Origin of the sequence: Bacillus sp. FSL W8-1141 (genome assembly GCF_038593205.1) — a bacterium.
GTDB lineage: Bacteria > Bacillota > Bacilli > Bacillales > Bacillaceae > Bacillus > Bacillus altitudinis.
Window position 1 is genome coordinate 807,403 of the sequence record NZ_CP151973.1, and the last position, 57,671, is coordinate 865,073.

At 40.4% G+C, this 57,671-nt stretch carries 57 protein-coding genes and 2 other annotated features (2 of these 59 only partly in view); of the genes, 40 read left to right on the plus strand and 17 right to left on the minus strand.

The window, feature by feature from the left end:
- Window positions 1-2,479 carry the 5' portion of a multifunctional 2',3'-cyclic-nucleotide 2'-phosphodiesterase/3'-nucleotidase/5'-nucleotidase gene (locus NSQ52_RS03960; RefSeq protein WP_342473939.1) on the minus strand. Its footprint begins 1,802 nt before the window's first position, so 2,479 of the gene's 4,281 nt are visible here — the first part of the coding sequence; its start codon is at window positions 2,477-2,479; the stop codon falls past the left edge of the window.
- A gap of 254 nt (window positions 2,480-2,733) precedes the next feature.
- Between NSQ52_RS03960 and NSQ52_RS03965 the strand changes: the two genes are divergently transcribed.
- Window positions 2,734-3,252: a type 1 glutamine amidotransferase domain-containing protein gene (locus NSQ52_RS03965; RefSeq protein ID WP_007496591.1), complete on the plus strand. Its 519-nt coding sequence runs from the start codon at window positions 2,734-2,736 to the stop codon at window positions 3,250-3,252.
- Window positions 3,253-3,359: 107 nt separating this feature from the next.
- Here NSQ52_RS03965 and NSQ52_RS03970 read toward each other — a convergent pair whose 3' ends face one another.
- Both NSQ52_RS03970 and NSQ52_RS03975 read right to left on the minus strand, forming a co-directional pair.
- The gene (locus tag NSQ52_RS03970; protein WP_008341757.1) at window positions 3,360-3,575 is read right to left on the minus strand and encodes a DUF1128 domain-containing protein; all 216 of its coding nucleotides are present in this window, start codon (window positions 3,573-3,575) and stop codon (window positions 3,360-3,362) included.
- Window positions 3,576-3,650: 75 nt separating this feature from the next.
- Complete coding sequence (locus NSQ52_RS03975) at window positions 3,651-5,006, minus strand: sodium:alanine symporter family protein (RefSeq protein WP_039168032.1); 1,356 nt, start codon at window positions 5,004-5,006, stop codon at window positions 3,651-3,653.
- A gap of 174 nt (window positions 5,007-5,180) precedes the next feature.
- Between NSQ52_RS03975 and NSQ52_RS03980 the strand changes: the two genes are divergently transcribed.
- From NSQ52_RS03980 to NSQ52_RS03995, 4 genes are read left to right on the plus strand one after another with little or no spacing between them, the layout of a single operon-like run.
- Window positions 5,181-5,651 (plus strand): low molecular weight protein-tyrosine-phosphatase, encoded by a 471-nt coding sequence (locus NSQ52_RS03980; protein WP_008341755.1) that lies wholly within the window; start codon window positions 5,181-5,183, stop codon window positions 5,649-5,651.
- Between the two features lie 20 nt (window positions 5,652-5,671).
- Window positions 5,672-6,004, plus strand: a complete 333-nt coding sequence (locus NSQ52_RS03985) for a hypothetical protein (RefSeq protein WP_035391343.1) — start codon at window positions 5,672-5,674, stop codon at window positions 6,002-6,004.
- 18 nt (window positions 6,005-6,022) lie between these two features.
- Window positions 6,023-6,841 carry a YhjD/YihY/BrkB family envelope integrity protein gene (locus tag NSQ52_RS03990; RefSeq protein ID WP_008341753.1) on the plus strand — a complete coding sequence of 273 codons (819 nt, stop codon included), beginning with the start codon at window positions 6,023-6,025 and terminating at the stop codon, window positions 6,839-6,841.
- 31 nt (window positions 6,842-6,872) lie between these two features.
- Window positions 6,873-7,016, plus strand: coding sequence for a hypothetical protein (locus NSQ52_RS03995; RefSeq protein ID WP_162484020.1), 144 nt, complete (start codon window positions 6,873-6,875; stop codon window positions 7,014-7,016).
- A gap of 40 nt (window positions 7,017-7,056) precedes the next feature.
- Here the strand turns inward: NSQ52_RS03995 and NSQ52_RS04000 are convergent, their stop codons facing one another.
- Entirely contained in the window at window positions 7,057-7,557 is a 501-nt protein-coding gene (locus NSQ52_RS04000; protein WP_342473940.1) for a GNAT family N-acetyltransferase, read from the minus strand.
- Between the two features lie 14 nt (window positions 7,558-7,571).
- On the minus strand, window positions 7,572-8,735 hold the full coding sequence (locus NSQ52_RS04005; protein ID WP_008341750.1) for an MFS transporter: 1,164 nt from the start codon (window positions 8,733-8,735) through the stop codon (window positions 7,572-7,574).
- Between the two features lie 75 nt (window positions 8,736-8,810).
- On the opposite strand from NSQ52_RS04005, the gene NSQ52_RS04010 reads away from it, so the two are divergent.
- From NSQ52_RS04010 to NSQ52_RS04020, 3 genes are all read left to right on the plus strand, one after another.
- A complete protein-coding gene (locus tag NSQ52_RS04010) occupies window positions 8,811-9,188 on the plus strand; it encodes an OsmC family protein (RefSeq protein WP_041090698.1) in 378 nt (125 codons plus the stop codon).
- A 65-nt stretch (window positions 9,189-9,253) separates the two neighbouring features.
- A complete protein-coding gene (cax, locus tag NSQ52_RS04015) occupies window positions 9,254-10,321 on the plus strand; it encodes a calcium/proton exchanger (protein WP_144680239.1) in 1,068 nt (355 codons plus the stop codon).
- Between the two features lie 88 nt (window positions 10,322-10,409).
- A complete protein-coding gene (locus NSQ52_RS04020) occupies window positions 10,410-11,171 on the plus strand; it encodes a YfkD famly protein (RefSeq protein WP_224559743.1) in 762 nt (253 codons plus the stop codon).
- A 374-nt stretch (window positions 11,172-11,545) separates the two neighbouring features.
- On the opposite strand, the gene NSQ52_RS04025 is transcribed toward NSQ52_RS04020, so the two are convergent.
- The 3 genes from NSQ52_RS04025 to yfkAB all read right to left on the minus strand — a co-directional run bounded on the left by NSQ52_RS04025 (window position 11,546) and on the right by yfkAB (window position 14,500).
- Window positions 11,546-12,265: a YebC/PmpR family DNA-binding transcriptional regulator gene (locus NSQ52_RS04025; RefSeq protein ID WP_007496614.1), complete on the minus strand. Its 720-nt coding sequence runs from the start codon at window positions 12,263-12,265 to the stop codon at window positions 11,546-11,548.
- Window positions 12,266-12,534: 269 nt separating this feature from the next.
- Entirely contained in the window at window positions 12,535-13,371 is an 837-nt protein-coding gene (locus NSQ52_RS04030) for a mechanosensitive ion channel domain-containing protein (protein ID WP_025206933.1), read from the minus strand.
- 7 nt (window positions 13,372-13,378) lie between these two features.
- Complete coding sequence (gene yfkAB / locus NSQ52_RS04035) at window positions 13,379-14,500, minus strand: radical SAM/CxCxxxxC motif protein YfkAB (protein WP_017358799.1); 1,122 nt, start codon at window positions 14,498-14,500, stop codon at window positions 13,379-13,381.
- Between the two features lie 147 nt (window positions 14,501-14,647).
- On the opposite strand from yfkAB, the gene NSQ52_RS04040 reads away from it, so the two are divergent.
- Both NSQ52_RS04040 and pdaA read left to right on the plus strand, forming a co-directional pair.
- A complete protein-coding gene (locus NSQ52_RS04040) occupies window positions 14,648-14,839 on the plus strand; it encodes an SE1561 family protein (protein WP_003218031.1) in 192 nt (63 codons plus the stop codon).
- A gap of 102 nt (window positions 14,840-14,941) precedes the next feature.
- A complete protein-coding gene (gene pdaA, locus NSQ52_RS04045) occupies window positions 14,942-15,733 on the plus strand; it encodes a delta-lactam-biosynthetic de-N-acetylase (RefSeq protein ID WP_039168013.1) in 792 nt (263 codons plus the stop codon).
- Window positions 15,734-15,964: 231 nt separating this feature from the next.
- Here pdaA and NSQ52_RS04050 read toward each other — a convergent pair whose 3' ends face one another.
- The 3 genes from NSQ52_RS04050 to NSQ52_RS04060 form a co-directional block, all read right to left on the minus strand.
- Window positions 15,965-16,459 (minus strand): DUF2716 domain-containing protein, encoded by a 495-nt coding sequence (locus tag NSQ52_RS04050; RefSeq protein WP_144680231.1) that lies wholly within the window; start codon window positions 16,457-16,459, stop codon window positions 15,965-15,967.
- Window positions 16,460-16,492: 33 nt separating this feature from the next.
- Window positions 16,493-17,452, minus strand: a complete 960-nt coding sequence (corA, locus tag NSQ52_RS04055; protein WP_041506595.1) for a magnesium/cobalt transporter CorA — start codon at window positions 17,450-17,452, stop codon at window positions 16,493-16,495.
- A gap of 131 nt (window positions 17,453-17,583) precedes the next feature.
- The gene (locus tag NSQ52_RS04060; RefSeq protein WP_024720250.1) at window positions 17,584-18,090 is read right to left on the minus strand and encodes a hypothetical protein; all 507 of its coding nucleotides are present in this window, start codon (window positions 18,088-18,090) and stop codon (window positions 17,584-17,586) included.
- 433 nt (window positions 18,091-18,523) lie between these two features.
- On the opposite strand from NSQ52_RS04060, the gene NSQ52_RS04065 reads away from it, so the two are divergent.
- Window positions 18,524-19,393 carry a DNA-3-methyladenine glycosylase gene (locus NSQ52_RS04065; RefSeq protein ID WP_342467874.1) on the plus strand — a complete coding sequence of 290 codons (870 nt, stop codon included), beginning with the start codon at window positions 18,524-18,526 and terminating at the stop codon, window positions 19,391-19,393.
- Window positions 19,394-19,489: 96 nt separating this feature from the next.
- Window positions 19,490-20,881, plus strand: a complete 1,392-nt coding sequence (gene rlmD / locus NSQ52_RS04070; protein ID WP_045034519.1) for a 23S rRNA (uracil(1939)-C(5))-methyltransferase RlmD — start codon at window positions 19,490-19,492, stop codon at window positions 20,879-20,881.
- 271 nt (window positions 20,882-21,152) lie between these two features.
- Here the strand turns inward: rlmD and NSQ52_RS04075 are convergent, their stop codons facing one another.
- Entirely contained in the window at window positions 21,153-21,515 is a 363-nt protein-coding gene (locus tag NSQ52_RS04075; protein WP_178896506.1) for a DUF1433 domain-containing protein, read from the minus strand.
- A 50-nt stretch (window positions 21,516-21,565) separates the two neighbouring features.
- Here NSQ52_RS04075 and NSQ52_RS04080 point away from each other — a divergent pair, with 50 nt between their 5' ends.
- The 12 genes from NSQ52_RS04080 (at window position 21,566) to NSQ52_RS04135 (ending at window position 34,116) form a co-directional block, all read left to right on the plus strand.
- Window positions 21,566-22,981 (plus strand): lipase, encoded by a 1,416-nt coding sequence (locus NSQ52_RS04080; protein ID WP_342467875.1) that lies wholly within the window; start codon window positions 21,566-21,568, stop codon window positions 22,979-22,981.
- A 12-nt stretch (window positions 22,982-22,993) separates the two neighbouring features.
- Window positions 22,994-23,299, plus strand: coding sequence for a hypothetical protein (locus tag NSQ52_RS04085; RefSeq protein WP_041506592.1), 306 nt, complete (start codon window positions 22,994-22,996; stop codon window positions 23,297-23,299).
- A gap of 322 nt (window positions 23,300-23,621) precedes the next feature.
- Window positions 23,622-24,032 carry a DUF6508 domain-containing protein gene (locus NSQ52_RS04090; RefSeq protein ID WP_217967434.1) on the plus strand — a complete coding sequence of 137 codons (411 nt, stop codon included), beginning with the start codon at window positions 23,622-23,624 and terminating at the stop codon, window positions 24,030-24,032.
- A 26-nt stretch (window positions 24,033-24,058) separates the two neighbouring features.
- Window positions 24,059-24,577 carry a hypothetical protein gene (locus NSQ52_RS04095; protein ID WP_342473941.1) on the plus strand — a complete coding sequence of 173 codons (519 nt, stop codon included), beginning with the start codon at window positions 24,059-24,061 and terminating at the stop codon, window positions 24,575-24,577.
- A gap of 134 nt (window positions 24,578-24,711) precedes the next feature.
- Window positions 24,712-25,539, plus strand: a complete 828-nt coding sequence (locus NSQ52_RS04100) for a MerR family transcriptional regulator (protein WP_024720257.1) — start codon at window positions 24,712-24,714, stop codon at window positions 25,537-25,539.
- Window positions 25,540-25,565: 26 nt separating this feature from the next.
- Window positions 25,566-26,753: an MFS transporter gene (locus tag NSQ52_RS04105; protein ID WP_342473942.1), complete on the plus strand. Its 1,188-nt coding sequence runs from the start codon at window positions 25,566-25,568 to the stop codon at window positions 26,751-26,753.
- A gap of 188 nt (window positions 26,754-26,941) precedes the next feature.
- On the plus strand, window positions 26,942-27,772 hold the full coding sequence (locus NSQ52_RS04110) for a DNA alkylation repair protein (RefSeq protein ID WP_212361185.1): 831 nt from the start codon (window positions 26,942-26,944) through the stop codon (window positions 27,770-27,772).
- A 253-nt stretch (window positions 27,773-28,025) separates the two neighbouring features.
- Entirely contained in the window at window positions 28,026-28,784 is a 759-nt protein-coding gene (locus tag NSQ52_RS04115; protein WP_268357041.1) for a hypothetical protein, read from the plus strand.
- A gap of 188 nt (window positions 28,785-28,972) precedes the next feature.
- Window positions 28,973-29,196, plus strand: a binding site (T-box leader).
- A 37-nt stretch (window positions 29,197-29,233) separates the two neighbouring features.
- Window positions 29,234-29,458: a binding site (T-box leader), on the plus strand.
- A gap of 51 nt (window positions 29,459-29,509) precedes the next feature.
- Complete coding sequence (gene thrS / locus NSQ52_RS04120) at window positions 29,510-31,429, plus strand: threonine--tRNA ligase (RefSeq protein WP_342473943.1); 1,920 nt, start codon at window positions 29,510-29,512, stop codon at window positions 31,427-31,429.
- Between the two features lie 173 nt (window positions 31,430-31,602).
- The gene (locus tag NSQ52_RS04125) at window positions 31,603-32,169 is read left to right on the plus strand and encodes a hypothetical protein (protein ID WP_327861816.1); all 567 of its coding nucleotides are present in this window, start codon (window positions 31,603-31,605) and stop codon (window positions 32,167-32,169) included.
- A gap of 26 nt (window positions 32,170-32,195) precedes the next feature.
- On the plus strand, window positions 32,196-33,479 hold the full coding sequence (locus NSQ52_RS04130; RefSeq protein WP_327861817.1) for a hypothetical protein: 1,284 nt from the start codon (window positions 32,196-32,198) through the stop codon (window positions 33,477-33,479).
- Window positions 33,480-33,834: 355 nt separating this feature from the next.
- Window positions 33,835-34,116 carry a hypothetical protein gene (locus NSQ52_RS04135; protein WP_024720262.1) on the plus strand — a complete coding sequence of 94 codons (282 nt, stop codon included), beginning with the start codon at window positions 33,835-33,837 and terminating at the stop codon, window positions 34,114-34,116.
- A 56-nt stretch (window positions 34,117-34,172) separates the two neighbouring features.
- Here the strand turns inward: NSQ52_RS04135 and NSQ52_RS04140 are convergent, their stop codons facing one another.
- The gene (locus NSQ52_RS04140; protein WP_342473944.1) at window positions 34,173-35,681 is read right to left on the minus strand and encodes a helix-turn-helix domain-containing protein; all 1,509 of its coding nucleotides are present in this window, start codon (window positions 35,679-35,681) and stop codon (window positions 34,173-34,175) included.
- A gap of 700 nt (window positions 35,682-36,381) precedes the next feature.
- On the opposite strand from NSQ52_RS04140, the gene NSQ52_RS04145 reads away from it, so the two are divergent.
- The 4 genes from NSQ52_RS04145 to NSQ52_RS04160 all read left to right on the plus strand — a co-directional run bounded on the left by NSQ52_RS04145 (window position 36,382) and on the right by NSQ52_RS04160 (window position 44,705).
- Complete coding sequence (locus NSQ52_RS04145; protein WP_342473945.1) at window positions 36,382-42,534, plus strand: SpaA isopeptide-forming pilin-related protein; 6,153 nt, start codon at window positions 36,382-36,384, stop codon at window positions 42,532-42,534.
- A gap of 21 nt (window positions 42,535-42,555) precedes the next feature.
- A complete protein-coding gene (locus tag NSQ52_RS04150; protein ID WP_216895767.1) occupies window positions 42,556-43,158 on the plus strand; it encodes a class D sortase in 603 nt (200 codons plus the stop codon).
- Complete coding sequence (locus NSQ52_RS04155) at window positions 43,151-43,477, plus strand: hypothetical protein (protein ID WP_216895769.1); 327 nt, start codon at window positions 43,151-43,153, stop codon at window positions 43,475-43,477. The genes NSQ52_RS04150 and NSQ52_RS04155 overlap by 8 nt, the downstream gene beginning before the upstream one ends.
- Before the next feature lie 415 nt (window positions 43,478-43,892).
- On the plus strand, window positions 43,893-44,705 hold the full coding sequence (locus tag NSQ52_RS04160; RefSeq protein ID WP_342473946.1) for a leucine-rich repeat domain-containing protein: 813 nt from the start codon (window positions 43,893-43,895) through the stop codon (window positions 44,703-44,705).
- Window positions 44,706-44,745: 40 nt separating this feature from the next.
- On the opposite strand, the gene NSQ52_RS04165 is transcribed toward NSQ52_RS04160, so the two are convergent.
- The 3 genes from NSQ52_RS04165 to NSQ52_RS04175 form a co-directional block, all read right to left on the minus strand.
- Window positions 44,746-45,060, minus strand: a complete 315-nt coding sequence (locus tag NSQ52_RS04165; protein ID WP_017358818.1) for a multidrug efflux SMR transporter — start codon at window positions 45,058-45,060, stop codon at window positions 44,746-44,748.
- The gene (locus NSQ52_RS04170; protein ID WP_003217798.1) at window positions 45,061-45,405 is read right to left on the minus strand and encodes an SMR family transporter; all 345 of its coding nucleotides are present in this window, start codon (window positions 45,403-45,405) and stop codon (window positions 45,061-45,063) included.
- A gap of 80 nt (window positions 45,406-45,485) precedes the next feature.
- On the minus strand, window positions 45,486-46,064 hold the full coding sequence (locus tag NSQ52_RS04175; RefSeq protein ID WP_144668014.1) for a TetR family transcriptional regulator: 579 nt from the start codon (window positions 46,062-46,064) through the stop codon (window positions 45,486-45,488).
- A 174-nt stretch (window positions 46,065-46,238) separates the two neighbouring features.
- Between NSQ52_RS04175 and NSQ52_RS04180 the strand changes: the two genes are divergently transcribed.
- From NSQ52_RS04180 to NSQ52_RS04210, 7 genes are all read left to right on the plus strand, one after another.
- Window positions 46,239-46,787 carry a VanZ family protein gene (locus tag NSQ52_RS04180; protein ID WP_178896515.1) on the plus strand — a complete coding sequence of 183 codons (549 nt, stop codon included), beginning with the start codon at window positions 46,239-46,241 and terminating at the stop codon, window positions 46,785-46,787.
- Window positions 46,784-47,248, plus strand: a complete 465-nt coding sequence (locus NSQ52_RS04185) for a DUF6884 domain-containing protein (protein ID WP_025206957.1) — start codon at window positions 46,784-46,786, stop codon at window positions 47,246-47,248. Before NSQ52_RS04180 ends, NSQ52_RS04185 begins: the two co-directional genes overlap by 4 nt.
- Before the next feature lie 150 nt (window positions 47,249-47,398).
- Window positions 47,399-48,028, plus strand: a complete 630-nt coding sequence (locus tag NSQ52_RS04190) for a rhamnogalacturonan acetylesterase (RefSeq protein WP_039167979.1) — start codon at window positions 47,399-47,401, stop codon at window positions 48,026-48,028.
- Between the two features lie 153 nt (window positions 48,029-48,181).
- Entirely contained in the window at window positions 48,182-49,222 is a 1,041-nt protein-coding gene (locus NSQ52_RS04195) for an NAD(P)/FAD-dependent oxidoreductase (RefSeq protein WP_024720272.1), read from the plus strand.
- Window positions 49,223-49,297: 75 nt separating this feature from the next.
- Window positions 49,298-50,902, plus strand: a complete 1,605-nt coding sequence (locus NSQ52_RS04200; protein ID WP_256689107.1) for an AraC family transcriptional regulator — start codon at window positions 49,298-49,300, stop codon at window positions 50,900-50,902.
- Window positions 50,903-51,013: 111 nt separating this feature from the next.
- Window positions 51,014-51,940, plus strand: coding sequence for an ABC transporter substrate-binding protein (locus tag NSQ52_RS04205; RefSeq protein ID WP_024720274.1), 927 nt, complete (start codon window positions 51,014-51,016; stop codon window positions 51,938-51,940).
- A gap of 12 nt (window positions 51,941-51,952) precedes the next feature.
- A complete protein-coding gene (locus NSQ52_RS04210; RefSeq protein ID WP_007496669.1) occupies window positions 51,953-53,668 on the plus strand; it encodes an ABC transporter ATP-binding protein in 1,716 nt (571 codons plus the stop codon).
- Window positions 53,669-53,919: 251 nt separating this feature from the next.
- Here NSQ52_RS04210 and NSQ52_RS04215 read toward each other — a convergent pair whose 3' ends face one another.
- The gene (locus tag NSQ52_RS04215; RefSeq protein ID WP_017358827.1) at window positions 53,920-54,246 is read right to left on the minus strand and encodes a YnfA family protein; all 327 of its coding nucleotides are present in this window, start codon (window positions 54,244-54,246) and stop codon (window positions 53,920-53,922) included.
- A gap of 354 nt (window positions 54,247-54,600) precedes the next feature.
- Between NSQ52_RS04215 and NSQ52_RS04220 the strand changes: the two genes are divergently transcribed.
- From NSQ52_RS04220 to NSQ52_RS04240, 5 genes are all read left to right on the plus strand, one after another.
- A complete protein-coding gene (locus NSQ52_RS04220) occupies window positions 54,601-55,167 on the plus strand; it encodes a sigma-70 family RNA polymerase sigma factor (protein WP_017358828.1) in 567 nt (188 codons plus the stop codon).
- The gene (locus tag NSQ52_RS04225) at window positions 55,164-55,922 is read left to right on the plus strand and encodes an anti-sigma factor (protein WP_108611431.1); all 759 of its coding nucleotides are present in this window, start codon (window positions 55,164-55,166) and stop codon (window positions 55,920-55,922) included. The genes NSQ52_RS04220 and NSQ52_RS04225 overlap by 4 nt, the downstream gene beginning before the upstream one ends.
- Window positions 55,923-56,020: 98 nt before the next feature.
- Window positions 56,021-56,518: a hypothetical protein gene (locus NSQ52_RS04230; protein WP_242731780.1), complete on the plus strand. Its 498-nt coding sequence runs from the start codon at window positions 56,021-56,023 to the stop codon at window positions 56,516-56,518.
- Window positions 56,519-56,607: 89 nt separating this feature from the next.
- Window positions 56,608-57,615, plus strand: coding sequence for a zinc-binding alcohol dehydrogenase family protein (locus NSQ52_RS04235; protein ID WP_342473947.1), 1,008 nt, complete (start codon window positions 56,608-56,610; stop codon window positions 57,613-57,615).
- A gap of 13 nt (window positions 57,616-57,628) precedes the next feature.
- Window positions 57,629-57,671, plus strand: the beginning of a protein-coding gene (locus tag NSQ52_RS04240) for a YfiT family bacillithiol transferase (RefSeq protein WP_135010418.1). It continues 485 nt past the right edge of the window; only the first 43 of its 528 coding nucleotides appear in the window; its start codon is at window positions 57,629-57,631; its stop codon lies beyond the right edge, outside the window.

The following is a 57,671-nucleotide window of genomic DNA, read 5'->3' on the forward strand; positions in this document are numbered from 1 at the left end:
TTAGACCGAATACAGCGACCTTTTCACCATTTACATCAAGCAGAATGTAAGGGTAAATGCCAGCTTCTTTTTTCTCACCAGCTTTAAATGTTGCTGGTTTTTTCACTAAATCGCTTAACTGTTTTTCCTTAGAGACATTCACGTTTGATGACACGATCGGGAAGTTCGGTTTTTCAAACTGATGACGGTTTTTAGCATCTACACTGGATGCGTCACCTGTCAGGAATTGACGAAGGACAGATGGACCTTTGTCAAATTCATGATTCCCAAACGTCATGGCATCGTATTTCATTAAGTTCATCAGTTTCAGATCGGCAAGTCCTTGCCATTTTGTGAAATAGAGATCACCAGAGAAGACATCTCCAGCGTCTAATAAAATATTGTTTTCGCTTTGGGCGCGAACTTCTTTGATCTTGGTTGCGCGTCTTGCTGCATCATCCAGATGGGCATGTGTATCGTTTGTATGCATCACCGTTAAATGCCAATTGTCTGTTGCAGGTGGTTCTGTTGTACCATCATCTTTAAACGCTAGCTTGTACACGCCAAGTCCGTCTGTGCTGGCATTCCGAATAAAGTCGACGCTGCTTGATTTCTCTGCGAACGGTTTGGCTAAAAGAGAAGATTCAAAAGTGACGGTTGCGCCTTTTACTGGTGCAATGGACCAGTTTTGATCTGCGCTTGGGTTAATGGTTTTTTGTTCAATAATATAATCCATCAGCACTTGGCGGTTCTCATCTGCTGAGGCAAGCACGACTTTATCTTGTGTGAGGTGCGGGAAGCCTCCGCCGCCAGATGCACGGTAGTTGTTTGTCACGACTAAAAATTCTTGATTGTCAGAAACGGGTTTTCCATTGTAAGACAAGTTTTTGATGCGGTTCGCACTAGCGTTAACAAGTGTGCCCGTTGTGCTGTATTTAGCAGGCTGTGTGACATCTACTTGGTACGTCACACCATCAATCACATCAAAATTATATGAGCGGTATTCTTCGTTTAAAATAGGCTGTTCATTTGAAGTATTTGGTTTGATTTGGTTAAACTGACCTGCAGACATTTCAAGCCAGTCTTTTACTTCACTGCCTTTTAGTTTTACAATCTGTACGGTGTTATCGTAAAGATAGAGATCGCCGATGTTTTTAATCGCTAAATCACCTTTTGCGATATTTGTATAATAGTTCACACCGTTGCGTCCGCCGGCTTTAAATGGCGCACCCGCAGAGAGAATCGGCAAGTTTTTGTACGAAGTATCTTTCATTTTTTCTTGTGCATACCATTTCTGGGCATCTGTCACGATTTGAATAGAAGGGTCATCCATCACTTGAGCGAAAAAGCTGTTAATGTCTGCTTCTGTTTTTCCAACTGGCTTTCTGACGTAATCTAGGGTGTTTTGGTGAGTTGTTTGAATGGCATTTTTCACTGTACTGTTTTGAGATGTCACCCCGGCAACGGATTCGATTTTGCCTGTTCCATCTGTGACTTTCCAGTTGCTGCCGTCTGGTTCTAGCGTTAAATCAATGACCCCGAGGTAGCTTCCCCAGTTTTTTGACATGACGACAGGAATGCCATTAATGGTTCCCTTTGCGACATCAAATTTGTCAACGCCGCTATATTCAGCGCTTGGGAATGTGCCATGCTGGTGGCCAGACACAATCGCATCAATGCCTTTTGTTTTCGTGGCAAGGTCAAAGATCATATTTTCTGATCCTTTAGGTGAAGCTGTTTTTTCAATTCCTGTATGAGCAAGAGCGACGATGACATCTGCGCCTTTTGCTTTCATTTCTGGAATGGTTTCATTGGCAGACTCCACAATATCTTGCACTTGAACTTGTCCATCTAAATGTTTCTTATCCCACGTCATAATTTGTGGTGGTACGAATCCTATGTAACCGACTTTCACAGTTTGGGAGGCTCCGTTTGCATCTTTAAAGGTTTTATCCTGAATGACATAAGGAGTAAATCGGTGTTCTCCGTTTAACTTTTTGACGTTCGCATTGACAATCGGGAAGTTGGCGCCCGCAATGGTACCGTCAAGAAAAGATAAACCGTAGTTAAATTCATGATTGCCGAGTGTACCTGCATCATATTTTAATTTGTTGAGTGTATGAATAATGGGGTGAACCTTTGTTTGATTGATGATGCTGTCTTTTTCATTTTTATAAACGTATTCTCCAAGAGGGGTTCCTTGAATCAGGTCTCCGTTATCAACAAGGAGTGTATTGGGATTTTGTGAACGGTGCTTGTCAATCAGCTCGGCTGTTTTTGCCAAACCGAATTCATTTGTTTCTTTGTCGCTGTAGTAATCGTAATTCATCATGTTCGCATGAACATCCGTTGTGGCTAAGATACTGACCTTTACGGCGCTGCCGCTTTCTGTTTCTGCATGAGTAGGTACTGCTGGGAGAATGAGACTAATCAACATAATGGAAGTGAGCAGAATAGACAGGTTTTTCCTTCGTTTAGACCTATGTGCTTGCTTCTTCACCTGATCTCCGCCTTTCTAATTTTTTTGACCACAATACCTATTGTAGAAATGTTTCGTTAACTTTTGTAGTTATTTTTTGCAGATTATTGTAAAGATAACATAAATCATACGAATTACCTTGTTAAGGGAATGTGAATGAGTCTAAATGCTTATTTTTATGAAAGGGGGTTTTCTCATAGGGATAGGATGTTTGATTTCAATTGGTGGGGGTATAGTGTGTAGTGTAAACGATAATCAAGCAGGAGGGTTTCTACATGGGTAAGAAAATTGCAGTTGTCTTAACAGATTACTTTGAGGATGTTGAATTCACCGAGCCTGCAAAAGCCTTTAAAGACGCAGGCCATGAGATCACAGTAATTGAAAACGAAAAAGGAAAAACAGTGAAAGGAAAGCAAGGAGAGGCAGAAGTAAGAGTCGATGCGTCTATCGATAACGTGAAACCAGAAGACTTCGATGCACTTCTGATTCCTGGCGGCTTCTCACCAGACATTCTGCGTGCGGATGATCGCTACGTGCAATTCACAAAAGCCTTTATGGACGAGAAAAAACCAGTATTTGCGATCTGTCATGGACCGCAATTGCTTATTACAGCGAAGACGCTGGAAGGAAGAGGCGCGACCGGCTATACATCCATTCAAGTAGATATGGAAAACGCAGGCGCCAAATTCAAAGATGAAGAAGTCGTCGTTTGTCAGGATCAGCTTGTCACAAGCCGTACACCTGATGACATTCCAGCATTTAACCGTGAATCATTAAAACTGCTCGCAAAATAAGTAGTTTTGACAGGATAAACAAAGCCAGCACCTTGCGAGGTGCTGGCTTTTTCTGTGCATGGATGTAAGAAAGCGGCGTCAACCGCAATTCAGTATCAGGTGCACGATTATTTTCTTAAGCTTTTCAGCTCGCTTGCAATGGCTTGCATTTCACTTGGGCTGAATGAAGATTTTTTCATCACCATTTGGTGAAGAAATTCAATATCTTCATACTTATCTGGACTGAAGTCTTCGGCTTTGATGACTCCAATATTCAGCATATTGAGCTTTTGCGAAATGTCTTCAATCAGCTGATTGACTTCAGCCGCTTTTTGCTGTGACAAGGGCGGCACGTCCTTTCCTGCATGTGTCGAATAATATGTCTATTTTAACAGAAAAGCAAAAGAATAAAAGGGCTATTATGACGACACTGAAATGTTTTTTTCCTTTTTCTCCTCTTTGATCTTATCAATGATTCGTTTGGATTCAAACACCACAACACCTGATAAACCGATGAGGCCAATTAAGTTTGGAATGGCCATCAGTCCATTGAGCATATCTGCTACGCCCCAGACGAAGTCATTCTTAAACACGGCACCGAAAAAGACAGCTATCACAAACACGATACGATAATACATGACGTACGAATCCTTCGCCAAATATGTAAAGCATTTCTCTCCATAATAGGACCAGCCAATGATGGTTGAATAGGCAAACAGGAGCAGCCCGATTGCCACGATGGTTGAGCCAGCTGGACCGAGGAAGTGAGCAAAGGATAACGAAGTCAGCGCATCACTTTTTTCTGTTAAATACATATCTGCCATGACAATCGTAATGCCAGTGATAGAACAAACAATGATGGTGTCAATAAACACTTGCGTCATAGAGACGAGAGCTTGACGGGCAGGCATATCCGTTTTCGCAGCTGCAGCAGCAATTGGTGCTGATCCAAGACCAGCTTCATTGGAAAAGACTCCTCGTGCGACACCCCAGCGAATGACAGTTCCAATTGCACCACCTGCTACGGCTTGACCTGTAAAGGCATCTGAGAAAATAAGACTGACTGCACCAGGAACAAGATCAGCATTCATGACAAGAATGATGAGCCCGCAAATGACGTAAAATAAAGCCATGACTGGTACAAAAATAGATGTCACTCGGCCGATACTTTTAATTCCGCCTAAAATCACGAGTGCCGTAAAGGCAGTAATGATGATACCTGTTACCCATGTTGGAATTTGAAAAGTAGAATTCATGACGCCTGAGATGGAATTAGACTGTACCAGGTTGCCGATCCCAAAGGCAGCACTGGCACCGAAAACAGCAAATAGCACCCCTAGCCATTTCTGTTTTAAGCCATGCTCTAAATAATACATAGGTCCGCCAGACATTTCGCCTTTTTCGTTTTTGACCCTGTATTTTACAGCCAGAACAGCTTCTGCAAACTTGGTGGCCATCCCGAAAAATGCAGCAAACCACATCCAAAATACTGCACCAGGACCACCTGCAATGACAGCTGAGGCAACACCGACGATATTCCCAGTACCGACAGTTGCAGCAAGAGCCGTCATTAATGCTTGGAAATGGGAGATATCTCCCTCTGATGTTTTGTCTTGTTTTGAAAAAGCGAGCTTTAAAGAATAAGGAAGTAATCTAATTTGAATGAAGAGGATCCGAAAGGTGAGGTAGATTCCAGTACCAACAATTAAAATTAATAGGGGAGGCCCCCACAAAAAATTGTTCATCGTCGTGACAAATTGCTCAATGATTCCCATCTAATGTCCCCCTTTGTTTGTGTAATTCTCCTAAAGTTTCTCCTTTTTTTGTGTATTTTGTCAATGGCGATGGGAGTTTTTCTTGCAAAGTTTCCAAAAGAAAAAGGGCTTGATATGATAGAGAAAAGGTTTTCCAAAGGGATTCTTAGGGAAAAGATAGGAGGAGAATGAAGGATGATTCATGTATTATTTGTGTGCCTCGGCAATATTTGCAGGTCACCGATGGCAGAGGCGATGTTTAGAAAACGAGTCGAAGACGAAGGGCTGAGTGAACACTTTGTGATTGATTCAGCAGGCATTGGCGGCTGGCATCAAGGCAGTCCTCCGCATGAAGGAACACGAAAGCTGCTTGATGAAAAGGGCATCAGCTATGAAGGAATGACGGCAAGACAAATCATGGATAAGGATATCACCACATACGACTATATCATTGCGATGGATGCTGAAAATGTAGGCGCCCTCCGCAGTTTAGCCGGCTATGGAAAACATCACTTTATTGGCCGTCTTCTTGACTTTGTAGAAGACGACGATCGAGACGATGTGCCAGATCCTTATTACACTGGGAACTTTGAGGAAGTACATGATTTAATTGAAACAGGAATTGATCGTTTTTTGACGTATGTAAAAAAAGAGAAACACCTTTAACTGAAAGGAGATCAGATGAGATGGAAGAGAACAAACAAATCGTGCTTCGGGGAGCTGTTATAGGCGCAGCCTGCGGCATATTGCTGACATTATTTCATCGTCCAACAAGAACTGCACTGAAAGAAAAATGGAATGACTGCCAGCAAAAGCTGGATGAATACCGCCTGGAGCCTGGCAAGATGTCTGCTTGCGTGAAGGAAAAAATGGAAGAAACGAAGCAATTGATGAGAACAGTCTCAGATGATTTGTCTTTTCTGAATGAACAGGTGAATCAGTTAAAGGAAACAACACCAAAGGTATTAGAGATTATTGAAGAAACAAAGGATCACTTTCAAAAGAAACAGAAAGATTGATCATTGGAGATGAGACGTATGGGTTTTGTTAAAGCGTTAATTGGACGCTTTTTGCTGCATGAAGGACCGGCAAAATCAGCTGAACTTGCGTATTTCTTTTTGCTTTCATTATTTCCGTTTCTCATCTTCGTGCTGACGCTTGTTGGTTATTTGCCGCTGACATCAAAGGATGTTCTAAGCGTCATTTCTGGTTATGCGCCAGAGGGAGCGCTTTCGATGATTGAATCCATTGCCGAAGAGACGCTGAATAACCGTAACGGTGGATTGTTGTCATTCGGGATTATTGCGGCACTCTGGTCTGCATCCAACGGTATTAATGCGGTTGTCAGAGCATTTAACCACGCTTACGAAGTTGAGGAAAATCGTTCCTTCATTCTCGTACGTTTAACATCGATTATCTTAACCATTGCGATGGTGCTTACGATTATTTTTGCCTTGATGCTGCCTGTCTTTGGAAAAGAGCTTGGCTTATTCGTTGCCAAATTAGTAGGGCAGTCAGATGCGTTTCTCACCATTTGGACAGCCATGAGATGGATTATTAGTCCACTGATTTTACTGATTGTTTTTACATCCCTATATTATTTTGCCCCTAACATTAGGCTGAAATTGAAATTTGTGCTGCCGGGTGCCATATTCGCATCTGTTGGCTGGATTCTCGTCAGCATGCTGTTCTCATTTTATGTAGGCGAATTTGCTAACTATAGTGCGATGTACGGAAGCATTGGGGGAATCATTATATTAATGATCTGGTTTTATTTAACCGGCATTATGATCATCCTCGGCGGCGAGCTCAATGCGCTTTTACATAAGCGTAAAATCGTACCAGGCAAGGTGTGAAGAAATCCGGGCATCCTAAAGGAGAACGAACATGTTCAATCTTGACGGATGGGGGAATAACGAATGTCTAAACAATCGAAAAAAGGCGGAAGCAACACAAAACAAAACAAAGGCCATCAGCCAAAGCACAAAACAAGTGGAAGTGCGAATGGGCAAAATGGGTATCACTAGATGAAAAAACTCCTCTGCATAGGTGCAGGGGAGTTTTTTATGATTCAATTTCGTATATAACGTTTCAGGAGAAAAGTTGCTTCAGGCTTTGGCTGATAGTTTGGATCGAGCTGAAAGCATGCTTTCATCGCAACACGTTCACTTCTGACATGCCCAACAGGACAAAAGATTTCAAATTCATCGACTTCAGGAGCAAAGGCATCTGTCATACATTTCACTGTTTTGGTCACAATACCTTGCCCTTGCGCATCTTCACCAATCCAATAGCCAATATTGCCTATCCGATGCTGAAACGTCATACGGAATACCCCAATTAATTGACCGTTTAATACGATACCCGCTTCTATATCTTTTTTTTCAGCATAGGCAGCGCGGGCAGATTGAATAAATGATTGAACATCTTCTATGCGATGACAGTGATTCACCCATGGTAGCCACTCTCCCAAGTGATCTTTATTCTGCTGGATAAGTGCAAATAATGCCTCTGCATCGGCTACTTGTAAACACGCCAATTTTAAGTCATCTGAAATGTTAAATGTAAACAAAATAGATCCTCCATTTAGTTACTTTCAACCACTGCCAGCGTCTTCCCAAATCGAACACAACAAAACACAAATAAAATCACAATGCTGACAAGGTAAAGTAAATTCATGCCCTCGAACGTCTGCACAAAGAATCCGCCAAGAACCGGACCGAGAATACTTCCTGCACTAAACGCCATCCCGCACATCAAATTCCCAGCAGGCAGCAGATGCTTTGGCAATAAGTCTGTCATATAACTGATGCCAAGTGAGAAGGTCGAACCTACAGCCATACCTGCGATAAAGAAACAGATCGCAACAGCCAAAACGGACTGAATGAAAATCCCTGCTAAAAGGAAAAAGAATGAACCGACGAGTGTCACAACTAAAATCATGCGTCGTCTGCCGAAACGGTCACTCAGCATCCCGAGAGGAAGCTGAAAAACAATACTCCCAATCGCAAACGCAGGTAAAATAAACGCAACAGCATCTATCGTCACCCCGCTTCTCAGCGCATACACAGGGAAGTTACTATTGAGCGTCGTTTCTAAAAAGCCATAGCAAAACGGCATCATAAACGCTACCCAGCCAAATTGAAACGCCTTCTTGAAGCGCTTCAAACTATTTGTCTGCTCTGACGTCTGCATTTCACCTGTATCAGGATATGTATTTTTTAAAACAAACACAAGCAGCCAAATACACAAACTAACTGCACCAGACACAATAAACGGCAAGGATGGATTGATTTCAATGAGTGGTGTTAAAAAAGGGCCAGCGGCAAAACCGAGTCCAAAGGATAACCCATACAATGAAATATTTCGCCCGCGATTTCTAGATGAAGAGGCATAGGTTACCCACGTCTGTGTGGAGAAATGAAGCATATGATCACCGATGCCGATCATCAGCCGCAAGAAGAACCAGACGACATAAGATTCAATAAAGACAAAACTAAATAAACTTAAAAAGACAGCAGCGCCCCCAATGACGATCAATGGTTTAAATCCGAAGCGGCGCAGCGGCGCTTCCATAAAAGGAGACGCAAGCAGCACGCCGAGATATAAGCCGGTGGCATGCAGTCCGTTTAACGTCGGGGAAGTGCCGGCATGTTCGAAAATAATCGAAATAACTGGCAGTAACGCTCCCTGCGAAAAACCAGATACGGATACAAGTAAAATTAAAATCATAAAATGAATTCTCGACATAAGAAGCTCCTTACAAGTTCATGCTTTCATCGTACAATGGAACCATAGGGGTTTCAATAGAAAGGTGGAAAAGGAATGAAGCTGATATACGAAAATGATCGGTGGGTCGCTAATGCTGATCAAAGGCAGCTACATATTTCAGGAAATGAAGAAGCGGGATACAGGCCGTATCAATTGTTCACCTCGGCTATTGCGGGCTGTTTTGGAGAAATGGTCATTCATGTATGCCGGAAAAAACGAATATCCTATCAAGGGCTGACCATTACGCCTGAAACGACAAGAGAAGGAACTGTAAACAAAATTACTCATATTCATTTACATATGATCTTTGAAAGCATCAGCACCTCTGATGAACAGCTGGAAAAAGTAATGAAACTTGCGTTGAAGCATTGCTCCATGGTGCAATCCGTGAAAGGAACGATTGATATCACCCTTTCACACGAACGAATCTAAATGTATATGATGCCGGCACTCACGAAAGAATAACAGTCAGATATGATGTAAAGGAGATTGGCTGTATGAATCGTTTGTTTCTTGTGATTGTCGCGATCGGTGTTCCATTATCTGTAATTGGTAGTTTTCTTCATTTCCCTCAGGCTGTCATGTTTGCCGTCTATTGTATCGCCATCATCGGTCTTGCAAGTTTTATGGGAAGAGCGACAGAGAGTCTTGCCATTATAGCGGGACCAAGAATTGGTGGGTTATTAAACGCTACTTTTGGAAATGCAGTGGAATTAATCATTTCATTTTTTGCATTAAAACAAGGACTCACCGCTATTGTCCTTGCTTCACTCACTGGCTCAGTGATCGGCAATTTACTGCTCGTGGCTGGACTGTCTTTTTTCGTTGGCGGATTGAAATTTAAACGACAAGAGTTCAATGTCCACGATGCAAGGCATAACTCTGGGCTCCTTATGTTTGCGATTATTGTGGCATTTGTCATTCCAGAAGTCTTTTCCATAGGGATGGCAGAAGATCGTCAATTTGTTTTAAGTATCGGCATTAGCATTGTGATGATTTTGCTTTATGTCGCAGCACTCTATTTCAAACTGGTCAGCCACAGAGGTGTTTATGTTGCCAAGCAGGAAATTACGGAAGGGGAAGCAGCGACGGAAAAAGAAACACCAGAGTGGTCGGGGAAGTTTGCCACGGCGATTTTACTCCTTGCGACAATTGCTGTGGCGTATATTTCAGAGCGGCTCGTCCATACATTTGACACAGTCGGAGAACAGTTTGGCTGGAGTGAGCTGTTTATCGGGGTCATCATTGTTGCGATTGTCGGTAATGCAGCAGAACACGCATCTGCTGTGATTATGGCGTATAAAAACAAAATGGATGTCGCAGTGGAAATTGCTTTCGGTTCCACGCTTCAAGTCGCCATGATGGTCGCACCGATCCTTGTGATCAGCTCTCTGTTTTTTGAAAAGCAAATGCCACTGATCTTCTCATTACCAGAGCTCATTGCCATGGCATCCTCTGTATTACTAACGGTCATCCTCTCAAATGATGGGGATACGAACTGGTTTGAAGGTGCTACATTGCTCGCTGCCTATTTCATTATGGCGATTGGATTTTTCCTTTTATAATCTTTTGTGGATAAGGGACGTCTTTCGGGAAAATACTATGGAAAAATGAATGAGAAAGAGTGATGATATGAAAAAGATGCCCCGCATCATGTTTGTTGTTCTCTTATCCTTAAGTTTTCTATACAGCTTTCCAGCCGAGGCAGCAAAGCCGTTTAAGGTGCCATCGTCTGTCGCCAGTATCTCAAAGGAAAATACGTATCCAAATGCATCACAGGATCAACCGCTGCTCCAGCCGAGCGAGCTGACGGCCGAATTATTTAAAACAACAAGTGTACCAATTGAAAATACACATTTAATTAAAATGCTGAATGAATCCAGTATCTCAGGTACACCGCTAGCAGTTGGCTACAGGGCAACGATTTTTCTTGGAAGATGGGCACTCAGCTATGATTCAAACGAAACCGTCGCCAATTGGGAATACAAAAAAGTGAACACGAATCACATTGATAATAGAGGCGGAAACAAAACAGCCATCGGCAAATATGTGCAAAAGCAACAAGTAAAAGTAAGTGGAGGGCTCACAGCAAAAGTACCAAACCCAGAAGATGTGAAAACGTTGATGATGCAAAAAGCCATCCAAAAAACAAAACTTCCGCTCGCCTTCGACACAGTGATTGGTGCAGGAACAAAGCGAGATCAGTCCTACCACGTATCTCCGAAAAAAGCAGCAACCCTGCATGCATACGCTCCAGCGATTAACGAAAAAGGAAAGGTTACTTACGGAGAAGTGTATCTTGTGCTCAAAGGAAATAAACGCAAACTCGTCGTGAAAAACGTGACCTCGCAAGGAATCGGCGCTTGGATTCCTGTGCAGGATCACCTGACGTTTGGGTTTCAAGGGATGAATTAAAAACAGTCATCTCCTCTTACCAAGGGGAGATGACTGTTTTTTGATTAAGATGTCCTATCTTTTTTCTTTTTCATTTCATGAATGTAAAAATCAAAGGCGTTATATAATAACCATACAAAGAAAAGAAAGAGAAAGACTTTAGTGAATATCGTCAAATTGTTGAAAATTAAGCATAGGCCAATAAGAGGGAGGATCATAAAGCCATAATACGAAAACCACCATGTTTTAAAAATGAAACTCAGCTCCTTGGTTATTTGTGGAAACGATTCTTTCTTCATATTACATGGTCTTGAGTAGAACGTAAACCTTACCTAGACAATAAAAAAGCCAACGTAGAAGTTGAATGAATCCAACAACTACGATGGCTTAGCTGATTATTCCCCTAAATCCACATTATGATAAACTTGCTGCACGTCTTCAAGCTCTTCTAATACATCGATTAGTTTCTCGAATTGTGCTTTCGATTCATCATCTAATGTCACTTCGTTTTGAGGCAGCATTGTGATTTCAGCGACAGTAAATTCTTCTACGCCTGCCTGTTTGAACGCTTCTTGAACTTGATGGAATTGATCTGGTTCAGCGTAGACGATCACCGTATCATCTTCTTCCATAATGTCACGTACATCAATGTCTGCTTCCATTAAAAGTTCAAGCGTTTCTTCTTCACTTTTCCCCTCGACACCGATCACCGCTGTTTGGTCAAACATGTAAGCAACAGATCCACTGACGCCCATATTTCCGCCGTTTTTCCCAAATGCTGCACGAACATCAGACGCTGTGCGGTTGACGTTATTGGTCAGGGCATCAACGATCACCATAGATCCGTTTGGACCAAATCCTTCGTAACGCAGCTCATCGAAGTTCTCTTCTGCGCCGCCTTTTGCTTTTTCAATCGCACGGTCCACAATGTGTTTTGGGACACTATATGTTTTTGCACGTTCTAGGACAAAACGAAGTGCTTGGTTTGATTCTGGATTTGGCTCACCTTGCTTGGCAGCCACATAGATTTCACGCCCGAATTTTGCGTAAATACGACTTGTATTGGCATCCTTTGATGCTTTCTTTTCTTTAATGTTGTTCCATTTACGACCCATCTTATTCACTCTCTTTCAATTAGTAAATACACAGTATGAGGGTCCCCATGCTGCATGAAATCAATCTGCTTTCTATTATACATGAATCAGTCAAGAGGATAGAAGTAAGAGGGCTGAAAAGAAAAGAATTCCTTAGCTGATATGTCCAAGTTGTTCAAGCGTCTTATTTTTCTCATGCGGTCTAGTCAGCTCATCACACCGAATGATCATGTGAACTACATGCATGATAATTAACTAATTAACAAAAATAACCCCCATCAAAAATGAGGTTATTTTGCAGGCTGTGGATAGACGAGATCCTCAAGCAATTTCACATCATGCTGATGAAGTTGTGTGATCATTTCTTTTCGCACAGCGAGGGCGGCTTCGAAGTATTTTTCATCCTCAACCATTCCTTTTACGGTGATCTCAATTCCGCGATTCAATTTATTGAGCCCCATAATGCCATGAACCTGAAAAGGTTCAATGGCGTTTTGGAATTCATCTTTTTTCAGTAAATCATGATGCATTTGATTTAACTGATCACATGCTGTTTCTAGCGCCTTGAAAGCAATGTCGGGATTTTGGTTTGCGCTGATCAAGACTGACTCTGTGATACGCATGTAGTGCATATTGTAGTTTTGGATTTGACGAATGTCTCCGTTTGAAATGGTTAACAGCTTGCCGCTCCATTCTCTAATTTGCAAAGACCGGAGACCAATTTCTTCAATGGTTCCGTTAAAAAGATTATTGACCGTCACATAGTCACCTTTATGAATTTGCCTTTCATAAATGAGGAAAATGCCGGCTAAAATATCACGAATCAAGGTCTGAGCGCCAAAACCAATGACAATTCCAGCGACACCAGCCCCCGCAAGAATCTTCCCAAAGTCATGAAAAAATAGAGAAATCACATATAAGACAAAACATATGGAAGCTGTATACTTTGAAACCGATTTGACCAAGCTCTCAATCGTTTTTTTCTTTTTATCTTCAATGAATTCAGTTCGTTTAAAGAAAATCTGAAGCGCTTTGTTGATCATAAAGACGGCAAGCCAAAGAATGAGGCCAACAAGGAGAATTTCAATGTATTTGTTCTTGACCACTGTCAGAAATGTTTCGTCCATCTATCGGTTACCCCCTGGCTGTACGAGAAGTAAAATCAACATCTTGATAATAACTGTTTTTCACAAGAACATTCGGACCAAGGCATTGCACACTTGGGCAATGACAATTCAGTTCTTTTGCCAATTTTGTGTTCATCCAGCGTGTATAAGCTGATTGCAACGTATCGGTTTCAATATTTCCTAATGGCGGTGTATCGCCAAAGTCTGTCACAATAATATTCCCATCAAAAATATTCACATTCAATCGTGAACGACCATCAGGGTCATTTCGTACTGTCACATTTTTCGCTTGACGCAATCGAGTCAAGAGGCGCTGGTCTTCTTCATCTGTGCTGCATGAATAAAATGGCAATGTGCCAAACAGCATCCATGTGTTCTCATCACGAACATCGAGCAGCTGATGAATCGCATCCCGCATTTGCGGAAGCGACAATGATTCAAGGGCGCTGGCAAAATCACTTGGATACATCGGATGAACTTCATGGCGCTGGCATTTCATCTCGTCCACGATTTGACGATGGATGTGTTCAATATAAGGAAGCGTACGCTTATTCAGCATCGTTTCAGCAGATACGGTTACACCCGCTTTCACAAGTGCTTGACTATTCTCAATCATGCGGTTAAACAATTTCTCGCGCTGCTCAAAGGTTGGCTTTCGGTCCATCATTGCAAAACCAACCGTAGCAAACTCTTCGACTGTTCCCCAGTTATGTGAAATGTGTAGGACATCCAAGTATGGAATAATCTCTTCATATCGAGCCAAATCAAGTGTTAAATTCGAATTAATTTGGGTACGGACGCCGCGTTCATGGGCATACTTTAATAAAGGAACGACATATTCTCGTACAGATTTCAGAGACAGCATCGGCTCTCCGCCTGTGATGCTAAGGGAACGCAAGAGCGGTACTTCATCTAAACGGCGAAGCAGTAAATCGAGTGGCAGTGCATTCGGATCTTTTGGCTGCAAAGTATAGCCAACCGCACAGTGCTCACATCTCATGTTACACAACGTCGTTGTCGTCAATTCAATATTTGTCAGCTTCATTTCTCCGTAATCCTGCACATCGAGATAGGCTTCCCAAGGGTCGAATGCAGGTGTAATCGGACGAAGTGCTGTTTTTTGGTTCATGGTATCTATCTCCTTTTCATTCGGGCAAACATAGACCCGCCAACAGTTAATTTTAAGCCCCATCACCGTTATACGCAAGAGGGGACACAATTGATTTACAAAGGAAAAAAAGATAAGCTATAAACAAATGCTAAAGGGAGTGTATCTATGGGCAAGGCAGCAGACAGCAAAGAGCAGCAGGTTGATTATTTAAAGAACCGATTAGATATGTTTATGAATGTGATTGATTCATTAGATCCTGAATCCACAGACGTTGAGGATATAGACAGACTCATCCAGATGATCGACGACCTAGAAGCGAAATATGAACGGTTTAAAACCGATTGGAAGGAAGAATAGCTCGCGCTGATGCGAGCTTTTTTCTTTAAATTGGCAGGTCAAAAAGTGTATGAGTACCCGGTATATTCTGCACAATAGAAGAAAAACCGGGAAGTGACGTAAATGAAAAAATGCATACTGATCTGTCTATGTGCGCTTTTTGTATCGATGCCTTTTTCAAACTTAGAAGCCGTGTCTAATCAGCCGATTCATTGGGGATTTGCTAAAAGCAAAGAGCACAAGCCAGCAGATGCCGGCAAGGAACTGACGACACTCTTAAAGAAATATGATGCTTTCTATTTAGGAAATACGAAAAAGAAAGAGATTTATTTTACATTCGACAATGGCTATGAAAATGGGTACACACCCAAAATCTTGGACGTGCTGAAAAAACATCAAGTACCCGGCACCTTTTTTGTGACTGGGCACTTCGTAAAGGACCAGCCTAAGCTCGTCAAACGTATGGCAGAGGAAGGTCATATTATTGGCAACCATTCCTATCACCATCCAGATTTAACAACAAAGAGCACGAAAGAAATCAAAGAAGAGCTGGATCGTGTCAATGAAGCGGTATACAAAATCACAGGAAAACAAGATAACCTCTACCTTCGTCCACCGCGCGGAGTGTTCAGTGAAAGGGTACTAAAGGAAACGAAACAGCTTGGCTACCAAACCGTTTTCTGGTCAGTAGCGTTTGTAGATTGGCACATCCACCATCAAAAAGGAAAACAGTATGCGTACAATCAAATGATGAAACAGGCGCATCCGGGTGCCATTTACTTACTTCATACCGTCTCAAGGGACAATGCCGAGGCACTTGATGATGCCATTACTGCTTTAAAAAAACAAGGATATACCTTTAAAAGCTTAGACGATCTCATGCTTGAAAAAGTATGGCATCTCCCTCAGCTATAGAAAAAGCTTGCAGACACTGCAAGCTTCAGCGTGTAGCCAAACCCTCGCATTCGCCCGCAGTCCTGCGTGCTGGTGCTCACGAATGTGAAATTCGCTCCGCGCCAGTACTCGTCCTTCCTAGACTGCAAAGGTTTTTTATCACGCTGAAACGAAGACAAAGGGCTAAAATCAAGTTCATTTTAGCCCTTTGTCAACAATCTGAGGCTTGCAGACATCTGCAAGCTTTTTGACTTATCCTTCTCTTATTTTACGCTGGAACAAAAGGGGACGATGACGAGTAAAGGAGTCAATCAAGCCCTCACCGAAAATCGTGATGCTTTGCTCCCAAGGATGTCCTAGTAAACCCCAGGTCATCTCTTTTGATAAAAAGAAATAGTAATCCCCATTTGGGAGCACAGGAACTCTCCATTCTCCAAATTCATCTTTTTCAAATGAGCCGTATGGTGTGATCCAATAGCATGCGTGCTGCCAATCAAGTACCTGCATATATTCGTCGGTTCCGGTGATATTCTCCTGAAAAGACAGCAGTGCCTTCATTTCAAGGTCTTCATCCGCACTGAGGAGAGAAGGGTCCTCGAAATAAGCAGAGATATCATATGTGATGTAAGGAGATGGTGCTTGAAAACCGGGAAAGCGAGAGATGCTTGGTTTAAATTTAAACTTTTGATCAAATGTTTTCCATGCGTACTTTAGTTCTTTGTCTGTCAGTGGAATCCAGTTTTCCATAGTATCTCCCTTTCAAGCACTTCTCTCAAAAAACTATTTAAAAATCCTAAACCATCCTTTATGTTTAAACCACAAAAGCATCCCTGAGACAAGCAAACCCATGAAAATCAGTACGCCAAAATAGCCATATTTCCAGTGTAATTCAGGCATGTTATCAAAGTTCATACCATACACCCCAACAATAAAGGTCAGTGGAATAAAAATCGTCGAGACAATGGTCAGTGTCATCATGATGGCATTCATTCGATTGGAATTTAGTGTTTGATAGCTGTCTCGTAAATCGGCTGTCATATCACGGTTTGACTCAACGATTTCTGTTAGTTTCAATAGATGATCATAAATATCATTAAAATATGCTTGCCGGTTTGCATCGCTTTTCATCATATTCGTGTTCACAATTCGATATAAGAGGTCCCTCATCGGGATAATGGTTCTGCGTAGTTTGAGCAAATCGGATCGAATACCGAATACTTCGTTCATTAATGTACCATACGTTTTATGCCCTTCTTCATCCTCGATTTCATTGAGCCTGTCCTCAATTTGATAAATAATAGGAAAATAATCATCGACGAGCTGGTCAATCAGCATATAAGCCATATGCTCTGGACCGCTCTTTCGTGCTTTATCAGACCCTTTGAGCTTTCGAATGACTCGATCAATGTAGGGTGCTTCCTTCAAATGAAAAGTAACGATATAGTTTTCTCCAACAAACAGGTCGACTTCTTCAGATCGAAGTGTTTTTTGATTGAGGGCATGAAGGACGAAAAATAAATACCCTTCATAAAAATCAAGCTTCGGCCGCTGTAAATAATGGAAGCAGTCTTCAATCGCAAGCGGATGGAACTGAAAAAATTCCTTTAACAGTGCTGCTTCCTTTTCCGTTGGCGCATAAAAATCAATCCAATACCAGGCAATATCGGGGCTTGAAAGCTGCTGCAATGTTGCATGTTCAATCAAGTCGCCGTTTTTTGTCACTGCAAGTTTTTTCAGCATGTGCACCCCTCCAGACTTGCATTATATCATGAAGCACCGGCGGTGAACTTATACGTTTTCACCATAAAAAAGCCGATCTCATCGCTGAGATCGGTCCAATGTGCGTGTATGATTGATGGATAAAGCGAGAATTAAGGACGACGGAAGTTGACGAAACCACCGTTACGGTCGAACCAACCTCTAAATGCCCAGTTGATATAACCGCCATCACCTTTGTTTGTGAAAGATCCATTTTCAAATACCCAAACTCCGTACGTAATGCTTCCGTATTTAACAGTAGCAAACGTTTTAACACCGTTGAAACGAGTCTCATAGCCTTGGCTTAAGTTAAAGACCATGACATTGTATTTTGCGCCAGCAGCATAGAAAGCAGACTCCATTAATCCTTTGACAAAGCCTTCACGGTTCGTGTTAGCATTTGCAGCATTAATTAATGCATTGGCAATTCCAAGTACGTCAAAGTTAATGTTAACATTTGTCGCATTTGTTGAAGCTTTACCTTCAGCAGCTTTGTTTAACACAGTTTGCTGAATAGTTGTTGAAACTGGAGCAGTTTTTTGCTCAGCAGCGTCAGCGAATACTGGTAGTGTCGAAGAAACAGCAGTGGCAAGGGCAACAGAAAGAATTGTTTTTTTCATTGGTCGGATCTCCTTTGTTTTTAAATTTTGGGTCTTCTTTTAGTAAAACGTGAAACTAGGTGAAGCCGGTTATCAATGAGGTAAATATGTTCCTGCAAGATGAAACAAATGATTGCCTAATCCGCTAATTCCTTTGTTCACCTCCTTGATATGTCATAATTATACAAATATTTTTGAAATAGAAGATATCACCCATAGGTTCTATTTCTAATTTAAGGAAAATGATCCTAAAATGTTGAAGATTGCTGTCGAATTTTAGCTGAATTCGACTAAAAATTTTCATCTATCCAAAAGGAGAATGACCATAAATAAGGAAGATATAACTGATAAATTCTTGTACTCTTTATATTTAAAAGTATTCAATATAGAGAATCATTCATGCAAAGTGAAACAATCACATCTGCGTGTGTTGGCAGAAAGGAAGAGGAAAAACATGTGGGAAAAACACCTATTGGTTGAACCGCCCTATCACTTCGATCAAGTGCTGAGACGTTTGTCGAGCGATCCATTAAAGGCGGTCGATCTGGATAAAAGAGAAATCAAAGTACCGATGAGGCTGAATCATAAACCGTACGTTGCAGTCGTTCAAGCGACAGGAACAAAAGAAGCGCCTTCGTTCCGGATACAGGCTAACGGGCCGGAGGAAGCGATCCTTTCTGAGGTGAAGCGGATATTTGGCATGGAGCATCAATTACACGCCGTGCATGCCCATTTTGCTCAAACAAATCTTGCGCCCATTTTTGAACGTCATATCGGAACGCCGCTTATGCTGGATTTCCATCTATATCATTGCTTGATGAAATGCATCATTCATCAGCAGCTCAATCTTGCCTTTGCTTATGAGTTGACGAAACGGTTTGTTCATACGTATGGTGAGCAAATCGACGGCGTCTGGTTTGACCCTTTACCGAAAACCATTGCATCACTTGAAACCGACGATTTGAGAAAACTGCAATTCAGTCAGCGAAAAGCGGAATATGTGATTGGTGTCTCAAAGCGAATAGTGAGCGGCTCTCTAAATTTAGAAGAATTACACGACTTAACGGATATTGAAATTGAAGAACGTCTGCTTCCGATTAGAGGGATTGGACCTTGGACGGTTCAAAATGTCCTCATGAATGGACTTGGAAGACCAAATCTCTTTCCAATGGCAGATATCGGGGTTCAAAATGCGATCAAACGTCACTTTGACCTGCCAGAAAAGCCAACAAAAGAAGAGATGGCAGTTTTAAGCAAGGAGTGGGCACCGTATTTAAGTTACGCCTCCCTTTATTTATGGAGAAGTATAGAGACAGATAAATAATTGAAAGGCATTTTCGCTCTTCGTCCAAGTCGTGATATACTATTCAGATGGAATAAAATGAGGACAACCGATAAAGGTTTAAATAGAACGGAGAGAATAAACGTGAAAGAAAAACAGCAAGGAGCCCTTCTGCAAAAGGGGCAGCAGTTCCCGCTTACCATTAAACGCCTTGGCATTAATGGGGAAGGGGTCGGTTATTTTAAAAAGCAAGTAGTCTTTGTCCCAGGTGCACTTCCAGGTGAGGAAGTAGTAGTTGAAGCAACGAATGTCCAAGCGAAATATGCAGAAGGTACGGTGAGGAAAGTCCGCAAGCGCTCAGAACATCGAGTGAAACCGCCGTGCCCAGTATACGAAGAGTGCGGAGGCTGTCAGCTTCAGCATTTGGCATACGAGCAGCAATTAAAGGAAAAACGCGATATTGTCATTCAATCAATGGAGCGTCATACAAAGCTGTCGGTTGAAAAGATCGATATTAGACCAACAATCGGTATGGAAGATCCGTGGCACTACCGGAATAAAAGTCAGTTCCAAGTCGGAAGATCACATAGCGGCGACATCATCGCAGGGCTTTATGGGCTGAATTCTCATAAACTTGTTCCGATCAAGGAATGTATCGTCCAGCATCCGAAAACGAACAAAACAACAGGCGTCGTCCGCAAAATTTTAGAGAAATTCGGCGTATCTGTCTACAACGAGCGGACAAGAAAAGGCGACGTGCGCTCGATTGTTGTGCGTGTCGGCTTTGAAACAGGTGAAGTACAAGTCGTCCTTGTCACATCAAAGCCTGAGTTTCCAAAGAAAAAAGAAATCGCCGAAGCCATTCAAAAACGTCTGCCAGAAGTGACGTCTATTATGCACAATATTAATGGCGAAAAAACGTCAGTCATCTTTGGGCATAAAACATCGCACCTAGCTGGCAACATGGTCATCCAAGAATTTTTAGGAGACGTCTCCTTTGAATTGAGTGCACGGGCTTTCTTCCAATTGAATCCGAAGCAGACATTAAAGCTTTACGACGAAGCGAAAAAAGCGGCCAAACTGACTGGCAAAGAAAAGGTAGTCGATGCGTATTGCGGCGTTGGAACCATTGGAATGTGGCTCTCAGATGGAGCAAAAGAAGTAAGAGGTATGGATGTCATCAAAGAATCAATTGATGACGCGAAGAAAAATGCCAAAAAACACGGCATGAAAAACGCAACTTATGTGACAGGCACAGCCGAACACTGGCTGCCAAAATGGGTCAAAGAAGGCTTCCGTCCCGATGTTATCGTCGTCGACCCGCCAAGAACAGGCTGCGAACGCACTTTCCTAGACACGGTTAAACAAGTCAAACCAAAACGCTTTGTCTACGTCTCTTGCAACCCATCTACACTAGCAAAAGACCTCGAATACATGTCAAAAGACTACAAGATCGAATACATGCAGCCAGTGGATATGTTTCCGCATACGGCGCATGTGGAGTGTGTGGTGTCTTTAGTCCTTAAATAATAGTGGGCAAAGAACCGCGAAAGGCCATTATGATCATTTAACCTTCTAATATGAAGTAATCACCAAATTTTTTTTAAGTGAGCATAAATATCACCAGTCATGTTTTATCAATGGAAGTTTTATATGAATATATGCATGGTGTTATCGCAGATGGTATATATGGTCCAAAACCAAAGAAAAAGGCGCAGCTCGAAGCCTTCTTGAAGTAAACAAATAGTCCCCTTGAAATTCCAAGGGGACGTTTTTGTTTATTCGATGATTTATCCTCTTTTTAATACTCGCATACTTTATCTTCGCACTCGGGTTTTTCTTTAGCATCTACAGTGAAAGATATGACTTCGTCATTGCCCTTATCATAGATTCCCCATATTTCTTTTTTCTTATTTTCATTGAGATAACCATTAATTTCAATACCGCCCATTGGGTTTATCTCATAATCATCAGTATAATCAATTCGTTTAATATCATTATAGTTTGTTTTAATAAAGTCAGTCATTCTTTTCTTAGCCAAGGAATACAATTCTTCTTTTTTAGCTTCTTGGGCAGCTGTTTTTTTGTCGTGTTGTTCCTTCATAAATATCCCTCCAAGTGTTATAATAACCAAAGTTATAAGGATAATTATGTATTTTTTCATAAAACCATCCTTTCTATCTTAGATTTTACATGAGAGAAGGGGCATTGTACATGAATACAAAGACGGACATACCTAATTTAACAGATAAAGATTATTTTTCTCTGAGCCAAAATACATATAGTGAAAAGAAAATGAGAAAAGCCTATGAGAATAAGACACCACTTGTAAATGATTCAAAAAAAGCTTTTTATGTAGACAAAATCAAAAAAGACCCAGACACAGGCCTAGATGTTTACGTATTTGTCCAAGCCAAGAAAAAAGAAGGTAAATGGGTTAAACCAAAAGAACCTGAGAATGTTGTCGTAGGTTTTCAAGGAACAAATCAAGAACAAATCAAAGCTGACGTGATAAGTGCAGATGGCGGCAACGTGGTAATGGGTCAAGACCCGAAAAAGAAAGTCAAATACATCATGAAAAAAGAGGCACCTGAAAACTCTAAAGCGATTACCAAGTATAACGGTAGTATGGAACAAGCCATGTTGTTGAAAAGTGGAGAATACAAAATTGTCACTAAGACATCTCAATTTGATCAAGGTGATAAGCTCGTCGCCAATGAAGTGAAAAAGTATGCTGGCACTAATACAGTGATTTCAACAACGGGTCACTCACTTGGAGGGGCAGATGCAGAATACGCTGGTGTAAACAATCATGTTTACAGTGTAGCCTTTAACAACCCTTCCATTGTTAAACTGCATGATGAAGAAACTCAGAAGAAAATCAGAAACGGCGAATTTGATTTGTATCATAAAGCCATCATTAATCCTGATGATATGGTGGGGGCAGGTTGGTTGTTGGAATATGACAGGCACAATGGAACGACAATTTATACGAAAGATCCTAGTCAATCACGAAGAGAGCGTATAGATCGGTTTGTGTCTCCGTTTGGTGTTCCTGGGGTTTTAGGAAATTTGATTACTTCCTTCTATGGCCAAGCATTCGCAAAAGATCCGGATACTCATAGTTTAAATGAGTCGAACTTTACTTTTGATAAGAATGGTCATATCAAAAGTGTGGATGGAAGCAAAGGTGTTTATAACCAGAATATCGAATCGTTCTCATCTTATTCAGGTATGAATGGACAAACCATCAAAGTGGATGCCAAATATGCAAAAGAATTAGCTCGTCGATTACAGGCAGCTATCGAAGACTTAAAAACAAAAAAACAAGCAATTGAACAATTCCCTCACGATCACAGCAAAATGATTTATGACGTGAAATCTATTTGCGGAAAGAGGTTAGGAGAATTCAATGATTTAGATCCAAGTGACGTTGAAAAAGCTATATTGTTTCACGCCCCTTTTGTGAAAGATGGAGCAGCATTTTATGACTCAGAAGAACAGTATCAAACTGAGGCTTCTCTACATTATTTGATTAGAGATTTAGAGGATATTAGTGAGTTTATTGTGAAAATGGCGGAGGATTTAAAAGATAAGGATAATGAATTAGCAAGATGGTTACGGTTGTAAGGAGGATTTCAATTGCCATATGGAGTTAATATGGATGCAGATGAGTTTTACAGACGATTACAACAGAATGAGGAATTAAAAAAAATTGTAGGTTCAAGTTTAAAAACGCATTGTCAGAATCTAAAAGAAGACACAAAACATGCGTCAGACTTTTCTTCAGCACAACAGGTTGTAGCTGAAGTGTATGTTGCTTTACTCTCTTCATTTGAAGGAAAAGCTAAGGATGCATTGATACAAAGACTCAATGAAAATGCGAAGATGCTGACAAATGCCACAGAGAACAGAAGTGCCTTTCTAAGAAGTATAAAGACAAAATAGTGAACATAACCTCTTCGCAACGATGTGACAGAGGTGTTTTTTTATTTGGGAATCGTCTTATAAATTCCTTGACGCTTTATTCACAGCTGGTATCAGCTTATTATTTAATATGACACATAAACGTTGACGAGCAAGATGATTAATACCGTGCATGTGGAGACAGTTGTATCGATGGTACGAGTGTAAAAAGTGAAATGAATAAAAATGGTTCGTGACTTGAATACTGGCTTCTAGTTTGTACGATCATCACGGACTTTTTTATTAACTTATTGAGAGAGAGCGATCAAAGAATTTTTAATTCATGGAAAGGTGGAGGATGAGATTGAGTCAATTTAACATCTTAACAAACTATATCCCAATGCTTCAAGGCGATGATATTGGTGAATGGGTCATAGATAAAGAAAATGATGGAACAGCAGAACACCCGATTCAGATGCCCTTTGTGAATTATTCCGAAACGGTCCGTCGTTTTATCGAGGATGTCTATACCTTTGCAGAACAACATCAAGAAATGGAGCTTACCCGCTACAGTGAGATCCTCAAAGAAAATGGCATTGAGGGTGGAACGAACGATATGGAGAATGTGGACATCTCAAATGTAAATGCGCAGTGTGTACTGGCTCTCATCATGGGGGTTCTGAGAGCTGAACGATTTTGCGATGGTGTCATACTCGATGTCTTTACAAAAGGAACTATTGTCAAGTGGCTTGAAAGATTGGAACGTTTGGAGTAAGAGAGACTAGTTTTCGGGGTGATCAAATGAAAAACAAAACAGATGTAGCCCACATGTTTCCTCCTATGAAAATAGAAGAAATTGATCATATTTTATTATATGATTTTGATGCAATAAAAATGGAAAAAGAAGATGAACGTATAAAATTCATTTTACAAGATCCCTATTGTCCTGATAAACATCATATTCACAGTGTGTATGTCATCTATAAAAGGTCTATACTCAATTTACTTGAAGGTAGGATTCGTTCTATTCATAGTCATGAATTCATGACTGCTAAGAAAAAGGATCGAACGATTTCTATAGAAGATATAGAATATGTATTAGAGATCGCTACAGTTGTGGTTCTTGCAAGTGAAAATAATGGAATATTGACGAATTATTTTTATAGTGGAGTCGGACAAAGGTTAGATTGTATTTTTAATCTATGTTTAGGTTATTCAACAGATTTACAAAAGAAAGAACATAAAGTAAGTTTGCAACAATTTATGGATGATATAAAGATTGTTGAAGAGATGGGATTGTTAGAAAAAATAGTAGGATAATGAGCAAAACCTAGATGTTAGAGAAATCTAGGTTTTTTTGTGCTTTTGAAAAATTTAATCAACTTCATGTTGACCTTCCCCTTAACTGAAAGGTTTATACTGTGATCAGATCAACAAAACGGAGGAGATGCAGGATGTTCAAGATCGGCGATTTTTCTATGTTAAGTAAAGTGCCTGTCAAAACCTTAAGATATTATGACCAAATTGATTTATTAAAGCCTCAGCAGATCGATCAAGATTCGGGATACCGTTATTACTCAGCTGAGCAGTTACTTGAGGTCAATCGAATTTTTCTTTATAAGGAATTAGGCTTTACGTTAAAACAAATGGGGCAGCTTCTTCGTGAAGATATTTCCGTAGAGCAAATTCAGGGCATGTTTCTCTTGAAAGAGAGTGAGATTCAGCAATTGATCGAGAGAGAACAACAGAAATTAGCCCGTATTAAGGAGCGAATGCACCTCATCAAACGAGAGGGGTGTGTTGAAAAAGAACAGGAGGTCATCATCAAATCTGTTGAAAGCAAACGCATCATGTCTTTTCAATCCAACGGAACTGTTGAAGAAATCCCTTCATTCTTTCAAATGTTTCATCATTTATTACATAAACATCAACAAGAATCGATCTCGGGACCACAAGTGGTGTTATGGAGAGAATCACTGGAGAAAGAAAGTGAGTTCGAATTTGAGGTGGGGTATTCCGTCAAATCGTTAAGGTGCTCTCTTCCTCAGGGAATGACAATTCGCACGTTACCTGCAGAAGACACCATGGCAACACTCTTATTTCATTCCCATTCTCCATCTGCACAAACAGCTTGTGTTGACTTGGCGACATGGATCGAACATAACGGATACCGCGTGAAAGATGATCAGCCGGGCCGAGAAATCTATTACCCATTGTCAGAAAATGAAGAAGGCAGGCTCATTGAAATTCAAATTCCTATTAAGAATGAAATCAAATCGTAAACATGGCCCAAAGGAGAAACGTCACGATGCAAAATAAAACCGTTGTCTATTTACTTGCTTTAGCAGCTTTTTTAATCGGAACGATCGAATACATCATTACTGGCATTATTCAAATGGTCGCACATGATTTACATGTCACAACGTCTACTGCTGGCTTATTGGTCACATCTTTAGCACTTTCGGCCGCAATCGGTGCACCGATTGTCATCGCACTAACCATCAATATGGACCGCAGAAAAATATTAACATGGACGCTGATCATTTTTATTTTAAGTAACTTCATCACAAGTATCAGCCATTCGTTTGAAATGGTCATGATCACAAGAGTTTTACAAGGAATCAGTGGGGGAACGGCGATTGTAGTGGCGATGGCGGTTGCAACTCGTCTTGTAGAACGGGAAAAAAGAGGAACAGCGATTGGCATCATTTTAATGGGATTAAGCAGCTCCTTGGTTTTAGGCGTTCCAATCGGGACATTTCTAAGCAATATGATCGGATGGAAAGCATTATTCGCAGCCATTGGAGTGATCACGCTTATACCGCTGATTGTGGTGTATAGGCGGATCCCTTCTATGAAAGAACAAGAACCGGTGACGCTTCGTATGCAATTATCGATTTTAAAAGACAAGCGTATATTACTTGCAGTGGCAGTCACGTTATTCTATGTAGGGGGATATTCCACGTTATTTACCTATTTAACGCCCTTCCTGCAAGCATCAGCAAACCTTAACATCACAGAAATCAGTGGCATTTTGTTACTAGCGGGAATATGTAGCTTTTTAGGGTCAAGCCTTGGAGGGATGGCAGCAGATAAAAAAGGACCCATCTTCACGATTTTTTCTGGCATCATCTTGCAAATCATGATGCTCATGCTACTAGCATTTGTCACAGGGAATCTCGTGATCATGGTGGCTGTTATCATGATATGGATGATCGCAACATGGAGTACATCACCAGCTCAGCAGCTATATCTAGTAACCCTTGTTCCGAAATCTCCTGATATCGCATTAAGTGTTAATACATCATTTATTCAATTCGGATTTGCTTTAGGGTCGGGTTTAGGGGGGATTGTGTTAAACGGAACCTCTGTATTGAACCTAAGCTGGCTCAGCGCTGGTACGGTTTTCCTTGCGTTACTCATGACCATTCTCATGGTGGTGTTTGACTGGTTTTCTCAACATAAGAGTTTGAAGGTGATCGAGCAAGGAAGGTAACTTATTCAGTTTTTTATTGTGGGAACTACTTATCTCGGGTAGTTCCTTTTTTTGATTTGAAGAATGCACCAGTTGAGGGAGTTTATTTGCTACAATAGGAGTAAATATCCAAAGGTTTTTAAGGGTTAATAACAAATTACTCTAAAAATGAATGCCGAAAAAGTACTGCTAGACAGGAGAGATACATAATGCCAATAAGTGAGGAGATCATCAATCGGAAAGGCGCTCGAAAGGGAAGTGACATTCCTCATGACGTCTTGCCCCTTTTGAATCAAGGGGAGATAGAGAGTGTAAATTTAACTGAATGGCTAGCGGTCAATCATATGACGCTAATACAGCATGTCCTGCCGTCCCTTGGCTTAGACGATCATTTGGACTATGTTTCATCTGAAGTTGCCAAACAAAAATCTGAGTCAGGCATGAAAGCAATTTGTCTCATAGGTCATTTGTTAGATAAAGTGCTGCAGGAAGAAAATGAGGAAAAACGAGTGGAAGTCATACAGGCATGCAGTCGCCACATATCTGATAGCGTTCGCTGCTGGGCGGCTTATATGAACAAGCAGCATTCATCCTCTTTGGAAGAGAAACTAGCGTACATTCAGCCATTTGCAGCTGACCACCATTTTGGTGTTCGCGAAATTGCTTGGATGTCAGTGAGAGAAAATCTAAGTCATCAGCTCGATCAAAGTATAGAATATTTAACAGAATGGGCAAAAAGCGAGGATGAAAATATTCGCCGGTTCTCTGTAGAGTCGATCCGTCCAAGAGGTGTATGGACAAAGCATATTGAGTTATTAAAACAGGAACCAGAGAGGGCACTGCCTATTCTAGATCACCTCAAATCTGATCCATCAACATATGTTCAAGATTCTGTAGGAAACTGGCTGAATGACGCTAGTAAAGCACAGCCGAATTGGGTAAGAAACCTATGTGAACAGTGGTCAAAGGATTCTGATACAAAAGCGACTAGCAGGATTGTTAAAAAAGCCAAGAGAACGATTGTGAAGGGGAATTTGTGAAAATGAACATGAACTGAATTTCCTTTTTTGAGAGATTCTTATCTAAATGATACAGGAGAAATTCTTAGAGATTTGCAGGTTTATTATTCAGAAGTACTATTCTTCAGAATGGTATAAATTTCGTTTTGTTTGAGTCAAATATTGCTTTTGTAATACATAATTCAATAGAGCATATTAATTCTTCTGACTAAAACTAGAAATAATATCTATCTATAAAGAAAACAATATACAGAGAGAGTGAGTAGTACCATTGATGAATCAAGATACTTTTGCTGAATGGTTGAGAACTTATGCAAATATAAAACCATACTCTATTGGAAGATACTCTAAAGCGATCGGCACAATATCCTCCGAATTAGAAGACTATGGATTACAGAGTATTAATTTATTTAATTTAACTGATGCTGCCTTTATTGATGAAATTCTTAGTAATTCTGAGTTTAAAAAGAAAAATGAAAAAGGACACAGGATGTATAGTGTAGCTTTAAAGCATTTAAAAAAATACATTGAGTATTATTATGATTCTGAGTTACAGGCAGAGCTGTTCAAAGAGGAGCAGCAGTTTGAAAAGTACCTAATAGGAAATCCTGCTGATGTCAGCAGAGCTGATATTGAGGATAAACCAAATGATAAGCCTAAACATAGGTTAGTGAAAAATAGAAAGGTATGGAGTAGAAATCCTAATTATGCAGTTGGGGCTGTAGCTGATGCACATTATTTATGTGAGTTTGATAATCAGCATAAACACTTTATTTCTAAGTTTAATGGAGAGAATTATGTAGAGGCTCACCACTTGATACCAATGCAATATCAGGATCAATTTGATCACAGTTTAGACATCCATGCTAATATTGTTTCAATTTGTTTAGTCTGTCATAAGAAAATCCATTATGGGCGATTTGAGGACAAGAAAGAAATATTAGATAAGCTATTTCACAGTAGGAGAGAGAGACTTCTTAAAGGTGGAATTGATATAGAAATTTCACAGCTATACACGTATTATCAGGATTGAGAAATCTAAGGGAATTATGGCTGGCTTAAGATTACTATCCAAATTAGGATACTAATTGAGTATTTAATACAAATTGATTATAGCCTAAGTACAGTCACTCAAAATGTCATTTAAAGAATAAAATTCAATAGCACTGTACAAAATAAATCTTTACATCATTCCCCATCATCATGTAATATATGGAGAAATCAAAAGCGAAGAAAAGGACATGAGCAGCTTTTATCGGTTCACAGAGAGGGAAGTCACGGTGAAATCTTCCTAACGCAGAAAAGTTGTCTTACCACCTTTGAGCTGTATTGGGGAAATTACAGTATCCAATACCGTCTACGCCACGTTACGGCGCCAGAGCCATAAAGCGAATACGCATTATGGGAATTTGGGTGGAACCACGGATCACACATTCGTCCCTTTATGAGGGATGGGTGTGTTTTTTTGTTTACTTTTATAGCATGATTGCTTTGAAAAGGACATGAGCAGCTTTTATCGGTTCACAGAGAGGGAAGTCACGGTGAAATCTTCCTAACGCAGAAAAGCTATCTTACCACCTTTGAGCTGTATTGGGGAACATTGCAGTATCCAATACCGTCTACGCCACGTTACGGCGCCAGAGCCATAAAGCGAATACGCGTTATGGGAATTTGGGTGGAACCACGGATTACACATTCGTCCCTCTATGAGGGATGGGTGTGTTTTTTTATTTCAAAAAAGAGAAAGGTGTGTCAGTGATGAGAGAAAAAATGGTAAAAATTCAATTTCCAGATGGAAAGATCAAGGAGTTCTCCGCAGGTACGACAGTCGCAGAGGTTGCCTCCCATATTAGCCCAAGTTTAAGAAAAAAAGCAGTAGCGGGAAAGATCAATGATCAGACAGTGGACTTAAGTTATCCGTTAAACAACGATGCGGGGGTTTCGATTCTAACACTTGATTCAAAAGAAGGGCTGGAAGTGTTACGTCATACAGCTGCACATGTATTAGCCCAAGCTGTGAAAAGGTTATATGACAATGTGACACTGGGGATCGGACCTGTCATTGAGAATGGATTTTACTATGATATGAAGCTGAATCAAACGTTAAGCGTAGAGGATTTGGCAATGATTGAAAAAGAGATGAAAAACATCATAAACGAGAATCACCTTATTCAAAGAATGGAGGTCTCTTACAAAGAAGCTGAAGTGATGTTTGCACATGATCCATATAAACTGGATATTTTAAAAAGTCTCCCTCGACAAGAAGCCATCACGATTTATCAGCAAGGAGAATTTATAGATTTGTGCCGTGGACCTCATTTGCCTTCTACAGGGTATTTAAAGGCATTTAAACTAATGCGTGTGGCAGGGGCATATTGGCGGGGAGATAGCAATCAGGATGTCTTGCAGCGAGTGTATGGTGTAGCATTTCAGCATCCAAATCATCTAGCTGATTATCTTCATTTCATGGAAGAAGCAAATAAACGTGATCACCGGAAATTAGGGAAACAGTTATCCCTCTTTATGTTTTCAGAAGAAGCGCCAGGCATGCCGTTTTATTTACCAAAAGGTCAGATTGTCAGAAATGAATTAATGGCCTTTTCTAGAGAAGTGAGAGGTCAAGCGCAATATGAAGAAGTAAGTACTCCATTTATGATGAACCAAGAACTTTGGGAAAAGTCAGGCCATTGGGATCATTATCATGAGAATATGTATTTCTCAGAAGTAGACGATACAAGTTTTGCTTTAAAACCGATGAACTGTCCAGGGCATATGCTCATGTTCAAAAATAACTTATATTCCTATAGAGACCTTCCAATTAGAATGTCTGAATTTGGTCAAGTGCATCGTCATGAATTTAGCGGAGCATTAAATGGATTGTTCAGGGTCAGAACATTTTGCCAAGATGATGCCCATATTTTTTTAAGAGAAGATCAAATCGAAGCTGAAATCAAACGGATTTTTCAATTAGTTGATCATGTGTATCGGACATTTGGTTTTGAGTATTCAGTCGAACTATCCACTCGCCCAGAAAAAGCATTAGGGGATGACGCTATTTGGGATATATCCGAAAAAGTGCTAAAAAATGTGCTTGATCAGTTAAAGATTGACTACTACTTAAATGAAGGAGATGGGGCATTTTATGGTCCGAAGATCGACTTTCATATTCAAGATGCATTAAAGCGGAGCCACCAGTGCGCCACAATTCAGCTGGATTTTCAAATGCCAGAGAAATTTGATTTAACATATATCAACGAGAAAAATGAAAAGGTGCGGCCAGTTGTCATTCATAGTGCGATTTTTGGTTCACTTGACCGGTTCCTTGGTATTCTCATTGAACATTTTGCCGGCGTCTTCCCGTTATGGCTCGCACCAATCCAAGTACAAATCATACCTGTCTCAAGCGTTCACCTTGATTACTGCATAGAGGTGCAGCAGCAATTAAGAAATATCGGAATTAGAGTCACAATCGATGAACGGGATGAAAAACTCGGCTATAAAATGAGAGAAGCACAAATGCAAAAAATTCCTTATATCGCTGTCATTGGAGATACAGAAATGCAAGAAAAAACACTGAACATCAGACAACATGGAGAAAAAATGTCAAAGCTGCTGTCTATTGATGACTTTAAACACTTGGCGGCCCAGCAAATAAAAGACAGAACAGCTCAAATATGATGTGCTGATTTCATGAAGAAGGATAAGACGTCCATTGAATGTGGGCGTCTTTTCATTTGTGAAAAAGCCGAATTGACAATTGAAAGGGAAAATATTGAAACATTTTTTCGTTAAAATCGTAATAAGGATAGAGCGTTTATCAGAAAAATTTGAAACGAGGAGGAGTTTATCACATGGAACAAGCTGCACTAAAAAAGATGAGGACAAAACAAATCGCTATCTCTAATTTATTTGTCGGACTTATGATCATCATTTTTTTTATGTTGATTCAAATTGTTAAAATCAAACTGACACATTTCCTTTTTTGTTTAGGAATTCTAATGCTTATTCAAGGCATTTTAGGCTTTATTAGAAAAGGAACAACAAAGTCTTTCATACCTATTTTAGAGCAGGTAGCTATTTATGAAAAAGAGAAATTAGGGAAAGAGTGGGAAAAGGAAAAACGGTTAGATCATGTGTGGAAAATCATATTGAGTGTCATTATGTTTATTCAATCATTCACTTTACAAAATGTGGATAATGCATTCAGTGACGTCGATCCTGCATTGATCATTTTCTTGTTTTTGATGGTTCTAGCCATTTTAAATATAAGCATGCTTTTTCGTTTTAGAAAAATCGACCGATCGACTGTAGGTGAATTAACAGGCTACACAAAAGAGTCAAATATAATGGCAATCGCTTTAGGATTTTTTATGGCAATCGTTATTTTTATCTTTATCGTTATTTTTGTTCTTCCATAAAATATCATCATTTAGAGGTGAAACAAATGAATGCAAACATTCAAAAACTGATCGATCAGACAAAGGCGAAATTTGGCTTAGATCTTTACTATCTAAAAAGACACAGTTTTCATCGCTACGTCAATATGTTCAATGAAACGGTGTATACATTGAATATGGAATGGTTTCCCTCTCATGAAACGGAACCCGAGGACGATGATCTAAACCCAGACGGCACAGCTGTCATTGAAGTGAACTTGAATACAGGACAGACCGAGTCGGTTATTTTTGTTATGGACAAAACCTATGCGCAGCATGGTGTCACGTTTAAGAGACCTTATCCAGCTCATGTCATTCAATGGATCGAACAAGAAACAGGATTGATCTATGGAGAGCATTTTCATATGCATCAGAAGGAGAAAGGGGAACTTTCTTTCGAAGAAGCAATAGATGGTGTGAAAGTAGCACCTTCAGGAAGAATCGAAGTGAAATGGAATGAACATGGACAGCTCATGTACTTTACACACCACGGTCCATTTTTAGCCAAAACATTACTGAAAGATGAGAAATATGTGCTTTCCCTTGATCAGGTGAAGAACTTAGCCAAGCAGCAAGTACAGATGTTTCAATGGCCTTCCTTCGAGCACAATCAAATCCGTTCTATTTATGCTTTAGAAGAAATCTATGTGAAGAACGATGGAACGGGAACTCTTCCGTTTGAGGTTGGGCGTGAAGAAACGCATTGTATACACATGAATGAAGTCATTGAGTGGAATGAACCGATAAACAATGCCTTTGAAAAAAAGGAAATGGACATTCATGAGAACATTTCAGCTGAACAAGCTTTCTCATTGGAACCGTCACCAGATTCCCTCCCGATATCAAAAGAAGACCAGGATGAGTGTATCAAAGCGGTTCGAACCTTTTTGGCGCAAAAATATTCAAACGATACAGGGAAGTGGGTTCTAAAAACACTCCAACGTGATCATGGATACATCCATGCGATATTAAAAACGAATGAGCAAGAAGGCTGTGGATTTATGGATAAAATCAAGGTCTTCATTGATGCCAACACTTTTGAAGCCATTCATTACATAGATAAAAAAGAGATGTTTCAAGTATGTGGGATACTCAATCCATCTCAAACAGCTAGTGAAATCACCATAACTCAGAAAGAAGCCTTTGAAACATTGAGAGAACGCCTCGAACTTACACCCATCTATGTCTATGACGATGTGCAAAAACAATATGTTTTATGCGGCAAGCTCGATTGTCATGATGGCGTTGATGCAGTGAGCGGCGAAGTGTTCTCTTTGACAGACCTTTCATAATTTCCAAAAGAACAGTGAGGAGCTGTTCTTTTTTTGTCCCAACTCCCTCTTTTTTGCAGAAAAATGGAATATTGTAGCAGGAAGTTGTCGTTTCATCACGAAAGAAAACAGGTAAGAATATGATCATAGGTCCATTGTTTGAATTCGTGGTGGAGTCAATGAGATGACATAGGAAACGTTATACATATTGAACATTCGTGACAGTACAGTCGATCTACAGTTCATGTCTCAAAAGTGAGTGATCATGTCTCAAGCCGTATGCGAAAATACGTGTACCGAGATCATATGATGAGTTGGTTCCGTTTGTTTTTAGGTGAGTTTGAAGCCAAGTTAGAAGAAAGTGAGGATATCTACCTTGAGTACATTGGAAGTGTTTCGTCAGTTTTTGGTTGACCATTATCCTGCGTTACAAGATGAGCTTTGGCTGAAAGATGTTGATACCCTTCGAATCTCTCCTATTCTTCATCCTTTTCTGAAAAGCAAGCTGCCAGAAGGGATTGAAAAATTCACTTGTGTCCTATTCACGCAGCAAACAGATCAAACCACTGCCCCGCTCAAAGTATACCTTCTATTAGATGAATATGGGCAATCGCTTTACGCCATTGATTTGATGAATGAACAAATCGTGCTTCATTAATACAGAACCAAAAAGCTGCTTGAGAATGTCTCAGCAGCTTTTTTTTATGATGAACATTAGTTTGTCATATCAACCAATCTTCGGTGTAAGTTGTCCAATTCTTTTTTTGTTGGAAAAGAGCTGATCAGCAGCGTAGATCGACCGAATTGAAGAGGAAGCTCAGTATCGGTCACAATCATATCAACCCCAAGTTGATCCATCGTGACATCATTTAACGAATTTTCTGGACTTGTGAAAATGTGAATGAGAGGAGGCACGCTTAATTTAATTAAATCAGCAATAAACAAACTATGATAATAACCTAATGTTGAAGTAACAAAAATGTTCAGCACGTTTCTCCGTTCCATCTCCAAATGAACAAGCCCTCTCCAGGAAGATGTAATGATACGAATCAATTCCCGTTCATTTTTCACAAAAGAAGCAAGGATATCGTCTGTTTTTAACTCTTGGATGATATGACTAATCCTCGAATAGAAGTAGGGAAACTGTTTTTTCACCTCTGATAAATAGCTCGATTTCTTTTTGAAAAGGAATCCATCTCTCACGGTAATTTCATTGGAATACACATAATATTGGAGAAGAACGAGTGTCATCACCTTACGATTCGCTATTTCTTGATGAAAAATCGACTCCAACTGGGTGATAAATGAATGAATGGCATCATAGAGGCGTGGTGTATGCGACTGAAAGAACGTCAATTTTTCTTCGACAGTTTCAATTGATTTAAAGTGTCCAATAGCTGGTTCGATCAATAGCAAAAAGACAAATTCATGATGATCCAGCGTCACATCAAATACGTCTTTGGCCATTCGGCAGATGTGCTCTTCCCATCTTCTAATTTGATCATAGATTCCTTTAGCCGTAGAGGTTTGTTTTTCTTCATTCATTGAGTATGTATATTTACGGCTGATTGTAAAACCTTTTCGCATTCGGTGAATGGAAACGCCGAGCCACAGGCAGTATTTATCTATCGCGACATCTGGTACATTGACTTCGAGCACCTGAAATAGTTCTTGTAATAAATGAACTGCGTCTTGTTTTTGAATATCATCAAATGGCCAAAGGCGGCTTCCATACACTTCAAACAAAAATTCAACAAAGAATTGACGAATCTCCTTCTCATTCCCATGAAACTGCATACTATCTGGGCGTAACTCGATGTCATAGGATGTAAGGATCGAGTTGATTTTATGAATCGTGTTATACAGTGTGGATCTACTGATATTAAGCGTGTCCATCCATTCATAGAAAGATCTGTTTTCTTCGAAAAAAATGCCGTCAATCAATCGGATTTCAATCGTATCTTTTAAAATTTCTTTAATATAGTAGTCCACTCGAATCGTCTCGGTATAACAAATGGAAATGCCTTGTCTTGGCTTTATGTGGATTAACGGCTCTCCATTCTCTGTTTGGAACGATTTCATTTGTTCTAAATCGCTTTGAATCGCACGAATCGAGCCGATATGTTCATTCGATATCTCTTGAAGGCTCCACCACTTATTTTTGGATACAAGCAATTTTAAAATGTTTATCCATCTCTTTGATTTATTATCAATGAGCTCCATCAAACAACTAACTCCTTCCTTTGACTTGCCTCTATATATTATGAAGTTCAGATGAAGAACATTTGAGCTCAAAATAGGCATGAAATGATTGTAATGTTTTGCCTAAATCGTTTTGTCTTCACTTTTGACGATAAAAGAGAAAAAAATTAGACGAAAACAAATGTTATTCGCTGATTCTCCATATTTTTCTTTTAAAAGGTGATAAGTATGCCATGAATCCTATAAAAATGGATCATTTTGTTTATTTTTTTGCTGCTTAAACGGTAAATGTAAGAATAAAAAGCATCGGCTTTTTGATTACCATATGGAAGGGAGTAGAAGGAATGCGATCTATATGATGCTGAACTATCTCACCATACATACCATATGAGTCATGCTTGTTTTATATGAACGTTCTATATGTGAATACATGCTTATATATGCATGTACTAATCATTTGTTGTTCGTTCCAGTATAAATAGAAAAATTCACATGTCTTCTTTTCATGTTCCCTCTCACTATTCCCCATTGCTATAGACCCCTATCCAGCTACTATATCTACTACTCATGATGACCTTTCAAACTCATGATTCATCAACTCATTTTATTCATTGGGTCTTAAGGTGCAATTTTTAGAAAAATTTGATCAGAAGCGGAGTGATTGATCAGACAGTATACAAATGATTTTTTAATCGTTGTTGAAAAATAATTGTAGAAAAGGGTGGATGTATTGAAAAGAATATTGTCGGTGGCACTGATGACCGTGTTAGTCATACAGTCTAGTATATTAGGAATCTTGCCTTTAGCAGAGGCACAAGCTAAAGACATTCAAGAGAATATTTATGGGAATATTGAGTTTGCTGATAGCGAAGGAAACAAGTTATCAAGCATAGAAGATCAGCAAGTTAGAAAGGCCATTGTGCATTGGTCTATTAAAGGAATTGATCTCAAAAAGCAATATCCGTATATTCTCTCTCTTCCTTCAGTCATTCAGGTAGAGAAGGAGCAGAAAGAACTCATTACTGTCGATGACATACCTGTTGGTGAGTATACCGTTTCGAAACAAAATGAAGTGACGGTCACATTCAATGAGGATATTGAGCTTGATCCGAATTTAGAAGGATCTATAGATATTGACGTCACCAGTATAGCTGAGAAAAAAGAGAAAACAAAGCAAAACGAGCGTGAAGAAAACCTTTCAAAAGATAATTCAACCTCATCGGAAAAAGACAAAGTTGCTAACAATCAAGAAACTGTTCAAAAGACACAAAGCGATGAAGATGAGTTACTAAAAAACAAAGTGAACGTGTCTAATCGTGTAGGATTGCAAAGTGTCTCAAAACAAATGACGATCCAAGAAAATCTTCTCACTGATGCGCAATTGATATTTGAAGATCAAGAAGGAAATTCAGTAGAAAGGCCTGATATCAACTCACTGATTTCCATTAACTATAAGTGGGCCATCCCGAATGGTCATAACTATAATGGCGGCGATGAATTCCATTTCAAGGTTCCAGAGGAATTAGTCATTTATGAAAAAATCGATCGTCTCGAGATGAAATTTAATCAATCGACCATCGGTTATTTTTCTGTAGATGAAAGCGGAAATGCCTCCATCGAGTTCACAGATTTTATTAAACAATATTCAAATATCCAAGGAACACTTCAAGTATGGACACAATTAGATAAAAAAACAGTGATCACTGAAGAAAAAGAAGTGGTGATTACCCCGATTGAAGGCAAAGATACAATATCGATCCCGATTCAATACATTCCAAATGGTCCAAACGTCTCTAAAAAGGGAGAACCCAATCGATCTTACAATGCTGAAGTCATTCAATGGACAGTCGATTTTAACATGGACTTAGATGATGTGAAACAAGCGAAACTGTTAGATCCGATTCAAGAAGGTCAAGCGTTAAAAAAAGATTCAATCAAGCTTTATCGTGTAGATACAAAGCTAAATGGTGAAACATCGCTTGGACAGCTGCTTGACGAAAACCACTACACAATCGGCCAAACAGCAGATGGTCAAGATTTCACGATTGAATTTAAAGATGACGTGCATCTCGCTTACCGTTTAATGTATGAAACGGACATTACGAATCAAGATCAGTCTGCGTTTCGTAATAAAGCGTCCCTTGTCTCTGCTGATAAAGTGATTAGTTCAGCAGAAGGAACAGTAAATGTGACAAGAGGCAGCCCTTTAAATAAAAAAGCCGCCCACTACGATCCAGTCACACAAACGATTACTTGGGAAATTCGGTATAACTATAACGAAAAAAAGCTAGCTCAAAAGGATGCTTTGATAGAAGACTTCTTTAACGGTACACAGGCGCTAATATCTGACTCAATTCAAGTCAAAGAAGTCACAATTGATCAGAACGGCAACGAAGCAGGAACAAAAGCATTTGAAAATTACGTGGTTCAACCTCAAAAAAAGGATGAACAAAACGGGTTTACCTTGCAATTCAATCAAGAAATTCAATCGGCTTATCTCATCACATATCAAACAAAAGCAACTGATCGAATTTTCGAAGCTGAAGAGATTATCAATACTGTGACAGCTGGCAAAGAGAGCAAACAAGCGAAGCAAAGAATTGATCAGCAAATCCTAACGAAAAACCACGGAACACCGAATTACAAGAACAAAACCATTCCATGGCATATCACCTTTAACAAAGATCAACAAACCATGAACAACGTGATATTAAAAGATACGTTCACAAACGAAGGATTGACGCTGCAAAAAGATAGTTTAAAAGTGACGACAGGTAATACAGTGCTTGAAGAAGGCACAGATTATCAAATCGTTGAACATGCAAATGGATTTGATATTCAATTTACGAAAGAAATCAAGACAGAACATACCATCACATATACAACGTCTTTTGATTATGAAAAAAGAGCAGATAAAGATCAAAAGAACCTGCGTAACCATGTAAAACTTGAATGGATAAATGAAGATGGCAAGGATTTGACGAAGGAAAATCAATCTGTCTTTACGCCTGACACATACACGCAGTCAAATGGATTCAAGAACGGAACATATGATGCAAAGAAAAAAGAGATCACATGGAATATTGGTGTGAACTATAATTTGAAACATCTAGAAGAGGCAAAAATCGAGGATTTCATTCAAGGAAATCAGCGTTTGCTTAAAGATTCAATTATCGTCTACTCGCTTGATTTACAAGGCGGGGAAAATGGTGCGGAAGAAAAAGAAGTATTAGCGAAAGAACATTATGACATCAAATTCCTTGAAAATGAAAAGGGAGAATCAGGCTTCGAAGTCATTTTCAAACATGCCATTGACTCCCCATACAAAATCACGTATCAAACAAGTGTTGAAGGAATGGATTTAGTACAGAAAACCTACGAAAATAAAGCGACCCTTTATGATGGAAAGACGAAAGAATCAGATGTGAATGCTGTGGTGTCCATTCCAAATGGAGGGAAATACACGAGCAAATCAGGAAATCAACAAGGGAAAGTCATTGATTGGAAACTGAATATCAACTTTGGTCAATCAACAGTCCAAGATGCGACGATTATAGACCATCCGAGCAGTAACCAAGCCATAATAGAAAACTCATTTCATCTGTATTCGACAACAATAGATGAAAAGGGGCAAGTGACCAAAAAGGAAGAACTGGAAAAAGGGAAGGATTATGAACTAGACCTTGAATTCGATCCAGATTCTTTTCAAATCAAATTTAAAGAAGAAATCACGAGACCCTATATTTTAGAATACCAATCTCTCATTTTAGATAAGGTGGGAAGTACACTTCAAAACGAAGTAACGTTTAGAGGTGAAAATGTAAAAGAAATCAAAAAGGAATCCGAAGCCTCAATTGTGGTCAAACGTACCGCTGGCATGGGAGATGGCACAGGAGCGATTGGCGCTTTAACCATTCATAAGGTAGATGCGAGTAGTGGAAAAGCGCTAAAAGGAGCAACCTTTTCTCTGACAGATGCTGCGAGCGGTATCGTCATTGGAACAAAGACAACAGATGAAGAAGGAGCTCTTCGATTTGATCGTCTTCTGTATGGTGACTATATCGTGACAGAAGAGAAAGCACCTGATGGTTATTTGAAAACGAAGGAACCGATCAATGTCACGATTGATCAGCCTTACGAATCAGGAGATCAAGCGAAAACAGGAAATAGCATGACGGTGCAAAACCAAGAAATCCGTCAGCATGTCAAGCTCACGAAAAAAGATAAAGAAACGGGTGCGGCATTAGAAAATGCAGAATTTGAACTGAAAAATGAATCTGGAGATACCGTTCAAACCCATTTGAAAACGGATGAAAAAGGAGAAATCCTTTTCAAACATCTTGAGCCAGGTTCTTATTACTTTGTTGAGACAAACGCACCGAAAGGCTATCAATTAAATCAGCAAAAATGGCCGTTCACCATTAAAGAAAATCAAACAGAAACAACGGTTGTCACCGCAGTAAATGACATCATCAAAGGCTCTGCAGAATTGAGCAAAATAGGTGAAGGCGGAGAGAGACTAGAAGGTGCACAGTTCAAGCTCTTAGATCAAGATGGACATGAGCTAAATGGTTCGCTTGTCACAGGAGAAAATGGCAAGATCAGGATCAACGAACTAAGACCGGGTACGTATCAACTCATTGAAACGAAAGCACCCGATGGTTATGTATTAGATGAAACACCGATCACATTTGAAGTACCACTCGATCCAAAAGAACCAGTTATCATTTCACAAAAGAACCTCTATGAAACAAGTGCATTAGAAGTGTTGAAAGAAGGAGAAGATGGCAAGAAGCTTCAAGGTGTTCGCTTTGAAATCACGGATCAAAATGACAAAGTGGTACGTAAAGATTTGATAACAGATGAAGATGGAAAGCTTTTGGTCGACAACCTCAAACCGGGCAAATATCAGCTTGTGGAGACAGAGAGTATTGATGGTTACCAAAAGAAAAATAAACCTTATCCGTTTACCATCGAAATCGCACAAAAAAAACCGGCAGAGATCAAAGTGATCAATGATCTCAAAACTGGAGCTGTCCAGCTCACGAAACTCGGTGAAAAGAATGATGTGCTTGAAGGAGCAGAATTCAAGCTAGTAGATGCAAATGGAAAAGAGATAAAAACAGGTCTCGTCACAGATGAGAACGGGAAGATCATCGTAAACGATCTGAAACCTGGAACCTATCAGTTTGTTGAAACGAAGGCGCCATTCGGTCATGAGCTTGACGAAATACCTGTCACTTTTGCTATGCCATTTAACCCTGAGAAGCTGGTCAGTGTGACAAAAGAAAATAGCCGCACAACTGGCGGAGTGTTGTTACACAAAAAAGGTGAAGATGGGAAATCATTAGATGGGGTTGTCTTTGATCTATCTGATGCCAAAGGAAAGATAGTGGCAGGAGGAGAAGGGATTACAACCAATCAGGATGGAAAGATTACCTTCACAGGTCTAAAACCTGGAACCTATCAATTTGTTGAAAGAAAGAGTCTTGAAGGCTATGAATTGAGTACGAAACCACTTGTCTTTGAAGTTGAATTAGGTCAAAAAGAATTGATTCAAGTGGAAGCCATCAATCAGCTCAAGAAAGGCTCTGTAGAACTCACAAAAATAGGGGAAGAAAAAGAAAGATTGAAAGGCGCAGAATTTACACTTTTCAATGACGATGGTAAAGAATTGATGTCAGGTTTAACAACCAACGAAAAAGGCATCATCACTGTCAACGATTTGAAACCAGGCGCTTACCAATTGGTTGAAACAAAGGCTCCTTTTGGACATCAACTTGATGCAGAACCAGTAGACTTCAAGATTGATTTCAATCCAAATCAACTGGTGAAAGTGACAAAAGAAAATATCCGGACGACAAGTGCTGTGAAGCTTGAGAAAAAAGGGGAGGATGGTCAATTGCTCGCTGGCGTGATCTTTGACCTGATTGATGCGCACGGTCAGCGTGTGAAGAAAGACTTAAAGACAGACAAAAACGGTCAACTGACAGTCGATCAACTGAAGCCAGGAACCTACCAATTTGTCGAAACAGCAAGCATTGCCGGCTATGAATTGGATCAGACACCTGTCTCATTTACGATTCGATTAGGGCAAGACAAACCAGCAAAAGTAGAAATGATCAACAAACTGACGCCGGGAGCAGTGGAACTGACCAAAGTGGATGCTGAAGGACACACGCTGGAAAACGCAGAGTTTGCTCTTCAGAGTAAAGACGGGAAAACGTTGAAGAAATCACTTGTAACGGATCAAAAAGGAAAGCTTCACATCAACGATCTAAAACCGGGAGAATATCAATTCGTTGAAACGAAAGCGCCTCACGGCTATGAATTAGATGATCAGCCGATCCGGTTTACGATTGAGAAAAATCAGCAGAAGCCTCTTCAATTAACAGCGAAGAATCAATTGATTTTAGGAAGTCTGCGTATCATAAAGGTAGACCAGCAGACAGATAGAACCTTAAAAGGTGCAGCCTTTGACATTCGTACAAAAGCTGGGAAAACGATAAAATCTGTGACAACAGGAAAAGACGGAGAAGCCATTGTCAAAGGGCTTAAACCTGGTGAATATACACTTACAGAGACGAAAGCTCCAAATGGTTATGTAGCGTTAAAAAAACCACTCGCTTTTACAATTCAAATGGGCGAAGTGGAGATCAAGACATTGATTGTAAAAAATGCTCCAATGAAGAATGAAGAGGATCACACAAATCCTCCAGCTTCAGATCAAGGGGATCAACATCCGCCTCATGACTCAAACGGTGAATTGCCAAAGACTGGGGAAGAATGGCTACGTTATTTGATGTATGCAGGGATTTTACTAGTAGTGTCTGGAACTGTTCTTCTTGTTGTCAGAAGAAGAACCATTCAGTAAAAGGAAGGAACGAGTATATTGATGAAAAAAAGAACCTTATTAGGCAGCTTTTTGGTGGTCGCGGGACTAATGCTCATCTCCGTTCCTTTTCTATATGAGTGGCGAACTTCTCAGGAGACAGCAGCCATGGAACAGGCATTGAAAATGATTGAAGAAAATGACAGTGATGCCCTTTCTTCTATTCCACATTTAACAGTGTCAGAAGAAGACCTGCGAGATACGATGGAGCTTGAGATCCCGTCAATTGATTTAAACGAAAAAGTGCTTCCTGTTACAACAAAAGAAAATTTAGGTATTGCACTGACTCAAATCAAATCTCATCAAATGCCAGGTGAAGGAAATTTCACGATTGCAGGCCATAGAGGGTATAGAGGCGACCGGCTTTTCCGGCAGCTGCCAGAGGTGCCTAAAGGAGAAAAAGTCGTCTTACATCATCAAGCAGAAACATACGAATACAAAATTGTCAGCTCAGCTACGATTGAACCGACGGATGTGAATGTACTAAAGGATCGCGGGAAAAATGAACTGACATTAATCACTTGTACTCTTGATGGCCAGAAACGATTTGTCTTAAAAGGAATACGAATCAATGCTTCAAAGGATAAGCAACCGTCGGATGTATAACACCAACATAATAGATGATGGGTATGCTGGAAAAGCAGCGTTCACGACCGACATGTTACACCAACTGTTAGTAGAGCATTATCCCACTTTAAAAAACGAACGTTGGGATGTGGATATAGATACAATTCGGACTTCGCCTATTCTTCATCCTTTATTAAGAAGAAAGATTCCGATAGGTATTGAAAAATTCACCTGTGTTTTGTTCACGCAGCAGACAGAGTCCTTTGGAGAGCCTTTGATTGTGTACTTTTTATTGGATGAAAAAGGCGAATCGATTTACACAATGGATCTCTTGCTTGAGCAGCATGATCCACATTAAACAAGAAATAAAAAAGGAAGGTCTTTGATTAACGGGTGCGGTTTTAAGGTGGGAAAGTTGTATTAGTCATATAATGAGGACTCTAATTCGTATATGAATTGGAGTTCTTTTATTTGTTTATATGAAAGAGTACGAGCTATCGTCAAGACCTGTGCAGAATATATGGAGTATAGTGAAAGCGAAGTCGTTGATATGTTGTTGCTCCATATTTTAGATGATAAAGATTTTATAAAATGGATTGAAAATAGACGTAATCATCGGCGGATTGTGGTTAAACGGACCAAAGAAGATCATCTAGTTTTTATCCCTTCCCCTATTTCTTCGGCAGAAATATCGGAAAGAATTATGTTTTGACTCCAAACTTCTGATAAAATTCATTTAGATATCCATCATTCGTAGGTGTGGAGGTAAAAGAATGCTCAAAGAAGACCCTGATTATATTTTTCGTCATGATGCCCAACCAGAAGTTGTTCATGATTTAGCCGATGTAGATGAAAATGCCACCGAGTTGTTAATCACAGGAAAAACAAAAAATATTGAAAGGTTGAACTCTTTTTCTAACCTCACGAAATTGTGGATTTACAAAGTGAGCCAAAAGGAATTCAATACGATCTTGAGCTTAGTTAATCCCCAAATGCTATATATGCGTGAACTGAGAGTAGAAGATTTATCAATCATCAGTTCTCTTCAAGATGTTGAGGTATTGGCACTTGAATGGAATACAAAGGCACAAAGTTTATGGGATCTATCAAAAAACACTTTTTTAAAATCTTTATCCTTAACAGATTTTTCAAAGTTGAATGACATAGCCCCTTTGCAAAAAAACACTGGTTTAGAATGGTTGCAATTGTCAGGTGGGATTTGGAATACATTAAATTTAAATACTCTACAACCTTTAAGATACCTTAAGAATTTAAAATATCTGTGCTTATCAAATATAAAAGTGAAGGATGAGTCTTTAGAACCAATATCGGCATTAGAGGGGCTCAAGGAGCTTGACATTTCAAACCAATTCCCGACAGAAGAATATGCTAGATTATCCGTAACCCTTCCAAATACGAAGTGTGATCGTTTTGCACCATACATCTTTTTATCAAGTCCTATTGTAGATAAAGATGTAATGGTAATTGGAAAGCGGAAACCGAAATTAAATTCAAAAGTCGATGGGAAAAAGTTGCAAAAATACGAAGAACAATTTAAAGCGTACCAAGAAAAGTATAAAAATTAACTTAAAAAGCAATGGATAATCTATTCCATTGCTTTTTCTATTACGCAAACAACTTCAGCCCAACGACGCCAATCACAATCAGCAGCAAGCTGAGGATACGAATCATGTTTTTCGGCTCTTTAAATAGAATCATATTAAACAAGACAGAACCCGCTGTTCCAAGTCCAATCCAAACCGTATAGGCAACGGAGACTTGAACGGAAGAGAACGAGGCGTACAAAAACAAAAAGGATAAGGCAAATCCGCCGACAAATATAATGCCTGTCGTGAGTTGCTTTTTCTTACTGAACATATTGAGACCAATGGTTCCGCCAATTTCGCAGGCAGAGGCTAACAGTACAAAAAACCAGCCCATTTATACCGCTTCTCCTTTCTGCTCATGTGCATCTCCATCAGACACTTTCAGTCCAATAATTCCGAGAATTAAAATGCCCATAAATAAAAGCTTTTCTAATGAAAACGAACCGCCGAACAGCGCATAATCCATCAAAGATGTACCAATCGTTCCAACTCCGGCAAACACGGCGTACACGGTCCCTGTCGGCAGCTTCTCGCAGGCTTTCATTAAAAAATAAAAATCAACCGGGATCAGGCAGATAATGATCGCCCACTCCCACACAGCATCAGCTCTATTTAAACCAAACACCCAAAGTAATTCAAATAAACATGTGAGTGCAACATACATCCAACTTTTTTTCATCGTATTTCCTCCTAAAACTGAAAACTGACGATTCGTCATTTTGAAGCCAAAAAAGAGCGTACAGCAAGTGCTGTACTAAGTTAAGGTGTCTCTATGCCGAGTGCGTAAAGAAGGAATTGCTTGACCTCTTGCTTTTGAATCAGAACCTCTTCTGTATCTGTTTCTGTAAATAAGTACATTTGCTCAGCTGATGATTCAAGTAAACCGATAATGAATTTGGCTGCATATTGACAGTTCAGATTCGCACGGACTCTTTTGTCCCGCTTAGCTTTTTCTAAAAAAGCAGCGACCCATTTGTAAATCGGCTCATAAATATCTTCCCATTCCTTTAAATGCTCGGTGGCAGCTAAGCCTGAGTAGGTGAGGGCAAGGACATCACGGTATTGCCTTGTAAAAGCGAAAATGAATTCAACAAGCGCATCTGCTTGATCGAGGACATCTGCATGCTGAGTTAATTCCTTTTCGATCGCAGGCACCATCTGTGCGATCAGATGTTCAGCGATGGCAGGCATGACAGACAGCTTTGAAGGAAAATATAAATAAAAAGTTCCTTGCGCTACTCCTGCTGTTTTCACAATATCCGATATGGTCGTCTTTTCAATTCCCTTCTCTTTAAAGGCATCAATCGCAGCAAGCATAATTTTTTCTCGTTTTGACACAGGATCACCGACCTTAAAATGACTGAATGTCAGTCAGTTTAGCGGAAAAATGACGATTTGTCAATATGGGTTTCTCGTCATTGAATAGGAGAATAAGTGATGAATAGATGCGGGCAAGCCTGAATAAGCTGTAAATATGGTCAAGCATGATGTGAGAAAGGGGCAGCTCTCCGTATGACATTCAGTGCGATGTTTTCCATGACTTATTTTCTCTTGCTCGTCCCGCTCTATTTACATATGAGATACAGACAGGCGAAAAAACAAAAACGATTTATCTATTTACGAACTGAAATCGTTCTTGCCTGTCTGTTTATGTATACAAATGTTTTATTATATTTGACGGTCTTTCCTAATCGTTTTTCCGCACCAAAGGATCAGGTGAGTGTCAACCTCATGCCTTTGCAGTCCATTTATCAAAATCTCCATGCCTATCATCATGGCTATCCCAATCTTGTTTTTTTAAATTTGGCAGGGAACATTTTGTTATTTGTGCCACTTGGTTTTTTTCTTTATCAAGCATTCCGAACCTTGCGCTTGCAAAAGGCAATTTTTGCTGGCTTTTTCTTGTCAACAATAATTGAAGTGCTTCAATGGATATTCTCGCAATCTGGTATGATTACAAGAAGCAGCGATATTGATGATATTCTCTTAAATACACTTGGCACAGCGCTAGGTTGTATGTTGTATCGGATGTATCAACGAAGGAAGGAGAAAATCAAGTGAAGCGAGTTTGTATCATTCCATGTGGGGCGAAGAAAATATGGGACGTCCATCCAGAGGCAGGGAGCCAGCCGGCGAACCTCGTTTATTTAAGTCCGCTGCATCAGCGTACGAAAAGCTATGCCCGAACGTTCTTTTCAGACTACCTAATCATTTCAGCGAAGCATGGATTCTTAAAGGCAGATGATATTATTCATGAAAATTATGATGTGGCTTTTGGTACACCGCATACTGATCAGATAACAAGAGAAGCACTAAGTCAGCAATTTCATGAAAAACATCTCACTGCATATGATGAATTAGTGATACTAGGTGGAAAGAAATATCGAAAGGTGATCGATCCTTTATTACTTCCTCATCAGACAGCGATTTATCCGCTGGCTCCATATAAAGGAATTGGCTATATGCTTCAGGCGTTAAAGCAAGCCGTTGAGACAAAAGTAGAACTTCCGCCGCATATTTAACGTATTCACATCTACCGGTAAGCAGGGTTTTGATCATTAAAAAGAGAATGAATGAAGTAGCGATGCTGATTGTTTCATATCTTTTCAGCAGCCACTTGGATGTCCGCATCGCTTATTAGAGTGGCTATATGAAAAAGGGGGCGTATGAACATGACAACCATCTATTTAGCTGGTGATTCAACCGTTTCATCTTACCCAGATCGTCCTGTTCAAGGAGGGTGGGGAGAGTTTTTACATCGCTACACAGCACAGGGTGTGAGCGTCGACAACCGCGCAATCGGTGGAAGAAGCTCAAAAACATTCATTGAAGAAGGACGGCTTGATAAAATATTGGCTGACATTCAGCCAGGGGACTGGCTGTTTACACAAATGGGGCACAATGATGCTTCAACGGAGAAGCCCGAACGGCATACAGATCCTTTCACAACGTATAAAAGCTATTTGTCTCAATATATTCACGGAGCAAGAGCGAAAGGAGCTACACCGCTTTTATTAACGCCAGTCGGCCGCTTTCATGAAAAAGACGGAGAATATATCAATGATTTCCCTGATTACTGTGCCGCGATGAAAGAACTAGCTGATGAAGAAGAAGTCCTTCTTGTAGATTTAAATACGGCAAGCCTTCAGTTTTATCAAATTTCCGGCATAGAGAAAACGACTTCTTACTTTATGCTGTCAACAGGCATAGAGGATCGCACGCACTTTACAAAAGAAGGAGCAGATGCGATTGCAAGACTTGTTTCGCTGGAATTAAAGGACCTTGGATTAACGATTGTGTGATGGATGACAGGACGAGAAAGCGCTCGTCCTGTTCTTTTTTTGCAGAAAGCTATTGATTCCCTTCACCAGAGTAGACTACAATAGATACATATGATAATGAGAATCAATATCAACGATAAATAGATCATTCAATGAAAAAACGGAGGGACTCAAATGACAGATCAGCTTGAATTGTTTGACGTCACCATTATTGGCGGCGGTCCAGCAGGAATGTACACCGCCTTTTATAGTGGGATGCGGGATTTAAAGACGAAGGTACTGGAGTATAACGAAAGCCTTGGCGGAAAAATCCTCCTATATCCTGAAAAAGTTATTTGGGATGTGGGCGGTTTGCCGCCAACAAGAGGTGAACAGCTGATTCAGCAGCTAGAAACGCAGGCGAAAACATTTGAACCAGAGATTGCGTTGAATCAAAAAATCACGCAATTCGAGCGGGATGAGAATGGTCATATCCTGCTGACGGCTGAAAATGGCGATCGTCATTTGACAAAGACCCTCATCTTAGCCATGGGTCACGGAATTCCAGTTCAGCGAAAACTTGAAATCGAGCATGCAGACCGTTATGAAGTAACAAACCTTTATTACACCGTGCAGGAGCTAAAGACGTTTGCAGGGAAGCGGGTGGTCATCTCTGGAGGTGGAGATTCAGCTGTTGATTGGGCAAATGCCCTCGTTCCAATTGCTGAAAGTGTGACCGTTGTGCATCGTCGTGATATGTTTGGCGGACATGAAAAAAACGTCGCCAACATGAAAGCATCTAGTGCTCGCATTCTCACACCGCATGAACTCACAGAGCTTCATGGTCAAGGTGACAAAATTGAAGCCGTCACCATTCAGCACTTAGAAACAGGCGACATCGAACGAATCGAAACCGATGCTGTCATCGTCAACCATGGCATGAAAGGTGATTTAAGTGTTCTATCAGAATGGGGACTCAAGCAAGGTGAGTGGGGACTCATCGAGGTCAATGAAAAGATGGAAACCAATTTACCTGGTGTCTATGCAGTTGGCGACTTATGCACACATAAAAGTAAAGTGCGTTTAATTGCCGGTACGTTTGTTGATGGAGTCAATGCACTCAATAGCGCAAAGCTATACATCGAACCAGAAGCAGAAAAAGTAGCGTACGTGTCTTCACATAATGAACGCTTTAAAGAGAAAAACAAAGAATTACAAACGGCTGGAGCGCGATAATCACCATTCAGTCAGACATTGAAGTGCTAAAATGGTTTATTTTAGCACTTTTTTATATGGAAGGAGAAAGAGGAAATGACCGCCTATACTCATACAATTCTTCGCATGAAAGAAAGCAGTAAACGATCTCTTTCTGTGAAACAAACGGACTCATGGCAAACATCTTCACTGATGTTCTTGACTACGGACGGTGCGGTAAGACTTGACATGGAAGGAATTCGATATGAGCTAAACGCCAAAGACAGTGTGTTGATCCGCTCAGGAATAGATGTCATGGTTCAATCTTTATCGAGCGAGCAAGTGGTGATCTATACTGTCACATTTGACCAATTCACTCTGGCACAAGATGCACAAAATGAATTGGTCTATAAGGTGAATCACGATAATCTCCCTGATAACGGGGAAGTGGTGAAAGGCTCTGCCGTCCTTTTTTCTTACATCAAACAAATACAGACGAGCCAAATCATACAAGAACAGGCGAAATGGCTGGAAGAAATCATGTTCATTTTCCGCAAACAATCCAAGCCATACAACGAAAAAGTGCATTATTCGATTAACATGATCTTGCAGTATATGGCTGAGCATTATGATCAAAAACTAACAAGAAAAGACTTAGCTCATAAGATGGGGTTTCATGAGAGTTACTTTTCTACCTTTTTCAAACAAAGTATGGGGATGAGTGTGACAGAATACATTGCACAAATTCGAATAGACGAAGCCAAAAAACGTCTTTTACAAACAGACGATCAAATTCAAATCATAGCACGGCAAGTCGGGTATGCAGACAGTTTATATTTCAGCAGGAAGTTCCGTCAAAAAACAGGAAGAACGCCCAGTCAGTTTCGAATGAACCGAAGACCAGAGCGTATTGCTGCTTTTCAATTTGTCGGGTCATTGGTTGCAATAGGCATTGAGCCTGTTTGTATTGACGAAGAAACCTATCTCCATTCAGATATACTGAAAGAACAACTGGCCGGTTCGCTCGTCATAAATGAACATACGCCTGATGACGTCTTTAAATCACTTCAATTAGATGTCATCATCGTCCCTAACTATTATTATTCAAAACCTGCATTGATCAAGCGGTTGGAGCAAATCGCACCAGTTCTTGTTCTGCCATACGCCGGTCATCATGCTGTACCAGAGGTACTGTCTATAGGACGCCTTTTAGGAAGAGAAAATGAGGCAAACGATTGGGTGAAGCGATTTGAACAGCATAGTCAACAGGCAAGAAACACCCTGTCTTCCTTTAGAGAAAAAGGCGAGACCGTTGCAATCTATGAAATGAGAGGACATGACAAAGTGTATATGTGGTCCTATGAGGCAAGAGGGGCCTTCTATCTTTACGAAACGCTTGGCTTAAAACCTCCAAAAGCCATTTTAGAAGAAGTTCTTCTTCCTAATCAACATACAGTCATTCCTTTAGAGAGACTTGGAGAATACGAGGCGGATCATATGTTTTTTATTGTCTCTGACCAATATGGGTGGTATAAGCAAATGGACAAGCGAATGGAAGAAAGTGATGTTCTTCGTCAATTATCGGCTGTGAAAAATGGTACCTTTTATCCAGTAAAACTGGAGGAGTTTCGATTTGATGAAGGAGAGCGTGCACTTCTTTTGATGGACCGGTTTGTCTCTCAATTGACACAGCCAGCCTATCCAACAATTGTCCATATGTAAGTTGCGAGAATCCTCCATAGACCACGACAGGTGAGGTTGATAGAATACATGAGACTAGTAATTGATAACTATTCTCATTTGTAGTGGCGAAAATGAAGGAGGAATATGGAGATGAAAAAGACGTATTGGATATGTGCTGTCATTCTTCTAATGATATTGACGGCTTGTGGCAATAAAGAACAAGCCAAAACAGCAGAATCAAAGCAAGAAACGAAAACGGTTGAAACAGTGAAAGGAAAGATAGAGATTCCAGCTGAACCTAAACGAATTCTCGTAGATGGATATTTAGGGAGTGTGATTGCACTTGACGTTCAGCCTGTTGGATCGACCACGCAGGATTTAAAGAACGTACACTTAAAGGACAAGATAAAAGGAATAGAGGACATCAGTGACGAGCGTTCAGCTGAAAAAGCACTTAGCTTAAAGCCTGATCTGATTATCACAGCAGTACAGGATGAAAAAGTCTATGATGTGTACAAAAAAATAGCGCCTACCATCGTGTATCCTTACGGTTCTTTCAAAGATGCACATGAAGAATTGACGACGCTGGCAAAAATTTTAAATAAAGAAGAGGAAGGAAAAGCATTCCTCACCGCCTTCGATCAACGAATCGAGGCTGCTAGGAAAAAAGTGAAGTCTGCTTTAAAAGAGAATGAAACGGTCTCGATCATGGGCGCTTTTAAAAATGATGTCTATGTATATGGTAACGGAATTTATCGAGGCGGGCAGGCATTATATCAGCAATTACAAGTAAACCCACCAAAACAGGTCAGAGATACGATTTTAAAAAGTAAGACAGGGTATGAAGTCATTTCTTATGAAACCCTTCCTGAATATGCAGGAGATTACATTTTCATTGATGAAAGCAACGGCGGAACATTTGATAAAAACAATTCTATTTGGAAGAGTCTAGAATCTGTCAAAAAAGAGCAGACCTATCAAATGGATACAGAGTTCTTCTGGCCTTACGATCCGATTGCAGTAGCAAATCAAGCGGAAGAGTTTGCTGACATATTGACAGAAATGTCTGATCGGTAGGAGGTCTGTCAATTGTTAAAGCGTTTCTTCTCATACTACAAACCATATATGGGGCTGTTTATATTAGATTTTTCCTGTGCGGTACTGGCAGCCTTACTCGAATTATCCTTTCCCCTTGCCATCAGTAAAGTGATGGACGATTTGCTGCCAAATGGTGATTGGGATGCCATTTGGTTTTGGGGCATTCTGCTCCTCGTTTTATACGTGATCAGTTCTACGATGCATTATGTCGTGACCTATTTTGGGCACAAATTAGGCATTAATATAGAAACGGATATGAGGAATCAGCTATTTTCTCATGTGCAAAGAATGTCCTTTCGCTTCTTTGACAAAAAGAAAACGGGAAAACTCGTGTCCCGTATGACAAATGATTTAATGGATATTGGTGAAATTGCGCATCATGGCCCGGAGGATTTATTTATCGCGATCATGACACTCACGGGTGCCTTTGGCTTGATGCTGTCGATTAATTGGCAGCTGGCAGTTCTCACATTTATTGTCGTTCCATTCTTGATCGGATTATCCGTCTACTTTACGAAAAAAATGTCTGCTGCTTTTGATAAAATGTTCTCGAGTATTGGTCAATTCCATTCACGTGTGGAAAACAATATTAGTGGCATACGGGTTGTGAAAGCATTCGGAAATGAATCACATGAAATGGACCGATTTATTGAACATAACGAGCAATTTAGAAAGACAAAGCTAACCACATATCAAATGATGGCTGTGCATACCGCTGTCAGTCATTTTCTTATTAAGAGTGTGACAGTGTTTGGCCTTGTATGCGGCGCATGGTTTGTGCTGCAAAAAAATATGACGTATGGGGAATTTGTGTCATTTGTACTTTTAACAGGCATCTTCTTAGGACCCATCCAACAAATCAATGCAGTCATTGAAATGTATCCAAAAGGTGCAGCGGGCTTTAAACGATTTGCATCACTCATCGATCAATCACCAGATGAAAAGGATGCGGATGATGCCATTGAAGTTGATCAGTTAAATGGGGATATCGTTTTTGAGCATGTGTCTTTTCAATATGAATCAGACAAACCGGTTCTTCATGACATCAATCTTGAGGTGAAACAAGGAGAGACCATTGCGGTCGTAGGTCCCTCTGGTGCTGGGAAATCGACGCTTTGCAGTTTGCTGCCACGTTTTTACGAATGGCAGGAGGGTACCATTACAATTGATGGCATAGAGACAAGAAAGATGACACTGCCTTCGCTGCGGAGACAAATTGGTGTCGTCCAGCAAGATATTTATTTATTCCATGGGACCATTCGAGAAAACATTTTATACGGAAAACTCGATGCATCTGATGAAGAAGTGTGGCAGGCAGTGGAGAAAGCCCAACTGAAGGATCTTGTAAATAGCTTGCCAAATGGGCTTGATACGATCATCGGTGAACGCGGAATGATGTTATCTGGCGGACAAAAACAGCGTATCTCTATTGCACGTATTTTCCTTAAAAATCCGCCAATTTTTATTTTAGATGAAGCCACATCTTCTCTGGATACGGAGACAGAATCCTTTATTCAGGGCTCACTTGAAGAACTATCTGAAGGACGAACCACGTTTATTATTGCGCATCGCCTAGCGACCATCCAGCATGCTGATCGGATTGTGGTTTTAACAAAAGAGGGCATCAAGGAGCAAGGCAGGCATGAAGACCTGCTGGAAATGGACGGGATGTACCGGCGTTTGTATGAAACACAATTTAGAATGTAAGAGAGGAAAAGCCGGCATATTGCCGGCTCGGCGTGTAGACAAACCCTCGCATTCGGTGTCAGTCCTGCGCTTCGGTGCTCACGAATGTCAAATTCGCTCCGCGCCAATGCTCGTCCTTCCTAGGGCTGCAAAGGTTTTCTATCACGCTGAAAAGAAGACAAAGGGCTAAAATAAAGTTCATTTTAGCCCTTTGTCAACAATCTGAAGCCGGCATATTGCCGGCTTTTTAGCGTGTGATCATCATCCGACCATTAACTGCGGGGGGCAAATAACATCACACTGACACCAGCTAAACAGATCAAAGCACCCATCCAGTCATAGAAATCAGGGGTTTTGCGATCGACCCACCAGCCCCAAAACACAGCGAGAACGACAAAAACACCGCCATAGGCCGCATAAACCCGCCCAAAGGTCGGGAACTGCTGGAATGTAGGGATGACGCCGTAAGCGACCAAGATGAGGCTACCTGCGATTCCGTAGCTGACGGGTTTTGCTTCACGCAGCCACAGCCAGACAAGATAACCGCCACCTATTTCAGCCAGACCAGCTAATAAAAAAAGAACAATCGTTACAATCATTTTCGGACACTCCAGTTCTCCAGTTTCGTTCTATTATGACATGATGAAAGGATGCGTTCTACCTGATATAAATTGAGAGCCTGACGAGAGTTTGCTAAAATCAACTGAACAGTGAATGAAACACATGGATTCTTGACTTTCCTTGAGGCGAGTGATCCAAATGGTCAATCCATCCGTTGAGTAAGTACATTCTCATGAGGAACACATTTCCTTTTTCAGCGCTCTTTTTTTCTCCTTGAAAAAAGAGTAAAGTACAAAGGAGGCTTATCTCAGCAATTTGAGAGATGAGCCATACGTGAAGATTTCATGATGAATGCATAATGCTCTTTCTCATGAAAAAGGAAGGAGATGACCATGGACACACTGAAGGATTTTGAGCTGTATCACAAGATCAAACATGATCGACATAAGCCCTCGCTTGAATTATTGTACGATCGCTATGAACGTGTGTTATATTCGTTTATTTATAAAATGACTGGAAACCGTGAGCTGGCGGAGGAAGTGCTTCAAGAAGTCTTTATCAAGCTTTGGCGCGGCATAGGAGAATACAATACAGATAAAGGGAAATTTTCCTCATGGTTATTTATGATGTCACGAAACACGGCAATCGATCTATTAAGGAAACACCGAAATGAAACAGCTCTTGAAGATGAGCATATTGAATACTTGGCAGATCATCAAGAAGATGTGTCAAAAGAAGTAGAATGGAACGAAGAAAAACAAATCATACGTGAAGCAGTATCAACATTGTCGAAAGAACAGCAAACCATCATCGAAGATGTCTATTTTAAAGGAATGACACAAAAGAGCATTGCGGAAAAACTAGGCATCCCTATTGGAACGGTGAAGGGAAGAGTTCGATTGTCATTGAAGCATTTACGAACGAAACTGTCTCGCGGAGGAAAGGAGGAAGAGGCATGACTCAGTGTAAACATCAAGTCATTGATTACTTTAACGGGCATTTACAAGGAGAAGAAAAGACGCAATTTGAAGAACACATCAAACATTGCTCGGCTTGCAAAGAAGAGCTTGAAGAACTGACATCGCTCATGTCTGATATTCCGTTTCTAGCAGAGGACGAAACGCCTCCGGCAGGGATGAAAGACCGCATTTTATCAAGAGTATTTGAAGAAGAGATACGAGAGACAACAATCGCTGCAAAATCGAACCCGCCTCAAGATTTCAAAATAGTTCGTGATGCAAATGAGACGAAACCGCCAATGAAGAAGAAAAATCAATGGCTGTTGCCTCTCGTTGCCGCACTACTTCTCATTTCTGCAGCTGGGAACGTGTATTTCTTAACAAATGGAACAGATCAAGCAGAACAACCTGTCAAAGTTGTTGCGACAAAATCACTGGCATCTGCCGAATCGGCAAAAACAACGGGTGCTTTTTCAGTGATTGAGCATCACGGCAAAAAAGAGCTTGTAGTGAGTGCCGACGGATTAAAAGACCAGCTTGATTCATCGGCCGTTTATCAAGTATGGCTCATTAAAGGAGATCAGCCTGTTCCGGCCGGTGCCTTTAAAACAGATAGCAAAGGGGAGGGCACCGTCACCTATGCATTATCTGAAAAAGAAGCAAACGAATCATGGGATACTGTGGCTGTCACCCTTGAACCAAAAAAGGATAACAAGCTTCCGCAAGGCCCTGTCGTACTGAGTGCTGCATTTTAAGCTTGATTCATGAAGGATGCCTTTTTCAGGGCATCCTTTTTTGATAGGCAGAAGGAACCTTATGACAAATGAGACGTACTACAATAGAGGTGAGACACATGCAGCGATACATAGAAAAACAACTATTTCTCTTATCAGCTAGACACGCATTTACCGCATTTTATTTTTTGGTGATCCCATTCATTATAAAAGACCTTTTTAAATCAACTCCTTTACTTATGGTCATGATCGCTCTTTTTATCATTCATCATCTAGTGACAAGTATCGTATGGTTTTATAAATCAAGAAACATTCGAAAGCGTCAATCAGGTGACCTAACCAAACGAGGACATCTCGTTGTCCAGATCATGCAGAGGCTCGAACAGCTCATGATGCTCGTTTTTGTGATGTTATTGATCAGTGGATGGATGCAGGGAGACATTGTGACGCTATTATTCACAATTTTTCTGTTCATCGTCGTTTTCTTGCAGCACATTCAGTTTTATTATGTTCAGTACTTTTTTAAATCGAGCGGCTGGTTCACCTATGTCCTCTCTTTACAAAAGGCTCGTCCTTCTTACATCGTGAGGGAACGAAGGGCTTTGAAGAAATCCTAAATGTGCAATCGCTTGCTGACTGATCCATCAGCATCAAAAATGTATGATAAAATGTGGAAAAGAAGCATGGAGAAAGGGAGTGCGAGCGAGTGAAAGCAGTTGGATTATTTGAGTATTTGCCAATTGAGCATGAACAAAGCTTGATCGATCAGGAGGTGGCAAAGCCCAAAGCAGCTGGCAGGGATATTTTGGTGAAAGTAGAGGCTGTGTCGGTGAATCCAGTGGATACAAAGGTGAGGTCACCGAAGAATCAGAAAGAAGATGAATTGAAAATTCTTGGCTACGATGCAAGCGGTACGGTGGTGGAAGTGGGCGAAGCGTGTACGTTGTTTCAGCCGGGTGACCATGTCTATTACGCAGGAGATATCACGCGACAAGGCTCAAATAGTGAATACCAGCTTGTGGATGAGAGAATTGTGGCGAAAAAGCCTGCAAATCTCTCTTTTGCCGAAGCAGCTGCCATGCCTCTTACAACAATTACGGCATATGAAGCGCTATTCGACCGAATGCATATGAAGCGGAATGCAGAAAGTTCGACCTTGCTGATCATCGGTGGTGCAGGCGGAGTGGGCTCCATCGCCATTCAACTCGCCAAATTAGCAAAGGCGACTGTAATCGCCACTGCATCAAGACCTGAAACAAATGAATGGTGTCTCTCATTAGGGGCTGATCATATCATTGACCATCACCAGCCGCTCTTAGCGCAGCTTCAGGAAAAAGGGATTGGCGAAGTGGATTACATTTTATGCTTAAATGATACAGATGGCCATTTCAAAGGGATGGCAGAAGCGATTAAACCTCAAGGGACGATCTGTACCATTGTTGAAAATCAGCACCATTTAGACATTCAATTACTCAAAAATAAAAGTGCTGCATTTGTATGGGAATTCATGTTCACACGGCCGATGTACAAAACCTCGGATATGATGAAGCAGCATGAGCTTTTAAAAGAAGCGAGTACATTATTTGAAGAGAAGAAGTTAAAACATACATTAACAAAGGTGCTCAGCCCCATCAATGCCGCCAATTTGAAGCAGGCACATCAAACACTTGAGCAAGGGAAGATGATAGGTAAATTTGTTCTAGAAGGATTTTAAGGAGGGGCAGCAGATGACATCATTACAATATCCGATTGGCTTATATGAACCGGTGG

Bases quoted from the DNA above. Each gene is read 5' to 3' on its own strand.
- NSQ52_RS03965 (WP_007496591.1), top strand. From the start codon at position 2,734: ATGGGTAAGAAAATTGCAGTTGTCTTAACAGATTACTTTGAGGATGTT.
- NSQ52_RS03975 (WP_039168032.1), bottom strand. From the start codon at position 5,006: ATGGGAATCATTGAGCAATTTGTCACGACGATGAACAATTTTTTGTGG.
- NSQ52_RS03980 (WP_008341755.1), top strand. From the start codon at position 5,181: ATGATTCATGTATTATTTGTGTGCCTCGGCAATATTTGCAGGTCACCG.
- NSQ52_RS03985 (WP_035391343.1), top strand. From the start codon at position 5,672: ATGGAAGAGAACAAACAAATCGTGCTTCGGGGAGCTGTTATAGGCGCA.
- NSQ52_RS03990 (WP_008341753.1), top strand. From the start codon at position 6,023: ATGGGTTTTGTTAAAGCGTTAATTGGACGCTTTTTGCTGCATGAAGGA.
- NSQ52_RS03995 (WP_162484020.1), top strand. From the start codon at position 6,873: ATGTTCAATCTTGACGGATGGGGGAATAACGAATGTCTAAACAATCGA.
- NSQ52_RS04005 (WP_008341750.1), bottom strand. From the start codon at position 8,735: ATGTCGAGAATTCATTTTATGATTTTAATTTTACTTGTATCCGTATCT.
- NSQ52_RS04010 (WP_041090698.1), top strand. From the start codon at position 8,811: ATGAAGCTGATATACGAAAATGATCGGTGGGTCGCTAATGCTGATCAA.
- cax (WP_144680239.1), top strand. From the start codon at position 9,254: ATGAATCGTTTGTTTCTTGTGATTGTCGCGATCGGTGTTCCATTATCT.
- NSQ52_RS04020 (WP_224559743.1), top strand. From the start codon at position 10,410: ATGTTTGTTGTTCTCTTATCCTTAAGTTTTCTATACAGCTTTCCAGCC.
- NSQ52_RS04025 (WP_007496614.1), bottom strand. From the start codon at position 12,265: ATGGGTCGTAAATGGAACAACATTAAAGAAAAGAAAGCATCAAAGGAT.
- NSQ52_RS04030 (WP_025206933.1), bottom strand. From the start codon at position 13,371: ATGGACGAAACATTTCTGACAGTGGTCAAGAACAAATACATTGAAATT.
- yfkAB (WP_017358799.1), bottom strand. From the start codon at position 14,500: ATGAACCAAAAAACAGCACTTCGTCCGATTACACCTGCATTCGACCCT.
- NSQ52_RS04040 (WP_003218031.1), top strand. From the start codon at position 14,648: ATGGGCAAGGCAGCAGACAGCAAAGAGCAGCAGGTTGATTATTTAAAG.
- pdaA (WP_039168013.1), top strand. From the start codon at position 14,942: ATGAAAAAATGCATACTGATCTGTCTATGTGCGCTTTTTGTATCGATG.
- NSQ52_RS04050 (WP_144680231.1), bottom strand. From the start codon at position 16,459: ATGGAAAACTGGATTCCACTGACAGACAAAGAACTAAAGTACGCATGG.
- corA (WP_041506595.1), bottom strand. From the start codon at position 17,452: ATGCTGAAAAAACTTGCAGTGACAAAAAACGGCGACTTGATTGAACAT.
- NSQ52_RS04060 (WP_024720250.1), bottom strand. From the start codon at position 18,090: ATGAAAAAAACAATTCTTTCTGTTGCCCTTGCCACTGCTGTTTCTTCG.
- NSQ52_RS04065 (WP_342467874.1), top strand. From the start codon at position 18,524: ATGTGGGAAAAACACCTATTGGTTGAACCGCCCTATCACTTCGATCAA.
- NSQ52_RS04075 (WP_178896506.1), bottom strand. From the start codon at position 21,515: ATGAAAAAATACATAATTATCCTTATAACTTTGGTTATTATAACACTT.
- NSQ52_RS04080 (WP_342467875.1), top strand. From the start codon at position 21,566: ATGAATACAAAGACGGACATACCTAATTTAACAGATAAAGATTATTTT.
- NSQ52_RS04095 (WP_342473941.1), top strand. From the start codon at position 24,059: ATGAAAAACAAAACAGATGTAGCCCACATGTTTCCTCCTATGAAAATA.
- NSQ52_RS04100 (WP_024720257.1), top strand. From the start codon at position 24,712: ATGTTCAAGATCGGCGATTTTTCTATGTTAAGTAAAGTGCCTGTCAAA.
- NSQ52_RS04105 (WP_342473942.1), top strand. From the start codon at position 25,566: ATGCAAAATAAAACCGTTGTCTATTTACTTGCTTTAGCAGCTTTTTTA.
- NSQ52_RS04110 (WP_212361185.1), top strand. From the start codon at position 26,942: ATGCCAATAAGTGAGGAGATCATCAATCGGAAAGGCGCTCGAAAGGGA.
- NSQ52_RS04115 (WP_268357041.1), top strand. From the start codon at position 28,026: ATGAATCAAGATACTTTTGCTGAATGGTTGAGAACTTATGCAAATATA.
- thrS (WP_342473943.1), top strand. From the start codon at position 29,510: ATGAGAGAAAAAATGGTAAAAATTCAATTTCCAGATGGAAAGATCAAG.
- NSQ52_RS04125 (WP_327861816.1), top strand. From the start codon at position 31,603: ATGGAACAAGCTGCACTAAAAAAGATGAGGACAAAACAAATCGCTATC.
- NSQ52_RS04130 (WP_327861817.1), top strand. From the start codon at position 32,196: ATGAATGCAAACATTCAAAAACTGATCGATCAGACAAAGGCGAAATTT.
- NSQ52_RS04140 (WP_342473944.1), bottom strand. From the start codon at position 35,681: ATGGAGCTCATTGATAATAAATCAAAGAGATGGATAAACATTTTAAAA.
- NSQ52_RS04150 (WP_216895767.1), top strand. From the start codon at position 42,556: ATGAAAAAAAGAACCTTATTAGGCAGCTTTTTGGTGGTCGCGGGACTA.
- NSQ52_RS04155 (WP_216895769.1), top strand. From the start codon at position 43,151: ATGTATAACACCAACATAATAGATGATGGGTATGCTGGAAAAGCAGCG.
- NSQ52_RS04160 (WP_342473946.1), top strand. From the start codon at position 43,893: ATGCTCAAAGAAGACCCTGATTATATTTTTCGTCATGATGCCCAACCA.
- NSQ52_RS04165 (WP_017358818.1), bottom strand. From the start codon at position 45,060: ATGGGCTGGTTTTTTGTACTGTTAGCCTCTGCCTGCGAAATTGGCGGA.
- NSQ52_RS04170 (WP_003217798.1), bottom strand. From the start codon at position 45,405: ATGAAAAAAAGTTGGATGTATGTTGCACTCACATGTTTATTTGAATTA.
- NSQ52_RS04180 (WP_178896515.1), top strand. From the start codon at position 46,239: ATGACATTCAGTGCGATGTTTTCCATGACTTATTTTCTCTTGCTCGTC.
- NSQ52_RS04190 (WP_039167979.1), top strand. From the start codon at position 47,399: ATGACAACCATCTATTTAGCTGGTGATTCAACCGTTTCATCTTACCCA.
- NSQ52_RS04195 (WP_024720272.1), top strand. From the start codon at position 48,182: ATGACAGATCAGCTTGAATTGTTTGACGTCACCATTATTGGCGGCGGT.
- NSQ52_RS04200 (WP_256689107.1), top strand. From the start codon at position 49,298: ATGACCGCCTATACTCATACAATTCTTCGCATGAAAGAAAGCAGTAAA.
- NSQ52_RS04205 (WP_024720274.1), top strand. From the start codon at position 51,014: ATGAAAAAGACGTATTGGATATGTGCTGTCATTCTTCTAATGATATTG.
- NSQ52_RS04215 (WP_017358827.1), bottom strand. From the start codon at position 54,246: ATGATTGTAACGATTGTTCTTTTTTTATTAGCTGGTCTGGCTGAAATA.
- NSQ52_RS04220 (WP_017358828.1), top strand. From the start codon at position 54,601: ATGGACACACTGAAGGATTTTGAGCTGTATCACAAGATCAAACATGAT.
- NSQ52_RS04225 (WP_108611431.1), top strand. From the start codon at position 55,164: ATGACTCAGTGTAAACATCAAGTCATTGATTACTTTAACGGGCATTTA.
- NSQ52_RS04230 (WP_242731780.1), top strand. From the start codon at position 56,021: ATGCAGCGATACATAGAAAAACAACTATTTCTCTTATCAGCTAGACAC.